This window comes from Mesorhizobium sp. BH1-1-4, assembly GCF_020165665.1.
Classification (GTDB): Bacteria; Pseudomonadota; Alphaproteobacteria; order Rhizobiales; family Rhizobiaceae; genus Mesorhizobium.
In genome coordinates this window covers 55,698-110,378 of sequence record NZ_JAIUIN010000017.1, presented here as the reverse complement: position 1 = coordinate 110,378, position 54,681 = coordinate 55,698, and the positions used below count along the sequence as shown (strand labels likewise).

Annotated in this window: 60 protein-coding genes, 1 tRNA gene and 2 pseudogenes (2 of these 63 running past the window's edge); 36 read left to right on the top strand and 27 right to left on the bottom strand. The window is 62.5% G+C overall.

What is annotated here, in order from left to right; translation table 11 throughout:
• The 3 genes in view from LB569_RS23805 to LB569_RS23795 are tightly spaced (each overlapping or abutting the next) and all read right to left on the bottom strand, a layout consistent with a single transcriptional unit that may run on beyond the window.
• Positions 1-965, bottom strand: the 5' portion of a protein-coding gene (locus LB569_RS23805; protein ID WP_224540353.1) for a TIGR04295 family B12-binding domain-containing radical SAM protein. It extends 328 nt beyond the left edge of the window; only the first 965 of its 1,293 coding nucleotides appear in the window; its start codon is at positions 963-965; the stop codon falls past the left edge of the window.
• On the bottom strand, positions 962-2,041 hold the full coding sequence (locus LB569_RS23800) for an NAD-dependent epimerase/dehydratase family protein (RefSeq protein ID WP_224694317.1): 1,080 nt from the start codon (positions 2,039-2,041) through the stop codon (positions 962-964). Before LB569_RS23800 ends, LB569_RS23805 begins: the two co-directional genes overlap by 4 nt.
• Positions 2,038-3,144 (bottom strand): NAD-dependent epimerase/dehydratase family protein, encoded by a 1,107-nt coding sequence (locus LB569_RS23795; protein WP_224694316.1) that lies wholly within the window; start codon positions 3,142-3,144, stop codon positions 2,038-2,040. The genes LB569_RS23800 and LB569_RS23795 overlap by 4 nt, the downstream gene beginning before the upstream one ends.
• A gap of 214 nt (positions 3,145-3,358) precedes the next feature.
• On the opposite strand from LB569_RS23795, the gene LB569_RS23790 reads away from it, so the two are divergent.
• Complete coding sequence (locus LB569_RS23790) at positions 3,359-3,631, top strand: hypothetical protein (protein ID WP_224540359.1); 273 nt, start codon at positions 3,359-3,361, stop codon at positions 3,629-3,631.
• 132 nt (positions 3,632-3,763) lie between these two features.
• Positions 3,764-4,792 carry an SDR family oxidoreductase gene (locus LB569_RS23785; RefSeq protein WP_210242281.1) on the top strand — a complete coding sequence of 343 codons (1,029 nt, stop codon included), beginning with the start codon at positions 3,764-3,766 and terminating at the stop codon, positions 4,790-4,792.
• A gap of 32 nt (positions 4,793-4,824) precedes the next feature.
• On the opposite strand, the gene LB569_RS23780 is transcribed toward LB569_RS23785, so the two are convergent.
• Positions 4,825-5,421 (bottom strand): response regulator, encoded by a 597-nt coding sequence (locus tag LB569_RS23780; RefSeq protein ID WP_181173775.1) that lies wholly within the window; start codon positions 5,419-5,421, stop codon positions 4,825-4,827.
• A gap of 4 nt (positions 5,422-5,425) precedes the next feature.
• Positions 5,426-5,653, bottom strand: a complete 228-nt coding sequence (locus LB569_RS23775) for a hypothetical protein (protein WP_224694315.1) — start codon at positions 5,651-5,653, stop codon at positions 5,426-5,428.
• A 98-nt stretch (positions 5,654-5,751) separates the two neighbouring features.
• Here LB569_RS23775 and LB569_RS23770 point away from each other — a divergent pair, with 98 nt between their 5' ends.
• From LB569_RS23770 to LB569_RS23760, 3 genes are all read left to right on the top strand, one after another.
• Positions 5,752-8,862: a CheR family methyltransferase gene (locus LB569_RS23770; RefSeq protein WP_224694314.1), complete on the top strand. Its 3,111-nt coding sequence runs from the start codon at positions 5,752-5,754 to the stop codon at positions 8,860-8,862.
• Positions 8,859-9,236, top strand: a complete 378-nt coding sequence (locus LB569_RS23765) for a response regulator (RefSeq protein ID WP_224540368.1) — start codon at positions 8,859-8,861, stop codon at positions 9,234-9,236. The genes LB569_RS23770 and LB569_RS23765 overlap by 4 nt, the downstream gene beginning before the upstream one ends.
• A gap of 88 nt (positions 9,237-9,324) precedes the next feature.
• Complete coding sequence (locus LB569_RS23760) at positions 9,325-9,630, top strand: hypothetical protein (protein WP_224694313.1); 306 nt, start codon at positions 9,325-9,327, stop codon at positions 9,628-9,630.
• A gap of 4 nt (positions 9,631-9,634) precedes the next feature.
• On the opposite strand, the gene LB569_RS23755 is transcribed toward LB569_RS23760, so the two are convergent.
• Together LB569_RS23755 and LB569_RS23750 are read right to left on the bottom strand one after the other, a co-directional pair.
• On the bottom strand, positions 9,635-10,813 hold the full coding sequence (locus LB569_RS23755; protein WP_224694330.1) for a zinc-dependent alcohol dehydrogenase: 1,179 nt from the start codon (positions 10,811-10,813) through the stop codon (positions 9,635-9,637).
• Between the two features lie 119 nt (positions 10,814-10,932).
• On the bottom strand, positions 10,933-11,718 hold the full coding sequence (locus tag LB569_RS23750) for an SDR family NAD(P)-dependent oxidoreductase (RefSeq protein WP_224694312.1): 786 nt from the start codon (positions 11,716-11,718) through the stop codon (positions 10,933-10,935).
• Between the two features lie 345 nt (positions 11,719-12,063).
• Between LB569_RS23750 and LB569_RS23745 the strand changes: the two genes are divergently transcribed.
• The 8 genes from LB569_RS23745 to LB569_RS23710 all read left to right on the top strand — a co-directional run bounded on the left by LB569_RS23745 (position 12,064) and on the right by LB569_RS23710 (position 16,454).
• Positions 12,064-12,330 (top strand): hypothetical protein, encoded by a 267-nt coding sequence (locus tag LB569_RS23745; protein WP_224694311.1) that lies wholly within the window; start codon positions 12,064-12,066, stop codon positions 12,328-12,330.
• Positions 12,327-12,551, top strand: coding sequence for a hypothetical protein (locus LB569_RS23740; protein WP_140708319.1), 225 nt, complete (start codon positions 12,327-12,329; stop codon positions 12,549-12,551). The genes LB569_RS23745 and LB569_RS23740 overlap by 4 nt, the downstream gene beginning before the upstream one ends.
• A 267-nt stretch (positions 12,552-12,818) precedes the next feature.
• Entirely contained in the window at positions 12,819-13,421 is a 603-nt protein-coding gene (locus tag LB569_RS23735) for a diguanylate cyclase (RefSeq protein WP_224540580.1), read from the top strand.
• 105 nt (positions 13,422-13,526) lie between these two features.
• Positions 13,527-13,754, top strand: a complete 228-nt coding sequence (locus LB569_RS23730; RefSeq protein WP_181173776.1) for a hypothetical protein — start codon at positions 13,527-13,529, stop codon at positions 13,752-13,754.
• Positions 13,755-14,087: 333 nt separating this feature from the next.
• Complete coding sequence (locus LB569_RS23725; protein ID WP_224540376.1) at positions 14,088-14,543, top strand: hypothetical protein; 456 nt, start codon at positions 14,088-14,090, stop codon at positions 14,541-14,543.
• The gene (locus LB569_RS23720; protein ID WP_318013139.1) at positions 14,540-15,760 is read left to right on the top strand and encodes an NRAMP family divalent metal transporter; all 1,221 of its coding nucleotides are present in this window, start codon (positions 14,540-14,542) and stop codon (positions 15,758-15,760) included. Before LB569_RS23725 ends, LB569_RS23720 begins: the two co-directional genes overlap by 4 nt.
• Positions 15,760-16,119 (top strand): hypothetical protein, encoded by a 360-nt coding sequence (locus tag LB569_RS23715; RefSeq protein ID WP_224540380.1) that lies wholly within the window; start codon positions 15,760-15,762, stop codon positions 16,117-16,119. The genes LB569_RS23720 and LB569_RS23715 overlap by 1 nt, the downstream gene beginning before the upstream one ends.
• A 2-nt stretch (positions 16,120-16,121) precedes the next feature.
• Positions 16,122-16,454, top strand: a complete 333-nt coding sequence (locus tag LB569_RS23710; RefSeq protein ID WP_224694309.1) for a hypothetical protein — start codon at positions 16,122-16,124, stop codon at positions 16,452-16,454.
• A gap of 29 nt (positions 16,455-16,483) precedes the next feature.
• On the opposite strand, the gene LB569_RS23705 is transcribed toward LB569_RS23710, so the two are convergent.
• On the bottom strand, positions 16,484-16,813 hold the full coding sequence (locus LB569_RS23705; RefSeq protein WP_140708327.1) for a hypothetical protein: 330 nt from the start codon (positions 16,811-16,813) through the stop codon (positions 16,484-16,486).
• 54 nt (positions 16,814-16,867) lie between these two features.
• Positions 16,868-17,119, bottom strand: coding sequence for a DUF982 domain-containing protein (locus tag LB569_RS23700; protein WP_224694308.1), 252 nt, complete (start codon positions 17,117-17,119; stop codon positions 16,868-16,870).
• 290 nt (positions 17,120-17,409) lie between these two features.
• On the opposite strand from LB569_RS23700, the gene LB569_RS23695 reads away from it, so the two are divergent.
• The gene (locus LB569_RS23695; protein WP_140708331.1) at positions 17,410-18,153 is read left to right on the top strand and encodes a DUF4142 domain-containing protein; all 744 of its coding nucleotides are present in this window, start codon (positions 17,410-17,412) and stop codon (positions 18,151-18,153) included.
• A 21-nt stretch (positions 18,154-18,174) separates the two neighbouring features.
• Positions 18,175-18,774, top strand: a complete 600-nt coding sequence (locus LB569_RS23690; protein WP_140708333.1) for a general stress protein — start codon at positions 18,175-18,177, stop codon at positions 18,772-18,774.
• 216 nt (positions 18,775-18,990) lie between these two features.
• On the opposite strand, the pseudogene LB569_RS23685 reads toward LB569_RS23690, so the two are convergent.
• The 3 genes and pseudogenes from LB569_RS23685 to LB569_RS23675 all read right to left on the bottom strand — a co-directional run.
• Positions 18,991-19,193: pseudogene (locus LB569_RS23685) on the bottom strand (ferritin-like domain-containing protein); the annotation flags it as partial.
• Between the two features lie 234 nt (positions 19,194-19,427).
• Positions 19,428-20,591, bottom strand: a complete 1,164-nt coding sequence (gene glf / locus LB569_RS23680) for a UDP-galactopyranose mutase (RefSeq protein ID WP_224694307.1) — start codon at positions 20,589-20,591, stop codon at positions 19,428-19,430.
• Position 20,592: 1 nt separating this feature from the next.
• Complete coding sequence (locus LB569_RS23675) at positions 20,593-21,765, bottom strand: glycosyltransferase (RefSeq protein ID WP_224540391.1); 1,173 nt, start codon at positions 21,763-21,765, stop codon at positions 20,593-20,595.
• A 358-nt stretch (positions 21,766-22,123) separates the two neighbouring features.
• On the opposite strand from LB569_RS23675, the gene LB569_RS23670 reads away from it, so the two are divergent.
• On the top strand, positions 22,124-23,041 hold the full coding sequence (locus tag LB569_RS23670; RefSeq protein ID WP_224694306.1) for a hypothetical protein: 918 nt from the start codon (positions 22,124-22,126) through the stop codon (positions 23,039-23,041).
• A 93-nt stretch (positions 23,042-23,134) separates the two neighbouring features.
• Positions 23,135-23,530 (top strand): annotated as a pseudogene (locus LB569_RS23665) (manganese catalase family protein); the annotation flags it as partial.
• Positions 23,531-23,619: 89 nt separating this feature from the next.
• On the opposite strand, the gene LB569_RS23660 reads toward LB569_RS23665, so the two are convergent.
• Positions 23,620-25,260, bottom strand: a complete 1,641-nt coding sequence (locus LB569_RS23660; RefSeq protein ID WP_224694305.1) for a M20/M25/M40 family metallo-hydrolase — start codon at positions 25,258-25,260, stop codon at positions 23,620-23,622.
• Between the two features lie 348 nt (positions 25,261-25,608).
• Between LB569_RS23660 and LB569_RS23655 the strand changes: the two genes are divergently transcribed.
• Genes LB569_RS23655 through LB569_RS23645 form a run of 3 tightly spaced genes read left to right on the top strand, consistent with a single transcriptional unit; the run spans position 25,609 to position 27,433 of the window.
• A complete protein-coding gene (locus LB569_RS23655) occupies positions 25,609-26,220 on the top strand; it encodes a hypothetical protein (protein WP_140708342.1) in 612 nt (203 codons plus the stop codon).
• On the top strand, positions 26,217-26,609 hold the full coding sequence (locus LB569_RS23650; RefSeq protein WP_140708344.1) for a phage holin family protein: 393 nt from the start codon (positions 26,217-26,219) through the stop codon (positions 26,607-26,609). The genes LB569_RS23655 and LB569_RS23650 overlap by 4 nt, the downstream gene beginning before the upstream one ends.
• 56 nt (positions 26,610-26,665) lie before the next feature.
• Positions 26,666-27,433, top strand: coding sequence for a hypothetical protein (locus tag LB569_RS23645; protein WP_224694304.1), 768 nt, complete (start codon positions 26,666-26,668; stop codon positions 27,431-27,433).
• A gap of 334 nt (positions 27,434-27,767) precedes the next feature.
• Here LB569_RS23645 and LB569_RS23640 read toward each other — a convergent pair whose 3' ends face one another.
• The 3 genes from LB569_RS23640 to LB569_RS23630 form a co-directional block, all read right to left on the bottom strand.
• Complete coding sequence (locus LB569_RS23640) at positions 27,768-28,067, bottom strand: hypothetical protein (protein WP_224694303.1); 300 nt, start codon at positions 28,065-28,067, stop codon at positions 27,768-27,770.
• A 310-nt stretch (positions 28,068-28,377) separates the two neighbouring features.
• Positions 28,378-28,454 (bottom strand) — tRNA-Arg (locus LB569_RS23635).
• Between the two features lie 85 nt (positions 28,455-28,539).
• Entirely contained in the window at positions 28,540-29,703 is a 1,164-nt protein-coding gene (locus LB569_RS23630; protein WP_224694302.1) for a M20 aminoacylase family protein, read from the bottom strand.
• A 215-nt stretch (positions 29,704-29,918) separates the two neighbouring features.
• Between LB569_RS23630 and LB569_RS23625 the strand changes: the two genes are divergently transcribed.
• Positions 29,919-31,085: a D-alanyl-D-alanine carboxypeptidase family protein gene (locus tag LB569_RS23625; RefSeq protein WP_140708350.1), complete on the top strand. Its 1,167-nt coding sequence runs from the start codon at positions 29,919-29,921 to the stop codon at positions 31,083-31,085.
• A 3-nt stretch (positions 31,086-31,088) separates the two neighbouring features.
• The gene (locus LB569_RS23620) at positions 31,089-32,213 is read left to right on the top strand and encodes a CobW family GTP-binding protein (RefSeq protein WP_224694301.1); all 1,125 of its coding nucleotides are present in this window, start codon (positions 31,089-31,091) and stop codon (positions 32,211-32,213) included.
• A gap of 9 nt (positions 32,214-32,222) precedes the next feature.
• Here LB569_RS23620 and LB569_RS23615 read toward each other — a convergent pair whose 3' ends face one another.
• The 5 genes from LB569_RS23615 to LB569_RS23595 form a co-directional block, all read right to left on the bottom strand.
• The gene (locus LB569_RS23615) at positions 32,223-32,456 is read right to left on the bottom strand and encodes a sulfurtransferase TusA family protein (protein WP_224694300.1); all 234 of its coding nucleotides are present in this window, start codon (positions 32,454-32,456) and stop codon (positions 32,223-32,225) included.
• 5 nt (positions 32,457-32,461) lie between these two features.
• Positions 32,462-33,790: a murein L,D-transpeptidase family protein gene (locus LB569_RS23610; RefSeq protein ID WP_224694299.1), complete on the bottom strand. Its 1,329-nt coding sequence runs from the start codon at positions 33,788-33,790 to the stop codon at positions 32,462-32,464.
• 235 nt (positions 33,791-34,025) lie between these two features.
• A complete protein-coding gene (locus LB569_RS23605) occupies positions 34,026-34,976 on the bottom strand; it encodes an acetyl-CoA carboxylase carboxyltransferase subunit alpha (protein WP_224540408.1) in 951 nt (316 codons plus the stop codon).
• Positions 34,977-35,074: 98 nt separating this feature from the next.
• Positions 35,075-35,992: a site-specific tyrosine recombinase XerD gene (locus tag LB569_RS23600; protein ID WP_224694329.1), complete on the bottom strand. Its 918-nt coding sequence runs from the start codon at positions 35,990-35,992 to the stop codon at positions 35,075-35,077.
• A gap of 44 nt (positions 35,993-36,036) precedes the next feature.
• Positions 36,037-36,189, bottom strand: a complete 153-nt coding sequence (locus LB569_RS23595) for a histidine kinase (protein ID WP_140708362.1) — start codon at positions 36,187-36,189, stop codon at positions 36,037-36,039.
• A 210-nt stretch (positions 36,190-36,399) separates the two neighbouring features.
• Here LB569_RS23595 and LB569_RS23590 point away from each other — a divergent pair, with 210 nt between their 5' ends.
• The 5 genes from LB569_RS23590 to LB569_RS23570 all read left to right on the top strand — a co-directional run bounded on the left by LB569_RS23590 (position 36,400) and on the right by LB569_RS23570 (position 41,566).
• Positions 36,400-37,011 (top strand): shikimate kinase, encoded by a 612-nt coding sequence (locus LB569_RS23590; RefSeq protein WP_224694298.1) that lies wholly within the window; start codon positions 36,400-36,402, stop codon positions 37,009-37,011.
• The gene (aroB, locus tag LB569_RS23585; RefSeq protein WP_224694297.1) at positions 37,008-38,144 is read left to right on the top strand and encodes a 3-dehydroquinate synthase; all 1,137 of its coding nucleotides are present in this window, start codon (positions 37,008-37,010) and stop codon (positions 38,142-38,144) included. Before LB569_RS23590 ends, aroB begins: the two co-directional genes overlap by 4 nt.
• A gap of 1 nt (position 38,145) precedes the next feature.
• Entirely contained in the window at positions 38,146-39,036 is an 891-nt protein-coding gene (locus LB569_RS23580) for an HlyC/CorC family transporter (protein ID WP_140708368.1), read from the top strand.
• A 63-nt stretch (positions 39,037-39,099) separates the two neighbouring features.
• Positions 39,100-39,900 carry an alpha/beta hydrolase gene (locus tag LB569_RS23575; protein WP_224694328.1) on the top strand — a complete coding sequence of 267 codons (801 nt, stop codon included), beginning with the start codon at positions 39,100-39,102 and terminating at the stop codon, positions 39,898-39,900.
• 112 nt (positions 39,901-40,012) lie between these two features.
• Positions 40,013-41,566 (top strand): acetolactate synthase large subunit, encoded by a 1,554-nt coding sequence (locus tag LB569_RS23570; RefSeq protein WP_224694296.1) that lies wholly within the window; start codon positions 40,013-40,015, stop codon positions 41,564-41,566.
• A 7-nt stretch (positions 41,567-41,573) separates the two neighbouring features.
• On the opposite strand, the gene LB569_RS23565 is transcribed toward LB569_RS23570, so the two are convergent.
• Positions 41,574-41,876, bottom strand: coding sequence for a BolA family protein (locus LB569_RS23565; RefSeq protein WP_224694295.1), 303 nt, complete (start codon positions 41,874-41,876; stop codon positions 41,574-41,576).
• A gap of 181 nt (positions 41,877-42,057) precedes the next feature.
• On the opposite strand from LB569_RS23565, the gene LB569_RS23560 reads away from it, so the two are divergent.
• From LB569_RS23560 to LB569_RS23545, 4 genes are all read left to right on the top strand, one after another.
• A complete protein-coding gene (locus LB569_RS23560) occupies positions 42,058-42,687 on the top strand; it encodes a J domain-containing protein (RefSeq protein ID WP_140708374.1) in 630 nt (209 codons plus the stop codon).
• Positions 42,688-42,809: 122 nt separating this feature from the next.
• Complete coding sequence (gene cobS / locus LB569_RS23555; RefSeq protein WP_140708376.1) at positions 42,810-43,796, top strand: cobaltochelatase subunit CobS; 987 nt, start codon at positions 42,810-42,812, stop codon at positions 43,794-43,796.
• Positions 43,797-43,807: 11 nt separating this feature from the next.
• The gene (cobT, locus tag LB569_RS23550) at positions 43,808-45,706 is read left to right on the top strand and encodes a cobaltochelatase subunit CobT (protein ID WP_224540419.1); all 1,899 of its coding nucleotides are present in this window, start codon (positions 43,808-43,810) and stop codon (positions 45,704-45,706) included.
• Complete coding sequence (locus tag LB569_RS23545; RefSeq protein ID WP_224694294.1) at positions 45,703-46,722, top strand: esterase-like activity of phytase family protein; 1,020 nt, start codon at positions 45,703-45,705, stop codon at positions 46,720-46,722. The genes cobT and LB569_RS23545 overlap by 4 nt, the downstream gene beginning before the upstream one ends.
• Before the next feature lie 61 nt (positions 46,723-46,783).
• Here LB569_RS23545 and LB569_RS23540 read toward each other — a convergent pair whose 3' ends face one another.
• From LB569_RS23540 to rpmB, 3 genes are all read right to left on the bottom strand, one after another.
• Positions 46,784-47,455, bottom strand: coding sequence for a spermidine synthase (locus LB569_RS23540; RefSeq protein WP_224694293.1), 672 nt, complete (start codon positions 47,453-47,455; stop codon positions 46,784-46,786).
• A 59-nt stretch (positions 47,456-47,514) separates the two neighbouring features.
• Positions 47,515-48,198 carry a queuosine precursor transporter gene (locus LB569_RS23535; protein WP_224540426.1) on the bottom strand — a complete coding sequence of 228 codons (684 nt, stop codon included), beginning with the start codon at positions 48,196-48,198 and terminating at the stop codon, positions 47,515-47,517.
• Positions 48,199-48,383: 185 nt separating this feature from the next.
• Positions 48,384-48,680, bottom strand: a complete 297-nt coding sequence (gene rpmB, locus LB569_RS23530) for a 50S ribosomal protein L28 (protein ID WP_140708388.1) — start codon at positions 48,678-48,680, stop codon at positions 48,384-48,386.
• A 258-nt stretch (positions 48,681-48,938) separates the two neighbouring features.
• Between rpmB and LB569_RS23525 the strand changes: the two genes are divergently transcribed.
• Genes LB569_RS23525 through LB569_RS23515 form a run of 3 tightly spaced genes read left to right on the top strand, consistent with a single transcriptional unit; the run spans position 48,939 to position 51,334 of the window.
• A complete protein-coding gene (locus tag LB569_RS23525; RefSeq protein ID WP_224694292.1) occupies positions 48,939-49,727 on the top strand; it encodes a DUF3108 domain-containing protein in 789 nt (262 codons plus the stop codon).
• A gap of 42 nt (positions 49,728-49,769) precedes the next feature.
• Entirely contained in the window at positions 49,770-50,663 is an 894-nt protein-coding gene (locus tag LB569_RS23520) for a DMT family transporter (protein ID WP_224694291.1), read from the top strand.
• Positions 50,660-51,334: a lysoplasmalogenase gene (locus tag LB569_RS23515; RefSeq protein ID WP_224694290.1), complete on the top strand. Its 675-nt coding sequence runs from the start codon at positions 50,660-50,662 to the stop codon at positions 51,332-51,334. The genes LB569_RS23520 and LB569_RS23515 overlap by 4 nt, the downstream gene beginning before the upstream one ends.
• Here the strand turns inward: LB569_RS23515 and LB569_RS23510 are convergent.
• Together LB569_RS23510 and gloB are read right to left on the bottom strand one after the other, a co-directional pair.
• On the bottom strand, positions 51,331-51,750 hold the full coding sequence (locus LB569_RS23510) for a cupin domain-containing protein (protein WP_224694289.1): 420 nt from the start codon (positions 51,748-51,750) through the stop codon (positions 51,331-51,333). The genes LB569_RS23515 and LB569_RS23510 overlap by 4 nt on opposite strands.
• A 22-nt stretch (positions 51,751-51,772) precedes the next feature.
• Entirely contained in the window at positions 51,773-52,540 is a 768-nt protein-coding gene (gene gloB, locus LB569_RS23505; protein WP_224540431.1) for a hydroxyacylglutathione hydrolase, read from the bottom strand.
• Between the two features lie 140 nt (positions 52,541-52,680).
• Here gloB and LB569_RS23500 point away from each other — a divergent pair, with 140 nt between their 5' ends.
• Positions 52,681-53,457 carry a class I SAM-dependent methyltransferase gene (locus LB569_RS23500; protein ID WP_224540433.1) on the top strand — a complete coding sequence of 259 codons (777 nt, stop codon included), beginning with the start codon at positions 52,681-52,683 and terminating at the stop codon, positions 53,455-53,457.
• 137 nt (positions 53,458-53,594) lie between these two features.
• On the top strand, positions 53,595-54,681 hold the 5' portion of the coding sequence (locus LB569_RS23495) for an ABC transporter ATP-binding protein/permease (RefSeq protein WP_224694288.1). Its footprint extends 728 nt past the window's final position; only the first 1,087 of its 1,815 coding nucleotides appear in the window; its start codon is at positions 53,595-53,597; the stop codon falls past the right edge of the window.

Genomic DNA, 54,681 nt, shown 5'->3' with positions numbered 1-54,681 from the left:
GTGCCGAGCCGGCAGCGCTTGGCCAACATCGCCCGCCCTTCCACCGTCAGGCTTTCGAGGCCGGCTTCGATGGACACGCAGCCGGCCTCGCCCAGCAATTCAAGCAGCTCGGGTTTCCACAGATCGATGCGGGTCTGTACGCCGAATTTCACGTCGCGATCGACCAATGCCTCCAGCAACGCTTTTTGCGGCAGGAAGATTTCGTCGATGAAGTAGATGTAGCCGACACCTTGGGCGATCAGCCGATCGATTTCGCTCACCACCGCTTCGTGGTTGCGGCGGCGATAGGCGTCGCGGAAATCGATCTTGGCGCAGAAGCTGCAATTGTACGGACAGCCGCGTGACGCCTCTACCTCGGCGCCGAACCCATGCTGTTGGTCGTCGAACCTGTGATGGTGATGCGAATGAGCGGCGATCCAGTCGGACGGCCATTCCAGCGGCGCGTGATCGACAAACGAACTGGCATGGACGCCGCCGGTCGAAACCAGCTTGGCGTCCCGCAGATAGGCGGTCGAGGGCACCGCACTCCAATCGTCGCGTCGGGCAAGGTCCGCGACGACCTCCTCGCATTCGCCGCGCACGACGATGTCGACGCCAAGCTTGCGCAAAGTCGGCGCCGGTGTTGCCGATCCATGCGGCCCGACCGCGACCGTGCGCCCGCCGCGCCCGGCGAGACGATTGAGAAAGTCGGCGGGTACGCGCAACTCCGGCGGTGCGCAGCGCCAGAACAGGTAAGTCGGCGCGGTGCTGACGACCGTCATCGCCGGAGCGAAATCGGCCACACGGTCGCAGAGCCCGGAATTGTCAAGCTTCTGCAATTGCCCGTCCAGCAGCAGCACCTCATGGCCGGCCGCTTCGAGCAGGGCTTTCGAGTAGCCGAGTTCCAGCGGCAGATGCGGTTGGCGGCAGCCGAAATATATGCTGTCGTCATATGTCCAGTAGGGGTTGACCAGGGCTATTCTCATGCCACGTACCTCACGGTTTCGGGGCGGGACTCAAGCCGGTGGCGCTGCAGCCAGTCGGCAAGGTCGCGAATGCCCTCGCGCCACGCGACACGTGCCTTCCAGCCAAGCGCGCTCTCGATCTTGCGGGTGTCGGCGACGAAGAAGGGCTGATCGCCGGTCCGCTCCCCATCGTGGCGGATCGAAAGCTCACGGCCTGTCAGGTCGCCGATCTCGCTCAACAGCATACGCAGGCTGAGCGCATTTTCAGGTCCGCCGCCGAGATTGAACGCCTTGCCGCTGGCGGTCTCGATACGGTCCAAAACGGCCCTGTAGGCGGCGACCGCATCGGAGACGTGCAGGATGTCGCGCACCTGCCTGCCGTCGCCATAGATGGTGATTGGCCGCCCGGTCAGGGCGCTGAGCAGGAAATGCGCCACCCAGCCCTGATCCTCGGTTCCAAACTGGCGGGGTCCGTAGATGCAGCTCATCCGCAGCACCGCTGTCGGCATGCCGTAGGATTTGGCATAATCGAGCACGTATTGGTCCGCCGCTCCCTTGGAGCAGCCGTAGGGTGTGCAGAAATCCAGGCCGCGGGCTTCATCGATACCGCTGGCCTGGATGGCATTGTCGCAAGGTATGTAGCGATCGCCGTCCTCGCGAACCGCGACGTCGGGAAGGCTGCCATAGACCTTGTTGGTACTGGCGAAGATCACAGGGATGCGCTCACCGCTCCGTCGAGCCGCTTCCAGCACGTTGAACGTTCCCCGAAGGTTGATGTCGAAATCCTCGTCCGGCCGGACAAGACTCGTGGTAACGGCCGTTTGCGCGGCCAGATGGAAGATCGCCTTTGATCTCATCAGAGCCGACGCCATGCCATTGGCGTCCCGCACGTCGATGGTCTCGACGGTAAGGCGGCCGCCGTGTTTCTGGCCCAGCCATTCAAGGTTCTGTTCGACGCCGGGACGGCTGAGATTGTCGATCACCAGCACCGGCTCGCCGTCCGACAACAGGCTGTCGGCCAGGTTTGACCCTATGAAGCCGCTGCCGCCGACGATGGCGACCGGCGCTTCGCGACGGTTGCGCGCACCCGGGCTCATGACACCAATCCGCGCTCTTCGAGCTCGCGCTTCATTTCGGCGCCACGATCGACCGCGGCCGTGTTGCGCACCCAGGAAACGAAATCGCCCAGAGAATTCTCCAATCGTTGCCCGGGCTCGAAGCCGAGCAGTTCACGTGCCTTGGAAATATCGGCGAAGCAGTTGCGTATGTCGCCGGAGCGCGCCTTGCCGAGCAGTTCGGGCGAGCGGTTCGGCGTTCCCATGGCCTCGGCCAGCAATCGCGCGACTTCGCTGATCGCATAGGCCCGGCCGCTGCCGATGTTGATGACGTGGCCCTTTGCCTGACGTTGCTGCAGCGCAAGGCGAAAGGCGCGGGCGACGTCCTGCACATGAACGAAATCGCGCTTCTGTTCGCCATCCTCGAAGATCATCGGCCGCTGGCCATTGGCGAGACGTGAAGCGAAGTTGGCCAGCACCCCGGTATAGGGATTGGACAGCGCCTGGCCGGCACCGAAGACATTGAACAGGCGCAGCGCGACCGCATCGATGCCGTACGCTTCGCCGAAGATCAGCACGGCGCGTTCCTGGGCGTATTTCGTCAGCGCATAGATCGAGGCGAGATCGACCGGCTTTTCTTCATCCGTCGGCACCGGCGAAAGGGGTTCGCCTTCCGGCGACAGCGGATTCCATTGTCCGCTTTTGATATCGCTCGGCTTGCGCCGGGCGTTGTCGATACGGCGGCCGCCGGGCGTGACGTAGAGGCCCTCGCCATAGACGCTCATCGAGGAGGCGACGACGATCCGCTCGACCGGGTGTTTGATCAACGCCTCGAGCAGGGTAGCCGTGCCGAGATCGTTGGTGCCGACATAACGCGCGATCTCGTACATCGATTGTCCGACGCCGACTTCAGACGCAAGGTGAATGACCGCGTCAATGCCTTCCAGCGCCTCGATGACGACCTCGCGGTCACGGATGTCACCCTTGATCAGTTCGGCTCCGGCAGGGAGCGCGACAGCCTCGCCCGCATGCACCTGCTCCAGCAGGGCATCGAGGATGCGAACGGAATAATCCTGGGAGATGAGTTCTTGTGTGACGTAGCGGCCGATGAAGCCGCAGCCTCCGGTAACCAATATGCGTTTCACGACGACTCCTCGGACAAGTGACCTCGGCGCCCCGAACTTTTCGGCAAAAGGTTTGTTCCCTGTGCTTCAACAAAGTTCCCCTCGCGGGGCTTCGAACCAAGGCGCGTATCGCCGTCGGCCACGATGACTGGAACATTGCCGCCGGTGTGCTGTTAGGGCGCCCGGCACCTGCCATGACGCCAATGGGCGAGGCCGATGATCAAAGGAGGTTTCGATGTCGCAGTCCGAGACGACCACCAATCATGACGAAATTCGCAAATGGGCCGAGGAGCGCGATGGCCGACCGGCAGTGGTCCGCACCAAAGGCGAGGGCGGTATCTTGCGGATCGACTTCGGCGAGCCAGAGGAAGCATTCGAGCCCATCGATTGGGACGAGTTCTTCCGGATTTTCGACGAGAATGACCTAGCCTTCCTTTATCAGGCCAAGACCAGCGACGGAAAGGCCAGCCGCTTCAACAAATTCATTGAGCGCGATCGCAAGGACTGAGAACGCCAGCCCGGCGGCTTGCCGGTGGCAGAAAATCTTGACATGCGCTGGAACAATCGATGGCCCCGTTGCTTCGGGCTGGGCCGGAACAGCGATCCGGGCAGGATCAGCCACCTGAACACGGAGTTACAGATGACGGACGATCGCAACCCGCAGCCCGCGGATCCATCCCGGCGCAAGTTGGTTGGCGGCATGGCGACAGGCGTACTGGCGGCTCTTGCAACTCCCGCGCAGGTGCAACAGGCCAGTGCCGCGAGCAATGCCGCGGTCGCTGCGCCGCCTCGGAAGCAGGATCCGACGACGCAATATCCACAACCGCCCTTTAAACCTCAGCAGCAGCAATGGCCGGGGCTTGCCGGCAAGATGGATCCGCGGCCCGATCATGGCGAGAAGAGCTACAAGGGGTCAGGCCGCCTCGCCGGTCGCAAGGCTCTCATCACGGGCGGCGATTCCGGCATGGGGCGTGCGGCGGCCATAGCGTTTGCCCGCGAGGGAGCCGACGTTGCATTCGGCTATCTGCCGGCTGAAGAGCCCGATGCCAGGGAAGTTGTCCAATTGATCGAGGCGGCCGGGCAAAAAGCGGTGCCCCTGCCGGGCGATATTCGCGACGAGGCGTTCTGCAAGAAGCTGGTCGATGACGCCGCCACGCAACTCGGCGGCCTCGACATATTGGTCAGCAATGCAGCGCGCCAGCATCCTCAGAAGGACCTTGCCGACATTACCACCGAAGCGTTCGACTGGACTTTCAAGACCAATGTCTATGCCATGTTCTGGATCACCAAGGCCGCCCTCAGGCACATGGACCCGGGGTCTTCGATCATTATCACCAGTTCGGTCAATGCCTATGATCCGGACGAGTCGCTCGTCGACTACGCCATGACCAAGGCTTGCGGAATGAACTTCACCAAGAGCCTTGCCAAGCAGGTGGCCAAGAAGGGCATTCGCGTCAATGCGGTGGCTCCAGGCCCGATCTGGACGCCCTTGCAGCCGAGCGGCGGACAATTTCCCGACAAGCTGCCGCAGTTCGGGTCCGATACGCCGATGGGCAGGCCAGGACAACCCGGCGAACTGGCCTCGATCTACGTGCTGCTGGCGTCGCAGGAAGACAGCTACGCCACGGGACAGGTCTACGGAGCAGTGGGCGGGCGCGGCGGCCCTTAAGCGATTGGTCGAACCTCGGGCCGGGAGCAAAATCAATGCATGAGGTCTGCGCCGCGGGCTTTCGCCACCTCTCGCATGATGTCGTTGAGCCAGTTTTCGGTGGACTGGCCAAGCTGCCTCTGGTCGATGGTGCGAATCGCTTGCTCGAGTGTCCTCTCGACCAGCCGGTCCGATGCGTTGACGTCTCCCAGCAGAAGACGCGCCGCGAGGCGCAGTTTGGGCAAGAGGGTGAAGACGTCATCTGGCGGAGGGAGCACGGAGATGCCCGCTTGTTCAGATGCCTTGGGCGGAAAAAGGGCATTGAACACGGCCTTGCTGCCCGAAGCTTTTCGCAAGTTGCTGACGTAGCGGAGATGTTCGGGAATGGCGATGTCGTTGTCGCCGCTGAAGAACACGAAGGGAATGCCGCGGCGCATCAACTTATCCGCTATCGGGAACACGCGCCGGCCGTTGAGATTGACATCAAGGATCGCGGCCTCGGCCTGGTCGGTGTGTTCGGAAGCCTGCTCGACGGTTGCAGCGGGGCCAAGGATGATCGCGCCCATGTTGCTGAAAAATCGTGCGAGATCTCCCGCCATCGTCCATTCGTCTTCGACAATCAGAATACGCAGCCCTCGCAGATCGCGCACGTCGTCATCCTTTCTTCGAATGGAGTTTAGGATGGAGAGGAGGCCCTTCCAATTTTCTGTCATCCAACGCCGCCTGCAATCGTTTCGCAAGCACCAGCATGCGATCCGGGACGGGCCCATCGAGACCTTCGATTAATCGAGGCGCTCCCGGCACGGTCGGTCCCAGGATTTTCAAGCCAGCAGATCGCTTTGTCATTGAACCACCACGGATATTGGGGTCAACGTCATCCATGCTGTCTTGTTCCATCGGCCTCGCGCGCTATATGGTCGTGTCCTGTCCGATCCGACATTGAGAGACTTCATGTCGGTCGGGCGAAAGGGGGACATGCCGTGACAGCCCGATCAACCAAGTTCCCCATCGTCGGCATCGGTGCGTCCGCGGGTGGTATTCCCGCAATGGAAGGGCTTTTCAAGGGCATCACCGGTCGGCCCGGCATGGCGTTCGTGATCATCACGCATCTCAGTCCCAAGCGCAACAGCCTGCTGCACGAGGTCATCGACCGCTACACCGAGATGCCTGTCGTGGTGGTCGAGGACGGCGTGGCTGTTGAACCCGGCCACGTCTATGTGATGCCGGAAAACGTCACTCTGGTCATCGAGGATGGCATGCTGCACCTGCGGCGGCCTCACGGGCTAACCCAAGAGCGCAAACCCATCGACATCTTCTTCAGCGCACTGGCCGAAGACCAGGGCGAATACGCGGTCGGCGTGGTGCTGTCGGGAGGTGATTCCGATGGAACCTTGGGCGCCAAGGCCATCAAGGAGCGGGGCGGGCTCACCGTTGCGCAAACGCCCGACGGCTACGGTCCGCGCAATCCCGACATGCCGCAGAGCGCAATTGCCAGTGGGCTCGTCGATGTTGCCGTGCCTGCCGAGGAGATTGGGGCGAAGCTCGAGGCTTACGCCCGCGGTTTCGACTCGTTGGACGGGCTGATGAACGAAGAGGACGACCATACGGCCGACATGGATGAGGTCCGCGAACAGATATACGGCATTTTGCGCAGCCACTCCGGCCACGACTTTTCAGGCTATAAAACCAAGACATTCCTGCGCCGGATCAAGCGGCGCATGCAGATCGCCCAGCTCCAGTCCATCAACGCCTATATCGACTGGCTGAAGAAGGACCCTCGCGAGGTGATGAACCTGTTTCGCGATCTGCTGATCAATGTCACCAACTTCTTTCGCGATCCCGATGCGTTCGAATTGCTGGAAAAAAAGATCGTCCCGCGGCTGTTCGAGGGCAAGACCGCGACTGATACGGTGAGGGTCTGGGTTCCCGGCTGCGCCACCGGCGAAGAGGTGTTCTCGATCGGCATCCTGTTGCGTGAACACATGGAAACGCTTTCGGCCGTACCGCGCGTCCAGATATTCGCCACTGACATAGATGAGCCGGCCCTGGCGGTGGCGCGCGCCGCACGCTATCCCGAGGCCCTGATGCAGGGTCTTTCCCCGGAACGCAAACAGCGGTTTTTCAACGGCGATGGCGAAAGTTACGTCATCAGCAACGAGATCCGGGAACTGTGCATCTTCTCGCCGCACAGCGTCATCCGCGATCCCCCCTTCTCGCGCATGGATCTGGTTTCGTGCCGAAACCTCCTGATCTATTTCGGTCCTGCCATTCAAAGCCGCGTTCTTCCTGTCTTCCACTATTCGCTGAAGCCAGGTGGCTATCTTTTCCTCGGCACGTCCGAAAGCGTCGGGCAGCACGAAAACCTGTTTGCCACCGTCGACAAGAAACATCGCCTCTTCCAGGCACGGGAGCATGCCTCGCCGCATATCAGGCTGCCGGCCCTGATCGGCGATACGCATTCCGGCGTCTTTCCCGCCGAAGCCGCCGGCTTGAAGAAGGGAGCAGCCGGCTATCCGCTGCGCCAGGCGGTTGAGGCGCAGGTGCTGGAGCGGTTCGCGCCGCCGCATGTCCTCGTCAACGCCGAGGGCGACGTCGTCTACTATTCGGCCAGGACCGGCAGATACCTCGAAGCGCCGCAAGGCATCCCCAGCCGGCAACTGCTGACGATGGCGCGCCGTGGGCTTCGCCTGGACCTGCGCGCCGCATTGAGGGAGGCGACGACGACACGCCGCACCGTGGTGCGGGACAATCTCGCCGTCGAGGAAGAAGACGAACGCGTGCAACCGATCAGGCTGACGATCGAACCCTTGGCCGAAAGGGGCAATGGTGAGCCGCTTTACCTTGTCCTCTTCGAGCCGTCGGGCCCGACCCAGGCCCGATCCGATGAGGGCGATGGCAGCCGTGACAGCGATACCACCGCCGATCTCGAGCGGGAACTGCGCGATACAAGAGAGCGTCTCCAATCCACCATAGAGGAATACGAGACCGCCCTCGAAGAGGTGAAATCGTCGAACGAGGAGCTCGTCTCCGTCAATGAGGAGGCGCAATCCACCAATGAGGAGCTTGAAGCGTCCAAGGAAGAGATGCAGTCGCTCAACGAAGAGCTCAACACGATCAACGCGGAGTTGACCAGCAAGATCGACGAGCTCGATCATGCAAACAGCGATCTGCGCAACCTGTTCGAAAGCACCGAGATCGCGACGATTTTCCTCGACCGCAGCCTTGTGGTGCGAACCTTCACGCCGGCGGCCTCGTCCTTCTTCAGCCTGCGCCCCTCCGACGTCGGCCGGCCGTTGACGGATCTTTCGAGCCAGCTCGATTATCCCGAGTTGAAGCAGCACATCGACAAGGTGTTCGAGACAGGCGAGACTCTGAACCATCATCTTGCGCGCGATGCGCGGGGCCTGTTTCACATGGTCCGCATCAACCCTTATCGTGACAAAGGCAATCGGATACAGGGCGTCGTGGTGACGCTGGTCGACGTTACTACCCTGGCGCGGGCGGAAGAGCATCAGCAGGTGCTCATCTCGGAACTCAACCATCGCGTCAAGAACATGCTGGCGGTGATCGCCAGCATCGCCAATCGCACGCGAGACAGTTCCGATACGAAGGAAGCGTTCGCGGACGCGCTGATCGGCCGGCTGCACGCCATGTCCCGGGCCTACGGACTGCTGACCCGCGAGAGGTGGAAGGAGGCTTCGGTCAAGGAATTGCTCCATCAGGAACTCGAACCGTTCGGCATCGAACGTATCGAACTCGATGGCGACGACGTAAAACTTGGCCCGCAACAGGGGCTTTCTCTCAGCATGGCGATCCATGAACTGGCCACCAATGCGGCCAAGTATGGCGCCTTGTCCAAGCCCCGAGGCAAGATCGGCGTCAGATGGGCGATGGATGGCGAGAGTTTCACGCTTGGCTGGCGCGAAAAGGACGGCCCTCCCGTCAAGGAGCCGTTGCACAACGGCTTTGGCCTGAACCTTTTGAAAGGAGAAATCGGCTACAGGCTCGGCGGCCATGTCGAGACCTCCTTCCACAAGGACGGTCTTGAGGTCCAGATCGCTTTTTCGGCAAACCATGGGGACGCACCGTGAGCGAAAGACCGCGCGTTCTGGTGGTCGAGGACGAATGGCTGATCGCGGAGGACGTCGCGTCCGACTTGCGTGCGGCGGGCTATCCTGTGGTCGGCCCTGTTTCGTCGGTTGCCGCCGCGCTTCGGCTTGTCGAGGCGGACAAGGTCGACATGGCATTGCTGGACATTCAACTCAACGGCGAAACGAGCTTGCCGGTCGCTGAGATATTGATGGCTCGCGGCACACCGTTCGCGTTTGTAACGGGTTTTGGGGAGCGCGATGTTCCGGCCCCGTTTCGAAACTGCAAATTCGTGGCAAAACCCGCAAGCGAAGCTGCCATACTCGCTGCGGTCGCGGGCCTGGCATCATCGCCTCGCGCAACCAAGAGATCATGACATAGGGACCACCCGTCGCGATCAATCCAGCGGCTTGCCGGTAGGCCGGGGTGTGGTGCCCGCCTGGCGCGGCCGACCGGAATTTCGGTTGGCGACCGGATTGTCCAATGGAACGCTCGACGGGCGCGACGCGCCTGCGGTCTTTGGCGTCGGCGGCTTTGCGCCGGCATCCGTGTCGCTGGCATCCCTCCTCGGGTGCGGCAAGCCCTCTGTGTTCGGTGACCGGACGGCGGGTTTCGAGATGGAATCTTCCTTGGCCATGATGGTTCCTTTCATGAAAACGGCAAACATCTCATCGGCAGGGTCAATCGCCGGCGCGATTGAAAGTTCCGCAACCGCGACGGCACCGACCCGTCAAGGTGAGGGCACGAGCGAAGATGAAGCGCCCCGATGAATTCTCAGCCATGCGGCCGCATGACCACCTTGATGCAGCCGTCCTGCTTGTCGCGAAACGCCTTGTAGAGATCGGGTCCGGCTTCAAGGTCGGCCCTGTGCGTGATCACGAAGGATGGATCGATCTCGCCGGTCTGGACCTTGGCCAAAAGCGGTTCGAGATACCGTTGCGTATGGGTCTGGCCCATGCGGAATGTCAGGCCTTTGTTCATCGCGGCGCCAAAGGGGATATGATCGACGAGGCCGATATAGACGCCGGGGATCGAAATGGTGCCACCCTTGCGGCAACAGTAGATTGCTTCGCGCAGCACATGCGGCCTGTCGGTGCCGAGGAACGCAGCCGCCTTGACCTTGTCGAGCATGGAGTCGGCGCTGGCGCCGGCATCGGCCTCGGTGCCGACGCAATCGATGCAGCGATCCGGGCCGCGGCCATCGGTCATCGCCATCAGCGCGTCATAGATGTTGGAATTGCTGAAATCGAGTGTCTCGGCCTTGCCGTGTTCGCGAGCCATGGCAAGTCGTTCCGGAACCTTGTCGATCGCGATGACGCGCCCGGCGCCGAGCATCCAGGCGCTCTGGATGGCGAATTGACCGACCGGACCGCAGCCCCAGATCGCGACCGTGTCACCCGGCTCGATGCCGGCGTTCTCGGCCGCCATGTAGCCGGTCGGAAAGATGTCGGAAAGAAACAGCACCTGCTCGTCGTCCATGCCTTCCGGCACCTTGATCGGGCCGACATCGGCGAATGGGACGCGCAGATATTCAGCCTGGCCGCCCCAATAGCCGCCGACCAGATGCGAATAGCCGAACAGGCCGGCCGGCGATTGTCCCATCACCTCGGCCGCTTGCTTGGCATTGGGATTTGACCGGTCGCAAAGCGAGAACAGCCCCTTCTGGCAAAACCAGCACTCGCCGCACGAAATGTTGAAAGGCACCACGATGCGATCGCCCTTCTTGAATTTCGAATGGCCGCGGCCGACCTCCACGACCTCTCCCATGGTCTCGTGTCCAAGCACATCACCCGATTCCATGGTCGGCATGTACCCGTCCATCAGATGCAGATCGGAGCCGCATATGGCACAGCAGGTAACCTTGATGATGACGTCACGGTCATCCTCGATGGTCGGATCCTGCACCTGATCGCAGCGTATGTCGCCTTTGCCGTGCCATGTGAGGGCTTTCATCATGTTGCTCCTGAGTTGGACGTTCTGAAATATCGGTAGTGCCGGTTCTTTCGGACGAAGTGGCGGTCACTGGTCCGCGATCCCTCAACTGGCTGGCGATCTGTCTCGGCAGCGGAAGATCAGTCCTTGGATGCCGAACCCGGCTCGGCCATTTTGCGGTGCTGTTCAGCCAGAGTGCCCGCCGGAGTGACGTGCGCGGCCGCGACCTGCAGCTTGTTCTTCCAGCCGCTGATCACTTGTTCCTCGCCAGCCATCATGGCGTCGTAGCCGGTTCTGGCCACGTCGGCCGGATTGTCCTTCTCGTCGGTGCCGACCTTGGTATCCATCATCTCGGCGCGTTCGAAGAACCGTGTCTGCGTAGCGCCGGGCATCAGCACCGTGACCGTGACGCCGGTGTCCCGCATCTCATGACGCAGCGCGATCGAGAAGGAATCGATGAACGCCTTGGTGCCGTTGTAGACCGCCTGGAAGGTGCCGGGCATGAAGCCGGCAATCGATCCGGTGAACAGAATCCGGCCACGGCCGCGGCGTGCCATCCTGGCGCCGAGTTCATGCGCGAGGTAGACCGTGCCGGTAATGTTGGTGTCGATGACGCGGCGAACTTTCTGCCAATCCTGGTCGATGAAGCCGTCGCCAAGTCCGCGTCCGGCGTTCAGGAACAGAAGGTCGATGTCGCGATCGCCGATCCGTGTGATGAGTTGATCGACGCCCTCGACGGATGCCAGATCGGCCTCGATGGCTTCAACCATTACATTATGCGAAGCCAGAGCCTCGGCCGCCTGTTGGACCGCAGGTTCGTCGGCGGCTATGACCAGGTCGTAGCCGTCCTTTGCGCATAGTCTGGCAAGTTCCTTGCCGATGCCGCTCGATGCGCCCGTCACCACGGCCAGCTTTGCATTGGTCATCGTGTTCTCCGAAGTTCGTTCCGGCCGAACCAGCGGGGTGCCCGATTGTTCCGTGCGGTAAGGTCGGTTTGCTGGCTGTCCGTCGCAGGTAATCTCCGATGTGCTTTCGGGCGTGAACAACGCGAAGATGGCGACGTGGAACAACTGGCCTCGATGCAGGTTCGGGGCCGTGCGGCGTCGTCGCTCCCCTTGTTTGACGCCGCGCGATCGGGTTCCCCTCAGCCTGATCAGCCCGCGCGCTCCCCGGCCGGGAGCCGCGGGCTTTCCGTGTCGCCACGGTCATGTTTCGAATCAGCTGGAACAACCTCCCCGTTCGGCAGTTCGGCGCGCAGGAGGAAGCGCCAAATGCACTATGCCGATGAAATCGCGCTCAGGCGCGTGAAGATGCTGGTGGAACAATATGTTCTCGCCAGAAGCAGGAGGTATGATTTCGTGTCAACCGAGCTGGCGTGCAGGGCCATCCGCCAGGTGGTCCGCAGCCCTATCGAAGATACGGAACTGGATCATCTGCTGGCCCGAAGTGCGGTCAAACAGGGGCTTTCCGTACGGTTCGACCGTATAAGTCACTTGTCGGCTGCTTTACCCGAACTCATTGAGGAAACGTCAGCATGAGAGCCTTGTGGTCACTGTGTGCGGCGTCGGCGTTGCTTGCCTTGGCGGCGTGCAACAACAATGCCGACCCCGTCAAATCCAAGACGGATACGATGAACAGCCAGCCGGTGGACAAGAATCCCAAGACGGATACCAATCCGACACCACAGACAAGTACTGGCGGGGACCAGCAAGGCACCCAGCCGACGCAGCCGGCATCGCCCAAACCGTCTGGCGGTTAGGATTGGCGGCGTTGCTGGTCCAACTTCGTGACGACGGCGAGAACCTTGGAGCCGCGCATGAGGCGAACTGCAAAGCGACGTGTCCTGTCTGGTGGTCTCAGCCAATAATCCTGACCGGACCGACTTCGCGGCCGGAACGTGAGCCTTCTTGCGCGATGCCAGAGGGGCACCAGCGGATTGAGCTCTGGATAGTAGCCGGCGCAATTGCCGCAGCTTGGCTCAGCAGGGTCGTTATCTTCACAAGAACGCAGACGAGGGGGTGTTGCTGTGCTGTCGGATCCCACCGTTCTGATCCTGATGTATTTTCTTCTCCCGGTTTGGTTGGTCGCCGGTTTTGCCGACTGGCTCTGCCATCGCGCTTCGCATATCGAATCGACCACGGGCGCCAAGGAATCGTTGATCCATCTCCTAATGTTCGCCGAGGTCGGCATACCGCTACTCGCTGCCATGTTCCTCGACGTGAACGCCCTGGTCATAGCCATCATGATCGTCACCTTCTTCATTCACGAAGCGACGGCGATGTGGGACGTGCGCTACGCCACTACGGCGCGCACGGTGACGCCGATCGAGCAGCATGTGCACAGCTTCCTGGAGATGATCCCGCTGATGGGGCTGGTCAGCGTCGTGTCCCTCCACTGGGGACAGTTCCTCGCGCTGTTCGGGGCAGGACAGGAAACCGCGCGCTTCGACATCGCCTGGAAATCGCAGCAGCTCCCGGTGAGCTATATCCTATGCGTCATGGCCGTGATCCTGCTTTTCGAATTGCTCCCTTATCTGGAAGAATTCGTCAGGGGGTTACGTGCCAATGCCGGCAGGCTGATTCCGGCGAAAGCCAGACGAAACGACCCGGGCCAGACGACCTTGCGGTGAAGCACTCGTCTTGAACGATGCCCAACCGCCACGGCACCTGCGTCGCGGAACATCTCCGCCGGACCGACCATTATCAGAGCGGGAGAGCAGACATGGAGTGTGGTGATGGGCATCCTTTCCGATCTGGACAAGAAGCTGACCGACAATATGTATGAGCATGGCAGTGAACTCACCGACGCGGTTTCGGATCTGCCACGGGCGGTCGTTGAAACCGTTGACCGGCTGATGCCTTTCATTCAGCCCGAAGCGCGTGAGGCAGTGAGAAGTCAGGTTCTTGGCCTGGTTCACGAATACAGAATCGAGAACCCTTCAGGCTCGGCCGCGCAGGATTAGCCGTTCTGGTCTATCGCGTGAGTCGCCGGTTGGCTCCCGCGGTCGTTGCCCGGTCTATGACTGCCAAACCACAACCAAGCCGCGATGATTACGACCGCCACGACCGCTATCCGGATCAGGACGGGCTGACGTCGGCCCACCGCTCCTCCTGCTCAATCCTACAAGCCAACCTTTGTTCCCCATGAGTTGCTTTCCGTCGTGGCCAGCGGTTCCCTGTCACGATTCTTCTTGCGATCGGCACCCGTGCGGTCGGCCTCGATTGACGGGCACTCGGGGCACGCTAGATCAATTCATGCCGACCAGGTTTGTTTCGGCTGCAGGGAGATTATTCTTGTGGTGCATCCGGCTTTGACCTTCAGTGGCCGTGATCTCAGGCTGGATTATCTGTGCGCCATGGTGCTTCTGGGCGTTTCGGCGGGATGCTCGTCTTCCGAACGGATCGAACAGCAATCACAAACGGCGGCCTCTGCCGCACAGACCGTGTCGATGGTGCTCGATGCGTGGAGAAGCGGGGCGGCGCCGTCCGCATACACAGCCGGCACGCTGCAATCCGTCGGCAAGACGCTGGCCGATGCCGAGGCGCAAATCCGATCGGCCGGAGCGACCGAACCTGCCGAGCAAGCTGCCTTGGCGACAGCGGTTAAGGGTCTGTCGGTCGCAGTGGCTCGCGCCGAAGCGGGATTGCAGGCGGGCGATCGAACGGAGGTCCAAAATGCAAAGCAGGACCTTCGGCTGGCCTCGCGCTCGCTGGCCACCGCCTATGCAGAATATTTCGCGCCGAAGCCATGAAGAAGCTCGTGGAAATATCGCTCGGCGTCGTCACCAGCGTTGGCGGCTTCCTCGAAGTCGGATCAATGGCGACGGCCGCCCAGGCGGGTGCGACCTTCGGTTTCCAGTTGATCTGGGCCGTGGTCCTCGGCACCATCTGCATCATCTTTCTGGTGGAGATGGCCGGCCGGTTCGCGGCTGTGAGCCATCACACGATCTGCGACGGCATCCGCGAAAGATTCGGCTTCAACGTCTTTGTGTGGCCGTTGCTTGCCACTTTGCTGCTCAGCCTCATGGTGCTCTCCGCCGAGATCGGCGGCGTTGCCATCGCACTCGAATTTGCCACCGGCATAGGCTTCAGTTGGTGGGCGCTGCCGGTGGCCATTTTGGCATGGCTGCTGCTCTGGAAAGGTACGTTCGGTTTCATCGAGAAAGGTGTGTCGATCCTCGGTCTGGTAACATTGTGTTTCGTCGTCGCGGCCGTGATGCTGAAGCCCGACTGGACAGCGGTCGCAGCTGGTGCCGTGCCTTCGCTGCCGGCCCACGATGCCGCCAATTACTGGTTCATGGCGGTCAGCATTCTCGGCGCCTCGATATCGCCGTACCTGTTCATGTTCTATTCTTCGGGGGCCATCGAGGACCAGTGGGACAAAAGCTATCTCGGCGCCAATCGGGCCATAGCGGGACTGGGGATGACTTTCGGCGGCACCATCTCGGTCGGCGTGCTGATCGTGGCCGCTCTCGTGCTGGCGACGCAGGGCATCAACCAGGTGGACGATTATCATCAAATGCCATTGATGCTGATCCCGGTATTCGGCTTTTGGGGTTTCGTCCTGTTCGTAGCCTCTCTCGCCGTTGCCTGCTTCGGCGCTGCGCTCGAAGTCGGGCTGCAACAGGCTTACCTCGTGGCTCAAGGTTTCGGCTGGACATGGGGCGAGGATCGCAAGCCGCGCGACAATCCAGGCTTCAGCGCGGTGTACACGGTATCGTTGTTTCTTGCCGCTATACCCATCATGCTTGGTCTCGATCCGCTGAGGCTCACCATCTTTTCCATGGCTCTGACGGCGGCCAGCCTGCCGCTGACCGTGGTTCCGTTCCTGTTTCTGCTGAACGACAAACGCTACGTCGGCGAGCATCGCAACGGCATTCTTTCCAACGCCGCAGTCATCTTCATCATCGCCCTCGGCTTTGTGCTGGCCGTGGTCACGATCCCGCTGCAGATACTCGGAGGCACATGATGAAATTGCTGCGTGATCTGCTGGACAAGCAGGTGGTCGATCGCGAACAGGTCAAGATCGGCAAGGTCGACGGGCTGGTGGCGGAGCTGCGGCCAGGCAAGCCGCCAAGGATCGTTGCGATTGAACTGGGCTCCATCACGTTGGCGCGTCGCCTCGGTACATGGCCTGGCCGACGAATGGCGCAACTCGCGGCAAGGCTGGGTGGCAAGCGCCATGGCGAGCCGCATCGGATCGCCTGGCACAAGGTGAAGGATATCGGTATCGACATAGAGTTCGATGTGGATGTGCGTCAGACGTCGATCTTTGCCTGGCAGGACTGGCTGCGCGACCGTGTCATCGGACGCATTCCGGGAGCTTGACGATGACCATGGTAAACCTCGAACATCTGGCCGGGCGACGCGTGCTTTCGCAGCGGGGCAAGAGTATCGGCTATATCGAGGAAATCCGCGCCGAACCGGATGGCGACGATTTCGTCGTTACCGAATTCCACGTCGGCATCTACGCCGCTTTCGAACGTCTTTCGGCCTCGGCTATAGGTGTGGCGGTGCTTGATCTTTTCCGGTTGCGCCGCCGCGATGGTCTATACCGAATCCCTTGGGACAAGCTCGACATCTCCGACCCTGCGCGGCCGCGCCTGCTGTGCCCGATGACTGAACTTTCCATCATGAAGAGCGCGCCCGATTTTCGCGACTAGGTCGTCGCTTCGGATGGTCGTGAACTTTTTCAGCGCAGCATGCTGGCGAGCAGAAACACCGCTGCCGCAACCAAAACGACGGCCGCGATGATTAACAGCGGCCAGTTGCTTTGAGGCCGTAATTCCGGTTCGCTTTCGACCGGCAGCATCGCGTTGGCGAAGCTGGCCTCGTTCTCGAATTTTGGCCGGCGGGAACGTGGCGGGTCTGCTTCAGTGGTCGGATTTCTAGTGTCAGCCGCCTCGGCGTCGGTTTCCAACGGAGCAACGGAGGGATCGAAGCCCGGCGTTTTGTCCTGCGTGGTTCCCGCCTGAATCTCACCTCTGGCAGAGGCAGGTGTGGGGTTTGAAATCTTGGCCATGACCTCTCTCCTTCGAACCATACTCTGCCAGATCCGCGGCGGTGGTTTGCAAGGCTAGATGTGCTCGAGCAGAATCCTGGCGTCCCTAGCCGCAACGATGAACGCCTGTCTTGCGACCTTGGCAGGCTTTTCGCCACGCATCACGGCAAGGCATGCCTTGATCGCGGCAAGACGCATTTCGGATTTCGGCTTTGGCCAGTCCCGCAGCAGCACTTCGGCGGCATCGGACACAGAGACCACGACCCTGTCGCGGTCGATGCGGCCAGGTTGAATGGTGATCGGCTTTCTAAAGTGGCCCGTACGCACATGCCCCTCCAATACCTGCCCCGTGGTCTACAAATCCTGCCCGAGTAGGCCGAGGCGCGCAGACCGGCCTCCAACGCCGCGATCGTCGATTTGTTCCAGCGTATCCGGCGTTGGAGTGGCGGCGTCCCGAAGCCACTCGTTTCCATGGTTGCTTTTTTCCCCCACGCCCGGCGGCTCTTCACGGATTGTGGCGCTGCTGGTCGGCCGGCGTGTCGTCTCGATGGGGAACAAAGCGCATCCTGTCTTGTTAGGACGCAACGCAAATTTGCTCACTGACAAGGACAAAGCTGATGAAAACGCAATATCTTCTCGCATCTCTCGCAGTTGCTTCCGTCGCTTTTGCAATGCCTGCATTTGCTGCCGACAGCGCGCAGGATTTTGTCGACAAGGCCGCCGTCGGCGGCAAGTTCGAAGTCGACTCGAGCCAGATTGCCCTGGACAAGGCCCAGGACCAGCGCATCAAGGATTTTGCCCAGATGATGATCCGGGACCACGGCGCAGCCAATGCCAAGCTGGAGGCGGTCGCGGGCCAGCAGAAACTGAAAGTACCGCCGGCGCTCGATGCCAAGCACCAGGGCGATCTGGACAAGCTCAAGAACGCCCAGGCGCCGATCGATCCGGCCTATGTCGACGCGCAGCGCAAGGCACATGACGAGGCCGTCAAGCTGTTTGAAGATTATGCCAGCGGCGGTGACAACGCCGCGCTCAAGACTTTCGCCCAGGAAACTGTGGGGACGCTGAAGATGCACCAGCAGACGATCGAAAAGATCGCCGCCGGGCAAGATGCCGTCACAGGAGCGACAACGCCGGCGGCGAAGACCGACAACACTGCCAACGCCGCCGCTCTCGTTCCCGGCGCGAACAGCTTCACCGAAGCCCAGGCCAAGAGCCGAATCGAGGATGCGGGCTATTCAAACGTGTCGAAGCTTACCAAGGACGATCAGGGCATCTGGCGCGGCCAGGCGGCCAAAGGAGGCGAAAACCTCAACGTTGGGCTCGACTACCAGGGCAACGTCGTTGCCGCAAGCAAGTGAGCATGGATCAGGAGAAATCACATGAAGACTGTAACCGGACTGTTCGACAATTATGAAGACGCGGCCGATGCGGTCGGCGAGCTTGAAGCGACGGGAGTTCCGCATTCCAATATCAGCATCGTCGCCAACAACTCGGACGACTGGTATGACGCAAACCGTTCCGAGGCCGCCGAGGATGCGGGGAGCGGTGCGGGAATCGGCGCGGTGATCGGCGGTGCCGGTGGCCTGCTCACGGGACTGGGCATCATGGCCATTCCGGGCGTCGGCCCGGTGGTCGCGGCCGGATGGCTCGCCGCCACCGCCGCCGGGGCGGTTGCCGGTGCCGTGGCTGGCGGAGCAGCCGGCGGCATTATCGGCGCTCTGACGGAGTCGGGCGTGTCCGAGCGGGATGCACACGTGTATGCGGAAGGTGTACGCCGCGGGGGCACCTTGGTGACGGCCAAGGTGGAGGACGAACTCGTGCCGAATGCCGAGGAGATTTTGGGTCAATCCCGATCGGTCGATGTGGCTGAACGCCGCAGAATGTACGAGGCCGACGGCTGGACCGGTTTCGATGCCGATGCAGGCGAATACGTACCCGAAGTTGATCGCGACGACGGCCGCGCAATCAATCGGCCTTAAGGCGAATTCCGTCTCTCTGGCTGCGACGGTCGCGCCAGAGGTGGGAATAATAGGGTCTGATCCTACTGCGAAACTGGAATACAGTAATCGATCTGCGCAAATTCGTTCAGCGACGAATGCACCCACCTGCACGACCGAACCATGGAAGCGGCGACGACGTCGTTGTCCGACCGGCGGCCGAAAATCGCCCGGCGACCTAGCGCCGGGCGATTTCACCTAGGCGGCTTGCTCCAAGGCGCGCTCATTCACACCGCCTTCGCTTAAACTGGAAAGCGCTTCATCCGTCGCCACCTCGTCTTTCAGTGTCTCATTGAGGAGTTTGACGATATCGCTTTTGCCAAGCTGTTCCGCCCAGGCAATCAACGTGCGTATTTCGCGATTTCATAAAGCCCAACTGCTTGGGCGGCGCCGACCAGCCCACCGTGGTGTAGCTAAGGCCCAACTTTCCATGTGGGCTGTTGTCCCTGCGAGCGAAGCGTTCTAACCACGCGTTCGGCTGCATCATCGTCGAGCCCGTCGCCGGTGTCGAATTCGTCAAGTCTCCCGCCGTCGAACCCCACTAGCGATGGCTCAAACGGCGTGGATCGCTTCTCTCTGGAATAGAGCCGATCATGCCTTCGGACACGTGATTGCACGGCAATTGCGCCCAATCTCTAGCTCCCGTGTGCAGACGAGCTTAGTGAGAGATCCGCCAACGGCGCCTCTCTCGTGCTCGTCCATTCGGGGACACTTTTTTGGATGCGGGCGAAAGTGGCCAGAGCCTGTCCGACCACCTGATCCATGTTGTAGTAGCGGTATGTTGCCAGGCGGCCGACAAACCATACGTCGGGACAAGTTGCGGCGAGCGCTTCATAGCGCTTGTACAGTGCTTCGTTTTCGGCGCGCGGCACCGGGTAATACGGATCCCCGATATTCGTGGGATATTCGTACGTCAGGCTGGTCCGCGAGTTCTGCTGGCCGGTCAGATGTTTGTATTCCGTGATGCGAGTGTAATCTTGCGTCTGCGGATAATTGACGACGGCGACCGGCTGAAACTGCTCGCAGTCCAGTGTAACGTGCTCGAAACGCAGCGAGCGATAGGGAAGATGCCCGAGCTGCCACTCGAAATATTCGTCGATTGGGCCAGTATAGATCATGCGCCTGAACGGAATCTTCTCACGAATTTCACGAAAATCGGTCTGCAGCATGATCTTGATGTTCGGATGATCGAGCATGCGTTCGAACATCCTTGTGTATCCGCCGGCCGGCATTTTCTGGAAGCTGTCGCTGAAATAGCGGTCATCATGGTTGGTCCTGGTCGGCACCCGTGCGGTCACCGATTTGCTCAGTTGACCGGGATCGACGCCCCATTGCTTCCTTGTGTAGCCACGGAAAAATTTCTCATAGAGCTCGCGGCCAACCGTGCTGACAACGACGTCCTCGGCCGTGCGAACGTCTTCTACCGTCTCGCGTCGCGACGCAAAGAATTCCTCCAACTGCGCCGAGGTCAGGTCCAGCTCATAAAGGCGGTTGATCGTGTCGAGATTAATCGGGATGGGAACGAGCTTCCCGTCCACCGCCGCCAACACCCTGTGCTCGTATGAGCGCCATTCGGTGAACTGCGACAGGTAGTCCACGATGGCTTGGCTGTTGGTGTGGAAGATATGCGGACCGTAGCGGTGGATCAGGATGCCGGCTTCGTTGTAGCAATCGTACGCGTTGCCGCCTACATGGCCGCGGCGATCGACAAGCAGGACGCTCTCGTGACGCTGCGAGGCTATTCGTTCGGCAAGCACGCTGCCGGCAAAACCTGCTCCGACGACCAGCCAATCGAACATGCTATGCGCTCCTGCGAAGAGGGATGACTTTCTTGCGTTCATGGGCGCGCTCGATGTGACCTGCCATGGCATTCCATGTTCGCTCCCAGGAGGTGTCCGCAAGGTAGGCGTCGACTTGCTGCAGGAGCATCTGACGCGGTCGCGAAAGGGCCGAGCGGAGTTTGGTTTCCAGATCATCGCTATCGGCGATTTCCACAAGTCCAGCAGCGCCGTAGCTGCGCACCACATCGACGATTGCCGTCGAGACTACTGGCAGCCCCGCCGCCAGGAATTCCGGCGTCTTGGTCGGGCTGATGAACCGGGTCGCTTCGTTGAGCGCGAACGGCATCCAGCCGGCATCCCAATGGCGCAGATAGTCGGGCAGGTCGCAGTAGGCTTTCCCGCCCAGCCAGTGAAGATTATCCGCCTGCGGCAGGCTAGCAGGGTCGATCTTGACCACCGGGCCGAGCATGACGAAATGGACGTCGGGCATGGCGTCCGCCGCCTGAGCCACAAGACTGACGTCCAGCCGCTCGTCAATGACACCGAAATAACCCACCCTGGGGTGAGGAATGTCGGCTTGATCGACTGGGTCTTTTCCCGGCTTCCTGGCCTTGTGAAAGTGGTTCACATCGATGCTGCTTGGAAAAGGATAGATCGCGTGATGCAGGTGGCGCTTGGTCTCGAACAGGCTCAGGCCGCCGGTGAAAACGAGATCGGCACGGTTCAGAAGCGCCTTTTCCATCTGCCCCAGTTCGGGCGGCGCATTCTTGAACGCCGAGAGTTCGTCCATACAATCATAGACGCATATGTCCGGCTCGAGGTACTCCGTGAAACGAAGAGCCATCGGCGTGTAATACCAAGCGATCAGTCGGCTGTGCGGCATGGAAGCGATTGTCTGCTGAACAAATCTCCGCTGCGCGGCATCTGCCTTCGCGGCCGACGTGCCGACCGGGAGCACTGGTGTCGCAATCAGAATGTTTGGCGAGACCTCGCTCGTCCGCAATAGCGGCTGCGAAAGTTCTTCGAAGAGAGGTTCTTCAAAGTAGACAACCCTCTGCTGCATGGATGCGAGGGTGAGGAGATGCTGCGGGCGCTGATGAACGAAATTCCACCTTAAGTGAGAGAAGCAAACCAGTAGATTTTGCCTGCCAGCCTGTTTACTGACGGTTACCCTGCCCAAGGCTGCTTCCATTGAGATATTCCTTTTATAGACGGTCGTTTGTGTTGCGAATAACATTTGTTAATCGCGGATGAGGGAGAACTAGACTTCGGTTTCAGCTCCTAACTTTCGGGCAGGTGAGTTGTTCCAAGGTGAAAAGAAGAGCCTCGGTCGCCGCTTGGCCGGACGAATGCAAAGCGCTGGCTGTGCGGAGGCAGACTGGCTGCGTTAAATGGCGGGGTCATCGAAACTGCCCCCGAACAGGTTTGCTGGTGGAGAACCGCCTTTGCCGTATTTGTGTTGAACTTGCTGGCTATAAAATGTGCCACACCAATTTGATTCGCCTGCGGCATGGGGCGGGTTCGGGGCAAGGGCAAATTCCGGGGCTAAGATGAAGATCGACTTCGATACCAACGTGTTTCCGCTGTTTCATCCGCAAAGCGTGGATGACCTCAAGGACCCATGTCCCGTCTTCGATGGCAGGCTGTGGCATGTCTTCGGCTCAAGCGGGACGGTGACGACCGAGACGTGGAGGATCCTGCATGCAACGGCGCCCGACCTTTATGGGCCTTGGACCGAGCATGAAGCAATCGAGCTTCCCATCAACGGGACGGGGGTCGCGGCTCCTGGCGTCATTCACGAAAGTGGCGTCTTCCACATGTTCATCCAGACCGAATTCATGAAGTCCGGCGGCCGCTGCGAGCACGCGGTTTCCAATGACGGCTTCCATTGGGTGGTTCTCAGCCCGGCCATTCTTGCGATCCCCGATACCGAGGAGGATGGCATCTACGATCCGCATCCGGCGGTCATTGGTGGCAAGCGCTATCTCGTTTACTCGGCCATGCCGAAATTCAACAGGGTGCCGCAGCCCGACATCTATCTCGCACGCAGCCAATCGGACTCGTGGTTCGGTCCGTGGAAGCGGATCGGCAAGATCCTCGATCACACTGATGTTCCTCATCACAATACGAGAGAGGACCCCGACTATGAATGGGGCATTGAAGGTGCGCAACTGGTCGAGTTGCCAGATGGCCGCGTGCTTCTGAACGCCACTTGCTTCTTGCCAAACGGCCTTCGTGGGAACCGGCAGCGGGTATTTTTCGCCATCGCTGACGAGGTTGCCGGACCTTACGTGTCGATTGGCCCGGTGCTCGAACCGGGCCAGCCAGGCGAGAATGGTCATTCAACGGTGATGATCGAAGGCAGCCAGCTTTCCCTGTTTTACCAGAGCCGGGTTGCCGCGACCGATCACCGGTGGCGTTATGGCTTGGCCAGATGTGACGTAGCCCTGTTTTCCAAGGTTGCCTGATCCCGGGCTGCCGGCCGGCAGGACCACCTCGAACGGCCGGAGCGGCTGTCGCCGTCGCCCAATTGAGCTCCGCTGACACGAGGCAATCGGCTGCTGGTCGCCAACGTTACCGCGGAAGGTAGCGGCCGCGTGCTCGCGACACGCCTCTACAACATGACCAACGATGCCGGAATGAAGGACATGCTGTCATTCCTCATTGCGCGCGACACCATGCATCAGCAGCAGTGGCTGGCGGCGATCGAGGACATGGGCGGCCTGACCGCGTCTCTGCCTGTGCCTAATTCCTTCCCGCAGGAGAAAGAGCATCAGGACGTATCCTATGCCTTCATCAACTGCTTCGTCGAAGGTGTCGCACCAGCGCAGGGACGCTGGAGCGAAGGCCCGTCGATGGACGGCAAGGGCGAGTTCTCCCTGGTGCCCGGTGCGCCGATGGGCGAGGAGCCAATGCTTTCGCGGCCGCGGCCAAGCTCTGGCGCGCAAGCGAGCAGATGTTCGACAGGAAGGCAGCCGAATAGTCATGGGCGCGGGCGGAAGGGGCGGCGAATGCGGCCGCTTCCGCTTTGTGCGCTTCGTGCTCGTCAGGACGCGTCGGGCCGAAGGAGTCTGGCGCAGACATCGCGAATGAGCTGCGGCAGGACGTCGAACGCATAGCCGACATGCAATCGCTCGAGCGGCGTGTGATAATCGCGTCCCCACGGACCGATATTGATCGTCGGCATGTTGGCCAGGGCTCGCGTGAGAGGCCAGCGCACGCTGTCTTTCCAGGCTGGTGTGTTGCGGGCGACGATATCGAGGGAGGGTTCGGCCGCTTCGCCAAAGAAGCTCATGTCTGAAATCCCGGCGAAATAGTCCGCGCAGGTGACCATACAGCCGTGGCGTGCCGCTGCCTCGTCGGCCACTTCGATGGCAGCGGCTCGCAGCCGGGCGGCTGCCGGCTGCGCGGAAAGGTTCGTCGGCAGATAGGGTATCGATCCGAAGCCGGTCACGATGGCTGGCCCGGCCAAACGGCTGAGTTCCCAAGCTTGCTCGGTTATCAGCCGGCACTTCTCGGGCAGGGGCTGGTCGCCGGCGGCGATTGACGCGGAAACAGCTTCGAGCCGCAGCCGCTCCGGTTCTTCGAGACGCGCCAGCAGAGTCTCATACCGATGGACCGGGATAGATTGCACCACCTCAAGCAGACCTGTTTCGTGCTGACCAGAGACGCGGCGCCGGAGCTCCTGTAAGAGACGCGAGGCCGCTTCGGCGCATAGGCTGTCGAACCGGTCGAGCACCTCACTGGGCGCCCGGCGATAACTCAGCACATTGAACGTGGCATGGGCGGTCCGCGGTGTCGTGACATCATATCCGGCCTTTCCGTCCCGTATCCCGAGCAGGCTGGGCGGGGTGCCGGTTCCGGTGCCGCACATGTCGGTGAGCTCGGGCGCCCATTCGATCCGCGCGGCGATTGCCGCGGCGATCGCGCCGGCATTGAGGCCATTCAAGGGAAAGCCGCTATGTGTGGGAACACCGACCACGCAGGCGGCTGGAAGCAGCTTGCCGACGGTTCCCAGAGCGATGACGCGACCCTTGCTGCCGTCGCCATCATCCGCGATCGCATCGAGATTGATCACCGCGAGCAAATCGAGGTCGCGCTCTTTACAGAGTCCAGGCAGCGCCTGTGCCGCCTTGCGGGCGCCGGCGGAATTGTTCTCCTCGTCCGGCACGGCGATAAAAAGCAGATTTCCAGCCGGCTTTGCGCCTTCGGCAAATTCGGCGCATACGGCCAGCCCCGCTGCAAGGCCAGCCTTCATGTCGAGAAGGCCGCGTCCGGCAAGGAAGTCGCCGCCCGCGAAATCTTGGTGCGCCAGAATGGCGGATGGCGCCTTGGCGGCAGCGAGAGAATCGCGCCATTCCTTTGTCAGGGCGTCGGGCCGCGTGGCCAAGGGTTCCAACTGTCCGTAGTCGCTTGTCCCGACAGTGTCGTAGTGACCGGTCAAGAGCACGGTCGAGCGACCGGTGCCGCGCAGAAGCATCGCCACGCAGTGACGGCCGTCCTGAGGTGCGACCTCGATGGTCCAGACCTCGGCGTTCTGAAATGCCGTCTCCTCTCGCAGTTCCGCCGCCAACCAGGGCCCGAACGCAGCTTCGCCGTCGGTGCCGGTGACGCTTTTCTGCTCGGTCAGTCCGATCGCCCAGCGCCGCGCGCGGCTGGACAGCGTCTCGATAGGGTTGCGGGTCATTTCGGTCCTGCGTTCGGATGGGAACGGGGGACCCTACTCTGATCAAACGATTTCTCTCAAGCGTACTTCGTCGGTGGCTCAGTAGAATCGACTTGGAAGGCATGCGTGCTCAGAGGAGACCTTTCGGGCCGAAGCAGTTCATCTCGATGACGGACTGGCGGCGCTCCGGACCAATCTTCCTGCATTGTTCGTGGATCGCAAAAAGCTCTGCGTCGACGGAACATCGCAGGGTCCATGAAGTTGGGCTGCCAAGGAGGAACGTGCCCATGAACAGTGTCATCTATCTCATCGGCCTCGTCGTTGTCGTGCTCGCGATCCTCTCCTTCCTCGGTTTTCACTAGGTGACCCATGCAAAGCAATGACGGCCAGGGCCGTAAACCCACCGATTTCGACAGGGATACAAGTGATGTTTCCGATCGGCTTAGCCAGGAAAAAGAGCGCGCGAGCGAGTTGCTTCACGATGCTCGCGACGAACTGACCCGCAAGGCTGGCGAGTACGCTGCAGAAGCCACGCAGGTCGTCTCCGACAAGGCGGAGGAAACGCAGCGCGACATCGGATCGAGCTTGGCGGCGTTGGGCGGCGCCCTACGTGCGGCCAGCGATCACCTGGCCAACAACGATGAAAGGACCGCATCGAAATTCGCCTTGGATGCCGCCGGCGGCCTGGAGCGGCTTTCTTCCTCGTTGAAACAAAAGCCGTTCGGCCAAGTGCTTGAGGATGTGCAGTCCTTCGGCCGGCAAAACCCGGGTGTCCTGCTTGCCGGGTCCGTATTGGCCGGATTGGCGCTGGGTCGGTTCATCAAAGCTTCCCCGCCGGGTAGCCCCAAAGCATCTCGAAATGCCTCAGGTGGTGCCGACTCCCAGACCGGCGAAACTGCTGGCTGGTCGCCCGACGGGGTCCAAGGGCTCGGCGGCGGCGTTGACGATCTGGACACGCGGTATGGGGAGCAAGACAGATGAACCCTCAAGACAATCCCAGCCTCGCCACTCTGGTGACCGATCTGGCGCAAAACGTCACCACGCTTGTGCAAACCGAAGCCAGGCTTCTGCGGGCGGAACTCTCTGAAAAGCTTACCAAGACGGGAGCTGGCGCCGCCGAGGTGCTTGGAGGGGCCATCTGCCTGCTCGCGGCTCTGCTCGTGCTGCTCCAGGCACTGGTCATCGCATTGACGCGGGCAGGGCTGGGCGCGGGGTGGTCCTCCCTGTTGGTCGGCGTGGTGGTGGCAATTCTTGGCGTCATTCTGTTGCGTACCGGCATGGCAAGCATGGCGCCTTCCGAACTTACTCCCGACCGTACCCAGGAACAGCTCAGGCGCGACGCGACTGTGATCAAGGAACAAGTGAGATGACCGAGAAATCCGCAGCCGAACTCGAACGCGAGGCTGAGGCCGCGCGCGCCAGGGTGGTGGAAACCGCCGAATCCATTCGAGGCAAAATGACACCGGGACAATTGCTTGACGAATTCGCCGGCATCTTCTCCGGAGGAGAGAGTTCGGCCATGCTCAACAACCTGAGAACACAGGTCAGGGACAATCCGTTGCCGGTGACCATGGTGGGCGCGGGTCTGGCTTGGCTGATGCTGGGCAGCGGCGCGTCGAACGGCAGCCGTGGCCGGACTGGCTATACGGCGCCAACCCCGTTCAGCGGGCGTGACGAGGCCGAGGGCGGCGGCTTGGGCAGCACGCTCTCCGAAACCGCTGAATCGCTCTCGTCGGCCGCAAGCAGCGTTGGTGCAGCCATTTCAGGCGCAGCAAGCGGCGCCGCCGAAGGACTGACGAGCAATGCCGCCAGTGCAGGATCGACCGCTGGCGACATGGCTGCGAAAGCCAGCCGCTCGGCACAAGAGCTGTTGAACGATCAGCCCTTGGCCGTTGCGGCGGTCGGCCTTGCCATCGGCGCGGCGATAGGTGCCATGTTGCCTCATACCGCTATGGAGGATGAGCAACTGGGCGGCTATCGCGACAAGCTCCGCGACACCTCGAAGGCGATGCTCGACCAAGGTCTCGACCAGGCCAGGCAGGTTGCCGCAGACGCTTTTGACACGGTCAAGCAGGAAGCTGGCGGTGCAGGCACGGTGGCCGACCAGATCGGTGACATCGTCAAGTCCGCGGTCGGCACGACAGAGCAGTCCATACGTGAACGGGTCTCTCTTCCTTCAGAGGAAAAATCATAGCCGATATTAGGGCTGACGTCGGAACCACCGCTTCTTCGCTTCTTCACCGAGGCGACACTGCGGCGCAGGCGTATCGGATTGGGCTGGGCGGCGCGCCCAGCGCTAAGTCGCTATTGTTTTCGTTCCATATTCACGCGCGGCCGACGCGCTGGAGGTGCCCGCGGGTTGCCGCGCACGCCTCTTGCGCAAGGAGATTTATACATATTGGAAGCCCGTCCCATTGGGGATCTTCGGTCCGTTCGCCGGATTGAACTGACCAGTGGCGGCTTGGTGATGGCCTGGATCGTCCGGCGCTCGAACAGACAATGGGACCAAGTTAGGGAGCGCAGGATATTTATGCGATGCAGCATGCACTGGCTGCGACGCGTAGCAGCGCATAGGCGATCATCGGTGCGAAGAGCCGCAGGGTAGATGGCGTTGTCGTTGTTGCAAAGGAATTTCCGATATTCAGGTGCTGCTTCATCCAGCGGAACGACAGTTCGATCCGCTGGCATGCACATTGCGATCGACAGTCGCCCGCCACACCCGGCCCCTCGCCAGCACGCAGCCGGGCTCGGCAGGCGGTTATTGTCGCGTTGTTCTGCTGAATGACCACGGGGCGGTTGTGGTGGTGACGGTGGACGGAACTTGTCACGATGACGGTGTCCCGGCGATGGTGGCGGTGGCGCCAAACACGATCGCCGTCGTAGAACGCTACCTGCTGTGAAGTGGCCAGTCTCCCCCCGAGAGGAACGCCTGCCGCTCGGAGCGGGCAATAGGTCGCAGACGTGTCTTGGTGTCGGCCCCTCCGCTGTTCGTGAAGGGCCGCCGGCTAAAGCGGTGCGAGCACACGAATTATCGAGGAGGCCCGCCCGAGCCACAAGAGCCTGCGGAATTCGCCGTACTAATTATTCCCCAACCAGCCTGAAAAAGTACGGGATTTTCCAGTAAGTCCTCGAAAGCATTGGTGATCCCGACAGGAATCGAACCTGTGACCTACAGATTAGGAATCTGCCGCTCTATCCTACTGAGCTACGGGACCACGCGGCCCGACACATAGCCGCTTCGGACCGTTTCGCCAAGAGGCCGGCCGAAGGCAATTCGGCCGGCTGTCCTGGTCACAGGCGTCAGGCGGCCAGCGCCGTCTCCGCCAGTTTCACCCAATAGCTCATGCCGTGCGGGATGGCTTCGTCGTTGAAGTCATAGGCCGGGTTGTGGAGCCCGGCGGTCTCGCCATTGCCGATGAAGATGAAGGCTCCGGGCCGGGCTTCCAGCATGTAGGAGAAATCCTCGCCGCCCATTACCGGCTGGATCTCGCGATGCACCTGGGCGTCGCCCGCCACGTCGGCGGCCACATCGCTGGCGAAGATCGTTTCATTTGCGTGGTTGAAGGTCACCGGATAGTTCGCGTCATAGTCGACTTCGATCGTCGCGCCATAGGCGGTGGCCAGCCCCGCGCAGATCGCGCGGATCCGTTCTTCCGACTTCTTGGCCACTTCCTTCTTCAGCGTGCGCAAGGTGCCGGCGATCTCGGCCGATTCCGGGATGATGTTGTAGGCGTCGCCGGCGTGGAACTTGGTCACCGACACCACCACGGCCTCGACCGGATCGGTGCTGCGCGAGGCGATCGTCTGCAGGGCGCCGACGAGCTGGCTGGTGATGACGATCGGGTCGATCGTGCCGTGCGGCATCGCCGCATGGCCGCCCTTGCCTTTCACGGTAATGGTGAATTCGGCCGTCGCCGCCATGATCGGGCCCGGGCGGATGGCGAACTGGCCGACCGGCAGGCCCGGCATGTTGTGCATACCGAACACTTTCGCGATGTCGAAGCGCTCCATCATGCCGTCCTTGACCATCTCGTTGCCGCCGCCGCCGCCTTCTTCCGCCGGCTGGAAGATCACCGCCACGCAGCCGGCGAAATTGCGCGTCTCGGCGAGATATTTCGCCGCCCCGAGCAGCATCGCGGTGTGGCCGTCATGACCGCAGGCATGCATCTTGCCCGGAATGGTCGACGCGTAGGGCTTGCCGGTGATCTCCTTGAGCGGCAATGCGTCCATGTCGGCGCGCAGCCCGATCGTGGGACCTTCGCCCTGACGGCCGCGGATGATGCCGACGACGCCTGTCTTGCCGAGGCCCGTCACCACATCGTCGCAGCCGAACTCTTTCAGCTTTTCGGTGACGAAGGCCGCCGTCTTGAAGACATCGAAGTTCAGTTCTGGCGTCTGATGCAGATGCCGTCGCCAGCCGGCGACTTCGTCCTGCATTTCGGCGGCGCGGTTCAGGATTGGCATGATGGTTCCATTTCGTTGTTGGTGCAGCCGGCTTCAGCCGGATGTTTTGGAATTGTGATTGTCGGGCGCTTTGCCATGTTGGCGTCACATAGGGTAAATAGCACCGCAATAATGCGGTCCGGTTTTTGAGGGTCGGATCCTTATGCTGGCGGTCACGTAACGAAATCTTACGGAGCCAGGGGCAATCACGGCAAGAGGCGATTTCGGATTCGATCATGCGGCACAGGCATTTCCTCAAATTATTCTCGGCTGGCGCAATCATGCTGTCGGTCCTGGCGGGGCCGGCGCTGGCCAATCCGGTGGTGGTCTTCGACCTCAAGAGCGGCCAGATCCTGCAGCATCAGGATGCGTTCAAGCGCTGGTACCCGGCCTCGCTCAGCAAGCTGATGACCGCCTATGTGACCTTCCGGGCGATCGCGGCCGGGGAAGTCCAGCTCGATTCGCCGATCAAGGTGACAAAACACTCGGCCGGCGAACCGCCGAGCAAAATGGGTTTCAAGCCCGGCTCGGTGATGCGGCTCGACAATGCGCTGAAGATGATGCTGGTCAAATCGGCCAATGACATAGCCATGGCGGTCGGCGAGAATGTCGGCGGCTCGCAGGCAGCCTTCGCCGAAAGGATGAACGCCGAGGCGGCCCGGCTCGGCATGAACGGCACCCATTTCGTCAACCCGAACGGCCTTTACTCGCCCGACCAGTACACGACGGCGCGCGACCTTTCGATCCTGGTGATGGCGATCCGCCGCGAGTTTCCGCAATATGCGCCATGGTTCTCGATCGAGGGGCTTGCTGTCGGCAAGAAAGCCATTCCGAACTACAATCTCCTGATCGGCCGCTATCCCGGCGCCGACGGCATGAAGACCGGCTTCGTCTGCCCGTCCGGCTTCAACATGATCGGTTCGGCGACACGCAACGGGCGCACGCTGGTGGCGGTCGTGCTCGGCGAGAAGTCGGCGGTCAGCCGTGCCGAAACCGCGGCCAAACTGCTCGACGAAGGCTTTGACGCGCCTGCCGCTGCCGGCCCGGCCACCGTCACCACGCTTGCTCCTTACGGTGACCTGATCTCGCCCAACGACATGCATGACGAGGTTTGCAAGAAGAAGACGAAGGCGGAGCAGTCCGAGGCGCCGCCCGCCGCCGCCAAGAACGAGCCTAAATCGCCCTATCGGGAGAAGCTCGATCACGTGCCGACACTGGTTGCCGTCGGCCTTGGCGGCGCCACCGGTCCGGCGCCGAAAGCGATCCTCGACGAGGGCACGCAGGAATATGCCGACGTGCCGATCCCGACCTGGCGGCCCGACAAGCCGGTACCCGCCGGCACGGGCCCGAAAGTCGTGGGTGCCGCCGCGCAAGGCGACCAGCCGGTCAAGGTCGCGAATTAACCAATGAGCGGTTTTCCGATTCCTGTCTCGGTGCTGACCGGCTTCCTCGGCGCCGGCAAAACGACATTGCTCAACCGGCTGCTCAAGGATCCGGCGCTGGCCGATACCGCGGTCATCATCAACGAGTATGGCGAGGTGGCGATCGACCATCTGCTGGTCGAGCAGGCCTCGGACGGCATCATCCAGCTTTCCGATGGCTGCCTGTGCTGCACGGTGCGTGGCGAGCTGGTCGACACGCTGGCCGATCTGGTCGACCGTCTGCAGACGGGCCGTATCGCCCGGCTTGCCCGCGTCATCGTCGAGACGACGGGGCTGGCCGATCCGGCGCCGGTGTTGCAGTCCATCATGGCGCATCCGGCGCTGGTCCAGGCTTTTCGGCTCGATGGCGTCATCACCTTGGTCGATGCGGTCAACGGCAATGCCACGCTCGATGCCCATGTCGAGGCCGTCAAGCAGGTGGCGGTCGCCGACCGCATGGTGCTCTCCAAGGCCGATCTGGTCGATGATCCCGGCGATCTCGAAACGCTGCGGACGCGCCTGCGGCAGATCAATCCCTCGGCTCAACTGCTCGATGTCGGGGAGACGAGAACCGGGGTGACGGCGCTGTTCGATTGCGGGCTCTACAATCCGGCGACCAAATCGGCCGACGTGCTGCGCTGGCTCGGCGAGGAAGCCGCGCACGATCATGACCATCACCATCGCGATCATGACCATGCAGACCATGATCATGGGCACAGCCACGATCATGGTCATAGCCATGACCAGCGCGTACGCTCCTATTCGCTGGTCCATGAAGGACCGGTGCCGTTTTCGGCCATAGAGATGTTCCTTGATTTGCTGCGCTCGACGCATGGCGAGCACCTGCTGCGCATGAAGGGCGTCATCGAACTCAAGGAGGATCCGTCGCGGCCGCTGGTCGTGCATGGCGTGCAGAAGATCCTGCATCCGCCGGCGCGGCTGCCGTCCTGGCCGGACAGCCAGCGCGGCACGCGGCTGGTGCTGATCACGCTCGACATGCCGGAAGACTATGTGCGCCGGCTGTTCGCCGCCTTCACCAACCGGCCGTCGGTCGACACGCCCGACCGCGCGGCGCTGGAAAACAACCCGCTGGCGATCGCCGGGCTGTAATTTTTTCGATTATTGCCCGCCGCGCTCGACCAGAAAGCGATGGCCACCGGAAATCGCCGCCGTTTCAATCAGCTGGTGGCCGGCGTCCGAGCAGAAGGCGGGGATGTCGATGACGGCCAGCGGGTCGGTGGTTTCCAGCCAGAGCCGGCTGCCCGGCTGCATGCCGGCCAGCCGCTTCTTCGCCTTCAGCACGGGCAGAGGGCAGTTCAACCCCTTCAGATCATAGACGGTGTCGCTGGCCACGGCGATCAGCCGCCGAACATGCCGAGCAGCTTGTTCTTCAGCTTCGTCACCCGGCTCTCATCGGCGCTGGCGGCCTGCGTTTCGGCCGGCTGGGCTTCCGTCGGAGCAGCGATGGTCGCGGTGGCGACGGGAGCTTCCTTGGCGGCCTTGGCGGCTTCCTTTGCAGCCACCGCTTGCGCCTTGGCTGCTTCCTTTTCTGCTATCGCCTGCGCCTTGGCTGCTTCCTTCGCCGCCTTTGCCGCTTCTATCGCCGCCAGCCGTTCTCGCTCAGCTTTCTCCTTGGCGGCCTTTTCGGCGTCGAGTGCCGCCATCTTGCGTCCGGCGGGCGAATCGATGCGGCCCATGCGCGCCGTCTCGGTCACCGAACCGTCGGTGTTGAGCGACGGCGGATCGATCGGCACGCGCTCGCCACGGGCCCGGCGCTTGGACCAGTCGGAGACGATGCTGGCTTCCTTGATGCCGGCAATCGTCGGCTTGGGGGGCGGCACGCTGGCCTTGAGCGCGCTGTTGAAGGCCGCGTCATAGGTGCTCTGATAGGCGTTGTAGGCGCTCTTCAGCGAATCCGGTTGCGTGGTCGCCGGGCAGGGGCCGGTCGGATCGAAGGTCTGGCCGTCGGCGGCAACCTGGTTGAAGACGTAGCGCTTCTCGCACACGTCGACCTTCGGCGGCACCTTGGTGACCTCGAAATTGTCGTAACCGACCTTGAGCATCTTCCAGAATTCGTAATTCGGGTCGTTGCGGTAGCGCGCCATGTTGGCCGCGGTCATGCGGAACGGAAAAGCCTGGATCTGGAACTCGGTCTGCCCGCCCTGGAAGGCGTCGCGGCCGAAGGCATAGATCTGCTCGATCTGCGCATCGGTCATCGAATAGCAGCCCGACGACGAGCAGGCGCCATGGACCATCAGGTTCTGGCCGGTACGGCCATTGGCGCGGTCATAGGCGTTGGGAAAGCCGATGTTGAAGGACAAATGGTAGTTCGAGCGCGGATTCATCTGCGATGGCCGCACCGTGTAAAAACCTTCCGGCGCCTGGCGGTCGCCCTCCGTGTATTTCGGGCCGAGCTTACCCGACCATTTGCAAATATCGTAGCTCGCCACCATGTCGTAGCGGCCGTTGGTCTTGGCCTTCCAGATTTCGAGCTTGCCTTCTTCCTTGAAGATGCGCGCCATCACCGAGGAGGTGCGGACCATGCCCTTGGCTCTCATGTCGGCAAGGATCTTGTCGGGCAGCGGCTTGTTGGCCTCGGGGGCGAAATCCTTCATCGACGAATCATTGCAGCCGGCAACGACTATCGAGGCAATGAGGACTCCGGTGCGGGCGAGCTTGGCAAACATGGATACGGCTATGTCTTTCCTTCGAGCCCATGGCTTGAAAACAGCCGGACCCGCATGCTGAACACCCACGGACCGTAAGCCCGTTAACCTTGAAAATTCCTTACCGCAAGCCTTGGCCAACCCCTCGCGGCATTTTCATTGACCCGAATGGGGCGGCATTTTTGTGGCGAAATTGCTTATTGCCGCCACATTAACGCGGGCAGACGGGTTCCGAAGCTTCGCCGCCGTCATGAATTCAGAGGCTACGGCCCATCGCCAGGTATTTCTCGCGCCGCTGTTCGCGGAAATCGGTGTTGGCGCCGGCGAATTCCTTCATCGTCTTGGCGATGAGGTCGCCGGTCGCGGCGATCACCGTTTCGGGCGCGCGCTGGGCGCCGCCCATCGGCTCGGGGATGATGGCGTCGATGATCTTCAGCTCAAGCAGGTCCTGGGCGGTGATCTTCATATTGGTCGCCGCATCCTTGGAGCGGGTCGTGTCGCGCCACAGGATCGAGGCGGCACCCTCGGGCGAAATCACCGAATAGATCGCATGTTCGAGCATATAGACGCGGTTGGCGGTGGCGATCGCGATGGCGCCGCCCGAGCCGCCTTCGCCGATGACCACCGAGATCGACGGCACTTTGAGCGCCAGGCAGGCGGAGGTCGAGCGGGCAATGGCTTCGGCCTGGCCGCGCTCCTCGGCGCCGACGCCGGGATAGGCGCCCGCCGTGTCGACCAGGGTCAGAAGCGGGATCTTGAAACGGTCGGCAAGCTCCATCAGCCGCACCGCCTTGCGGTAACCTTCGGGCCGCACAGAGCCGAAATTGTGCTTCAGCCGGCTTGTCGTGTCGGAACCCTTTTCCTGGCCGAGGATCGCCACCGGTTCGCCGCGGAAACGGGCGAAGCCGCCGACGATCGCCTGGTCCTCGCCGAAATTGCGGTCGCCGGCGAGCGGCGTGAAATCGCTGAACAGGCCCTTGATGTAGTCGACGCAGTGCGGCCGGTCGGAGTGGCGTGCCACCTGCACCTTCTGCCATGGCGTCAGCGCCTTGTAGAGCTCGCGCAGCGCGTCGCGCGAGCGCTTCTCGAGCCTGGTGATCTCATCGGCGACATCGACCGCCTCGCCGTTCTCGGCAAGCTTCTTGAGCTCGAGGATCTTGAGCTCGAGATCCTGCACCGGCTTTTCGAAATCGAGGTAATTGTACATGCGTGAGCGGACCGATACGTCGGAAGGCAAGGACCGCGGAACCGTTGAAACCAAGGCTCCGGGCGGTGAAATGTCGTCCTCACATAGCGATATGAGGCCTAATCGGCAAGCGGATGATGATCGTTGACCAGCCGCACCAGCCGCTCTTCCAGCACATGGGTGTAAATCTGTGTCGTCGATATGTCGGCATGGCCAAGCAGTTGCTGCACGGCCCTGAGATCGGCGCCGTTCTGCAGGAGATGGCTGGCGAAAGCATGGCGCAGCACGTGGGGCGAGATCTTGGCCGAGGCAATGCCGGCGCGCGCCGCCAGCCCTTTCAGGTCACGGGCAAAGACCTGGCGCGAAAGATAGCCGCTGTCGGATGCCGCCGGGAACAGGAACGGGCTGTTGGCGAAGGCAGGCAGCTTGGCGCGAGCGTCAAGCCAGCTCCGCATAGCCGCCCGCGCCTTGGCCGATAGCGGCACCATGCGTTCCTTGTCGCCCTTGCCGCGCACCATGAAGAAACGGTCGTCGCGCTGGGCCACGGTCACCGGCAGGCCGACCAGCTCGGAAACGCGCAGGCCTGTCGCGTAGAGCACCTCGACCAGCGCGTGCAGGCGCAAGGCCGCCAGCCTGTCGGCATAACCGAGCCCGGCATCGCCGGCCTCGTGCGCGGCGCGGTCGATCAGCCGGCCGGTTTCGGCCTCGCTCATCGTCTTGGGCAGCGGGCGGCCCTTTTTGGGACTGTCCAGCGTGCCGGTCGGATCGTCGCCGCGCAGGCCTTCTGCATAGAGGAACTTGAAAAACTGGCGGATCGCCGACAGTTTGCGCGCCTGCGAGGTCGGCGCGAAGCCGCGCGCTGCGATGTCGTCGAGATAGGCGCGGATATCGGCGGCAGCCGCACCGGCGAGCCCGCCACCGATTTCTTGCGAGGCATCCTCCAGGTCGCGGCGATACGACGACAGCGTGTTCTCGGCCGCGCCCCGCTCGGCGCTCATCATTTCCAGGAAGGCCTCGATGCGGGCGGCGCTGTTCATTGCCTTCAAGGGTCAGGTTCCGAGGTCAGTTTTTGGTTTCGAGATCAGTTTTTCTTGGGGTTCAGCTTTTCCTGGGGGATGCGCACGCTCATCTCGGCTTTTTTCGGCTCGACGAACATCACCAGGGCGAACATCGTACCATAGGCAATGCCGGCCAGAATCGCTGCTATCACGACAAAGCGAAACAGTGTCGGCATCAATTCTCGCCCGTCTTCTTATTCTGCGTTTCCAAACCCTGTGCCCTTATGGGACGCCAATCCGGCCAATTCAAGGAAGAAGCGGACCCCTGTTAGCAACTTCTGATGCAAGCGTCGCTCTGTCCATATCAGCCCAAGGCACTCGGCAAGCTTGACGCAAACCGGCTTTTCATGTCGATACGCCGGCAAAGAGGGCCCAAGAAACAGCTGATGAACGCGCTACAGGCAAATCCTCCAGGCGAGACCCATGCCGCGCTGCTTGACCGGCTGGGCGGCCGGTCCATTGTCTTCGTCGGCCTGATGGGCGCCGGCAAGACGGCGATCGGCCGCAAGGTGGCGTCGATGCTTTCGCTGCCCTTCATCGACAGCGACCAGGAGATCGAGAGCGTGTCGCGGATGACCGTCCCCGAGCTGTTCGAGCGCTATGGCGAGACCGAGTTCAGGGCCCTGGAACAGCGCGTCATCCTGCGCGTGCTTGAAAACGGGCCGCAGGTGCTGTCGACCGGCGGCGGCGCCTTCATGAACGCGCAGACGCGCGAAGCCGTTGCCGCCCATGGCGTCTCGGTCTGGCTGAAAGCGGAACTCGACCTTCTGATGGACCGCGTTTCGAAGAAGCAGAACAGGCCGCTGCTCAAAAGCGCCGATCCCCGTGCCGTTCTGGAGCGGCTGATGAGCGAACGTTATCCGGTCTATGCGACGGCTGACGTCACCGTGCCGACCCGTGACGACCGCAAGGAGGTCATCGCGGCCGAAGTGGTGTCCGCGCTATGCCGGCATTTCGGCATTGACGAGATTGCGGCGGCTGGTGAGGTCGAATCGTGAGCGCGGAACAACCCGTCATCGTCGAGGTCGGGCTGGGCGACCGGGCCTACGACATATTGATCGGCTCCGGCCTGTTGTCGCGCGCCGGCGCCGAGATTTCACGCCGGCTGCCCGGCACGCGCGCCGCCGTCGTGACCGACGAGAACGTCGCCTCGGCGCATCTCGATACGCTGAAGGCGGGGCTCGAGAAGGGTGGCATCCAGCCCACCGTCATCACCATGCCGCCCGGCGAGAAGACCAAGAGCTTTGCCCATCTCGAAGAGGTGGTCGATGGCGTTCTGGCCGCCAGGCTGGAGCGCGGCGACGTCGTCATCGCGCTTGGCGGCGGCGTCATCGGCGATCTCACAGGTTTTGCCGCCGGCATCGTGCGGCGCGGCATGAATTTCGTGCAGGTTCCGACCTCGCTGCTGGCGCAGGTCGATTCCTCGGTTGGCGGCAAGACCGGCATCAACAGCCCGCGCGGCAAGAACCTTGTCGGCGTCTTCCTGCAGCCCAGGCTGGTGCTGGCCGACACCGAAGTGCTCGACACGCTGCCGATTCGCGAATTCCGCGCCGGCTATGCCGAGCTTGCCAAATACGGGCTGATCGACCGGCCGGAATTCTTCGCCTGGCTGGAAGCGAACTGGGAAAAGGTGTTCGCCGGCGGACCGGAGAGGGCGCAGGCCATTGCCGAGGCCTGCCGCGCCAAGGCCGATGTCGTTGCCCGCGACGAGTTCGAGACCGGTGACCGCGCCTTGCTCAATCTCGGCCACACATTCGGCCACGCGCTCGAAGCCGCCACGCAGTATGACGGAACCCGCCTCGTCCACGGCGAGGGGGTCGCCATCGGCATGGCGCTGGCGCACCGGTTCTCGTCACGGCTCAACCTGGCCAGCCCCGACGACGCGGCCCGCGTCGAGGCGCATTTGCGTGCCGTCGGGCTGCCATGGCGGATGGCCGACATTCCGGGCGATTTGCCCGATGCGGAGGCGCTGCTCGCCTTCATCACCCAGGACAAGAAGGTGTCGCGCGGCGCGCTGACCTTCATCCTGACGCGCGGCATTGGCCAGGCCTTCATCGCCAAGGACGTGCCGGGCTCGGAAGTGCTGTCGTTCCTCAGGGAAAACCATCCAGCCAACGGGAAAGCCGGCTGAGATGGACACCGGCTGGGTCGTCGTCGCCGTTCTTGCCATTCTCGTCGTGCTGGTCGTTGCCGTGCGTACCCGCCTCCTCGCCATGTTCGGCTATGAACTGTCGCGCATCGAACCGCAGCGCTCCAGTCAGGACGAATTGCGTGGCGCGGTCGACGATTTCCGCCGCGACGGCCTGGTGGTGCGCGAGGACCGCGCCCGCATCGGCGGCCTGTTCGACCTCGAAGAGCTCGAAGTTTCCGACGTCATGGTCCACCGCACCAATATGCGCTCGGTCAATGCCGACAATGCGCCGGAAGCGGTGGTGCGCGAGATCCTGCAGAGCCCGCACACTCGCATGCCCTTGTGGAAAGGTTCGCTCGACAACATTGTCGGCGTGCTGCACGCCAAGGATCTGCTGCGCGCGCTGAACGAAGTCGGCAACGATTTTTCGCAAATCGACGTGATGAAGATCGCGTCAAAACCCTGGTTCGTGCCCGACACCACCACCTTGCAGGAACAGCTCAACGCCTTCCTGCGCCGCAAGGCGCATTTTGCCATCGTCGTCGACGAATATGGTGAGGTCGAGGGGCTGGTGACGCTGGAGGACATTATCGAGGAGATCGTCGGCGAAATCGCCGACGAGCACGATGTCGACATTCAGGGCGTCAAGCAGGAGGCCGACGGCTCCGTCGTCGTCGACGGCACGGTGCCGATCCGCGATCTCAACCGGGCGCTCGACTGGAACCTGCCCGACGAGGAGGCGACCACGATCGCCGGCCTCGTCATCCACGAAGCCCAATCGATCCCCGAGGAGAAGCAGGCTTTTACGTTCCATGGCAAGCGCTTCGTCGTCATGAAACGCGACAAGAACCGGATTGCCAGGGTCAGGATCCGGCCGGCCGGCGGCGGTTAAAGCCGTCACCTTACCGATCCTTCACTGGAACTGTCGTCGGCCAGAATGCATTCTTCGCCAATGATGATCGATCGGCGAACTTTGCTCCTGGCTTCGATGGCCGCTCTGTTGCCTGCCGGCACGGCGGAGGCGCGGGATAAGCCATCCCCCGAAACTCTCGACTATGGTCCTGCCAAGCTCGACATCTACGCGCCCGATGGCGCGAGAAACCTGCCTGTCGTCTTTTTCGTCCATGGCGGCGCCTGGGAGTTCGGCAAACGCAGCCAGGTGGGCGCCAAGCCGGCCTTCCTGCTCGCCAACGGCTTCTGCTTCGTCTCCATCGACTACCGCATGCTGCCGCAGGCCGATGTCGCCACACAGGCCGGCGATGTCGAGAAGGCCTATGCCTATGTCAGGGCCAACATCGCCCAACACGGCGGCGACCCCAACCGCATCGTCGGCATGGGCCATTCGGCCGGCTGCCATTTGATTGCCCTGACCGGCATGCGCGGCGGATTGCCGGGCGTCGCCGGCCTGCTCCTCGACGATACCCGGGCCTATGATCTCGCCGCGCTCGCCAGGAATGGCGGCATGGTGCGGGCCTATGCGCGGGTCTTTTCCGATCCTTCGCAATGGGCGGCGCTGTCGCCGGCGAGCCATGTGGACGACCGCAAGCATCCGCCGACCTTCATCGCCTATTCGCGCGCCGACGGTCGCGGCGAGCAGTCCACGGCCTTTGCCGAGCGCCTGCGCGCCACAGGCACCGAGGTGACGCTGTTCGACGGCAGCGCCTATACGCATATGTCGATCAACCGCGATTTCGGCAGGGATGGCGATGCGCTGACCACCGCGGCGCTGGCGTTCCTGAAATCGACGGTCGGCTGACCGGCTTACGCTCGCCCATTCTGTAACTGGATCATGCCAAAAGCGGTTGCGGGATATTGTCGTGTGGACATCCGTGGGTGCAATTGCTCTTCGTGAGTGGGAGACAAATTGCATGAACGGTGCCGATGTCCTGTGCGACGTGCTGCTGGCCAATGATGTGACGGTCTGCTTCGCCAACCCCGGCACGTCCGAAATGCATTTCGTCGCCGCGCTGCACCGTAAGCCTGAGATGCGCTGCGTGCTCGGCCTGTTCGAGGGCGTGGTGACGGGTGCGGCCGACGGCTATGCGCGCATGACAGACCGTCCCGCCGCGACCCTGCTGCACACAGGCCCGGGCCTGGCCAACGGGCTGGCCAACATGCACAATGCAAGGCGCGCCAGGAGCCCGATGATCAACATCGTCGGGGACCATGCGTCCTATCATTTGCCGCTCGACGCGCCGCTGACCAGCGATATTGAAGGCTTGGCGGCGCCGATGTCGAGCTTCGTGCGCAGGATCGAAGGCCCGGCCGACGTTCAGTCGGCCACCGAGGCAGCCTTTCGCGCCTCGCTGACGCCGCCCGGCGTCACCACGCTGATCCTGCCGGCGGACGCGGCCTGGGGTGATGCCAGCCCAGCCTCGCCCGGCAAGGTCGTCCTTTCACCGGCACCCGCCATCGACTTGGATGCCGTGCGCGCGGTGGCCGCCGCGATCCGCTCCACGCCTGGCCGCGTCGGCATGATCGTTCGCGGGCGGGCGGCACGGGCCGATGCGCTCGAGATCGCCGGCCAGATTTCGACGGCCTGCGATGTCAGGCTGTTCAGCGAGGTCCTGATCGCGCGGATGCAGCGCGGGCGAGGGCATGTCGCGCCGACGCGCATTCCCTATCCGGTCGACGCGGCGACGGCAGTGCTCAGGGATATCGATGTTCTGGTGCTGGTCGGCGGCAAGGAGCCGGTCGCCTTCTTCGCCTATCCGGGAAAGCCGGGACGGCTTGTCCGTGACGACTGCCAGGTGCTGACGCTTGCCGCCCATGGCCAGGACCTGCATGCGGCGCTGGACGCGCTTCGCGGTGAACTTGGCGTCAAGCCGTCGCAACCGACGGTGGCTGCCAGCGCCTTTCCCGACGAGACAACGCCGAACGGCCGGCTGACGGAAGACGCCATCGCACTGTCGGTCGCGAGAAGGCTGCCGGCCGACGCGATCGTCTGCGACGAGGCGGTCACTTCGGCGCGACGCTTCTTCGCACTGTCGGCCTTTGCCGCGCCGCACGATTACATGATGGGCACGGGTGGATCGATCGGCGGCGGCATTCCGCTGGCGACGGGCGCGGCAATCGCCTGTCCCGGCCGCAAGGTGGTCAATCTCGAGGCCGACGGCAGCGGCATGTATACGGTCCAGGGCTTGTGGACGCAGGCGCGGGAAAATCTCGACGTGGTGACGATCGTCTTTTCCAACCGCACCTACGCGATCCTGCATGGCGAGATGCGTAATGTCGGTGTGAACGCCATCGGCGAGAATGCGAGGCGCATGCTCGACCTCGACAATCCGGCACTCGACTGGGTTTCGCTGGCCAAGGGAATGGGCGTGGAAGCCGCCCGCGCCGACACTTGCGAGCGGTTTGACGCCCTTCTTGAAAGCGCTCTGTCGCGGCCGGGCCCGTTCCTGATCGAAGCGGTGATCTGACCGGTTCTTACCAGCGCGTCTGTTCGCCCGGCGCCGCCGGCTCGATCGCCAGCGCATGCACGCCGGCCTTCAACTCCTCGGCAAGCAGTTCGTTGACGGCGCGATGACGGTCGATGCGGCTCATGCCGGCGAAATTCGGCGACACGATGCGGACGCGAAAATGCGTCTCGCCGGTGCCGTCATAGCTGCCGTGATGGTCCGAACCATGATGGTGATGGCCGGCGTGGAGATGACTTTCGTTGATGATGACCAGCCGCTGCGGCGCAAACGCCTTGTTGAGCTTGTCTTCCATGGTCGCCTGTATGGACATCGCCGTCTCCCTTCACCACATATGGCAGGCGCGCCAGCGTGAAAACCGGAAATCGGTTTCACCAGGGGACGCCGCCGCGCAACAAAATCCGCCAGTCGCCCGCTTTATGCCGCGATTCAGCGGCTAGGGCGATGATCGCGAAAATGTCAATTCTTGTTTCGCATCTGCGAACGCCCCATAAATGGGTGAGATGAAGCCGTATCCCAAATATTTCGAGAAGATTCGCATCCGCCCGAAGAAGGATGTCGAGGTGGAGGCGCACGCGCCGATCTGCCAGTGGGATGGCTGCAAGGAGGCAGGCACCCATCGCGCGCCGGTCGGGCGCATGAAGGAGGGCGAGTATTTCCGCTTCTGCTTCGATCATGTGCGCGAGTACAACAAGGGCTTCAACTACTTCTCCGGCGTGCCGGACACCGAGGTCGCGCGCTTCCAGAAGGAAGCCATGACCGGCCACCGGCCGACCTGGAAGATGGGCGTCAACGGCGCCTCGACGCGCTCCTCGCCCGATATGGCGCAGATGCGCTCCGGCCGCGCCGGCTATTACAACCGCATGCGCGACCCGTTCGACCTGTTCAAGGGGCCGAAGGATCCGCGCGAGGCGCGCGAGCGCAAGGCCAAACCGCTTGAGGCCAAGGCGCTGGAAACGCTTGGCCTTGATACAAAGGCGACTGGCAAGGACATCAAGGCGCGCTATAAGGAACTGGTGAAACGTCACCATCCGGATGCGAATGGCGGCGACAGAGGTTCGGAAGACCGGTTCCGCGATGTGCTTCAGGCCTATCGCGTGCTCAAACAGGCAGGCCTGTGCTGAGCGACCCTACGGTTGTGTCGTTTTCCAACTTTCATAAGGTTGGAAAAGGCTTTAAGACCGCCCCCGAACAAAATCGGTTGCCGGCGAAACGCGACGTTTCGCCCGTGGAGACGTTGAGAGATATGAACAAGGTCGATCGCGACATCGCCAACCTGCCCGACACGACGGTGTCGGTGAAGGAGAAATTCGGTTTCGAGTCCAAGATGGTGGTGCCGGCCTATTCGGTAACATCGGAGCATGTGCCCGACATCGATCCCGACTATCTGTTCGACAAGGCGACGACCCTGGCGATCCTCGCCGGCTTCGCCTACAACCGCCGCGTCATGGTGTCGGGCTATCACGGCACCGGCAAGTCGACCCATATCGAACAGGTCGCCGCCCGCCTCAACTGGCCCTGCGTGCGCGTCAACCTCGACAGCCATGTCAGCCGCATCGACCTCGTCGGCAAGGACGCGATCGTGGTCAAGGACGGCTTGCAGATCACCGAATTCCGCGACGGCATCCTGCCCTGGGCCTATCAGCACAATGTCGCGCTGTGCTTCGATGAGTATGACGCCGGCCGTCCGGACGTGATGTTCGTCATCCAGCGCGTGCTGGAATCATCTGGCCGCCTGACGCTGCTCGACCAGAGCCGGGTCATTCGCCCGCATCCGGCGTTCCGCCTGTTCTCGACCGCCAACACGGTCGGGCTGGGCGACACGACCGGCCTCTATCACGGTACCCAGCAGATCAACCAGGCGCAGATGGACCGCTGGTCGATCGTCACCACGCTGAACTATCTGCCGCACGACAATGAAGTGAACATCGTGCTGGCCAAGGCCAAGCACTATCGCGACGCCAAGGGCAAGGACATCGTCAACAAGATGGTGCGTGTCGCCGACATGACGCGCTCGGCCTTCATCAATGGCGATCTGTCGACGGTGATGAGCCCGCGTACTGTCATCACCTGGGCCGAAAATGCCGAGATCTTCGGTGATGTCGGCATGGCGTTCCGGCTGACCTTCCTCAACAAGTGCGACGAACTGGAGCGTTCGGTGGTTGCCGAGTTCTACCAGCGCGCCTTTGGCCAGGATCTGCCGGAGAGTGCTGCCAACGTGGTGCTGGGCTAAGCAGAGCCTCAATGGCGGGTCCGGGCGACAACACGCGCAACAAGTCGAAGACGGGGTCTGAAGCCGACAGCTTCAAGCGTGCCGTCACCGTCTGCATGCGCGCCATTGCCGGCGACAAGGAAATGGAAGTCGGCTTCGCCAAGGACAGGCCGGCGCTGGCCGGCAGCCGCGCGCGGCTACCAGAACTGCCCAAGAAGGCATCGAAAACCGACATCGCCATTACCCGTGGGCTCGGCGATTCCATGGCGCTGAAGCGCGCCTGCCACGACGTGCGCATCCACAGCAAGCTGGCGCCCGAAGGCAAGGCTGCCCGCGCCATCTACGATGCGGTCGAACAGGCCCGCGTCGAGGCGATCGGCAGCCGCGCCATGCAGGGCGTCGCCGACAATATCGGCTCGATGCTGGAGGACAAATACGCCAAGGCCAATCTCGTCGACGTCAAGGACAAGGCCGACGCGCCCATCGAGGAAGCGCTGGCGCTGATGGTGCGCGAAAAGCTGACCGGCCGGCCGGTGCCGAAGAGCGGCGAGCGGCTGGTCGAACTCTGGCGGCCCTGGGTCGAGGAGAAGGCCAAGGCCGACCTCGATGGCCTGTCGGAAAAGCTCGAGGACCAGCAGGCCTTCGCCCGCGTCGTGCGCGAGATGCTCGCGTCCATGGAAATGGCCGAGGAACTCGGCGACGACCAGGAGACCGAAGACTCCGAGGACAATGACGATAACCAGCCGCAAGGCGAGGAACAGAGCGAAGAGGGCGGCGAAGACGATTCCGGCTCCGAGCAGTCGCAGTCCGAGGATGCGGAAGCGTCAGCCGACGACGAGCAATCGGCGGAGACGGAAGCCTCCGACGCCACCGCCGACGATTTGTCCGATGACGACGATGCCGATGCCGAGACGCCGGGCGAGGCGCGCCGTAACGACAATCCCTTCACCAATCTGCCGAAGGAAATCGACTACAAGGTCTACACCACGGCTTTCGACGAGACGGTGGGCGCCGAGGAACTCTGCGAAGAGGAAGAACTCGACCGGCTGCGCGCCTTCCTCGACAAGCAACTCGCCAATCTGTCGGGCGTCGTCGGTCGGCTGGCCAACCGGCTGCAGCGCCGCCTGATGGCGCAGCAGAACCGGTCCTGGGATTTCGATCTGGAAGAGGGTTATCTCGACCCGGCGCGGCTGGTGCGCGTGGTCATCGATCCGATGCAGCCGCTGTCGTTCAAGCAGGAACGCGATACCAAATTCCGCGACACGGTGGTGACGCTGGTGCTCGACAATTCCGGCTCGATGCGTGGTCGGCCGATCACGGTCGCCGCCACCTGCGCCGACATTCTGGCGCGCACGCTGGAGCGCTGCGGCGTCTCGGTCGAGATCCTCGGCTTCACCACGCGGGCATGGAAGGGCGGGCAGGCGCGGGAGAAGTGGTTGAAGGACGGCAAGCCGCCGAATCCCGGCCGGCTCAACGACCTGCGCCACATCATCTACAAGTCCGCAGACCATCCATGGCGGCGTGCGCGGCGCAATCTCGGCCTGATGATGCGCGAAGGCCTGCTTAAGGAAAACATCGACGGCGAGGCGCTCTTGTGGGCGCACAACCGGCTGATTGCCCGGCCCGAGCAGCGCAAGATCCTGATGATGATCTCGGATGGTGCGCCGGTCGACGATTCCACGCTGTCGGTCAATCCGGGCAATTATCTCGAACGCCATCTGCGCGCCGTCATCGAGCTGATCGAGACGCGTTCGCCGGTCGAGCTGCTGGCCATCGGCATCGGCCATGACGTCACGCGCTACTACAGGCGCGCCGTGACCATCGTCGATGCCGAGGAACTGGCCGGCGCGATGACCGAGCAGCTGGCTTCGCTGTTTGCCGAGGAAAGCGCGAAGGATACCCGGCGCGGCGGCATGCGGCGCGCCGGATGATCTTTTCGGGCGGCGGGTTTCGGCGGACGCTTTTCGCCGCCATCGCCCTGCTCGCCGGCATGGCTTCCGCGCCAGCCGGCTCGGCTCCTGTTGAACCTGTCGCAGTTTCGGCCCGCCCGATCACTGAATTCCATATCGGCCATGCCGACAAGCGGTTTGGCCCACTCGAATTCGTCGGCGGGCTGGAAATGACCTCGCCATCGCGTGATTTCGGGGCGCTGTCGGCCTTCCGGTTTCTGAAAGCCGGCAGCGAATTCATCGGTGTGGCCGACACCGGTTACTGGTTCTTCGGCACGGTGGCGCGCAACGCCGACAGGCGGCCCGTCGGCATCCAGAATTTCCGCATGCAGCAGATGGTCGACCAGAGCGTCCAGCCCATCGACGAAAAATGGGAAGTCGACGCCGAGGGCCTCGCGGTCAAGGACGGCATCGCCACCGTGGGTTTCGAGCGCAACCACCGCGTCTCCCAGTTCAGGATCGATCCTCAGGATATGAAGGCGCCGTTCCGGCAGCTGGATTTCCTGGTGCCGGCACGGGAGCTGCGGCAGAATCGCGGCTTCGAGACCGTCACCCATGCCAATGCCAACGGCCAGCATCAGGGCGGCTTGGTCGTGGTCTCGGAAAAGAGCCTCGACAAATCAGGCAACATCTACGCCGCCATCATCGATGGCCCGCGCAAGGGCGTCTTCACCGTCAAGCGCAACGACGATTTCGACATCACCGACGGCGCCTTCCTGCCGGATGGCGACCTTTTGCTGCTGGAGCGCAGTTTCACCATGGCGGGCGGCCTCAAGATGCGGCTGCGGCGCATTTATGGGGAGAGCGTCGAGAAGGGCGCCGTCGCCGACGGGCCGGTGCTGCTGCAAGCCGACATGGGCTACCAGATCGACAATATGGAAGGGCTCGACGTCTGGAGCCGGGATGACGGCGCGCTGATGGTGTCGCTGGTCTCCGACGACAACCACTCGATCCTCCAGCGCAATCTCTATCTGGAATTTATCCTGCACCAGGATTGAGTGGCAATCGCAAGCCAACTCTTTGCTTACGCAATTCCGGACGGAAAACCCTTTCACGGCTCTACGATTTCGTGGCGATCCAGATGACATGGCGCGCGCCGCGCTTGCCGTTGGCGCGCGTGTTGACTTCCTCGACGGCGAAGCCTGCCTGTTTCAGCCGCCGCGCGAAGCCGGCATTCGGCCCCTGCGACCATACCGCCAGAACGCCGCCCGGTTTCAGGGCGTTGCGCGCGGCGGAGAGGCCTGCCACGCTGTAGAGCGCGTCATTGCTCTTGTGGACGATCCCCTCGGGGCCATTGTCGACGTCGAGCAGGATCGCGTCCCAGGCTACGTGCTCGGACCGGATCAAACTCCCGACATCGGCCTCGCGGATAGTAACGCGGGAATCATCGAGCGAGCCGGCGAAAATCTCGGCCATCGCGCCGCGTGCCCAGGCGACGACGGCCGGCACCAGTTCCGCGACGACGATTTCCGCATTGCCGCCCAGTTCGGCGAGAGCGGCGCGCAGCGTAAAACCCATGCCAAGCCCGCCGATCAGGATCCTCGGCTGGAGATGGCCCGCAATCCTCTGGCAAGACAGTTTCGCCAGCGCCTCCTCGGAGCCGCTGAGGCGACTGTTCATCAACTCGTTGGTGCCGAGCATGATCGAGAATTCGGCACCGCGCCGTTTCAGCCGCAGTTCCTGTTGCCCATCAGGCGTTTTTGCGGAGTCCAGCTGGATCCAGGGAATCATGTGCTTTGTCTGACCATGATCTTTCCCAAAAACCGGAATCCACTTTTTGGGATCATGGCCTAGGCCGCGGCAACGGCCGGCTGGCTCCAGCGGGCGGCCAGCAGCCGATAGGGGATCAGCGCGACAACGGCGATGATCAACTTCACCGAGAGGTCGCCGAGCGCCCAGGACACCCAACGCATGGCGTCGAGATGGAAGATGCCCATCAATGGGGCGCTCTCCAGCGCAAAACTGTCGCTCGGGCCGGCGAAGGCAAAGGCGGCCGAGAAGGCGACACTGAAGAACACGACGGTATCGAACACCGATCCGACCAGCGTGCCGATGATCGGCGCCCGCCACCAGCTCTGCCGACGCAAACGGTTGAACACGGTGACGTCGAGCAGCTGCGCGGTCAGGAAGGCGGCGCCGGAAGCGACCGCGATGCGCACCAGCCGGTCGGCCGATGTTTCGAATTCGATGAAGCCATGACGGAACAGGAAGGGCGGAATGAGGATGGAGCAGACCACCGCCGTCATGAAGCCGACAAAGACGATCCGGCGCGCCACGGCGGGCCCGTAGCGGCGGTTGGCGAGGTCGGTGACGAGGAAGGAGAAGGGATAGGTGAAAGCGCCCCAAGTGAGCAGGTCGGCCAGCGACAGGCCGCCGATCTGGCCCTGCATGGGGAACTGCACGAGGATGTTAGACGCCACGACGACAAGCGCCATGGCGGCCACGAAAGGCAGGTATCGCGAAAAGGAAGACATTTTTTTATCCTGGGTAATGGAACCAGCGGAGCGTTTTGCCGAAACCGGATCACGCTCGCCTTATTTAGAGCATCGAATCTGTGAACCGCTTTGCGATTTCGATCCGATGCTGTGGCCAACAAGAGGTCGGCCACAGGCCAACAACAGGGTTGGCCAGGGCGGTCGTCCCCCGCCTTTATCCGATGTTACGCGGCGACCTGTTCGGCCAGCTTCTTGGCGATCTGCTTCTTCAAGAGGCGCGCGCGCTGCGACAGTTCCTTGACGTCGGCCTTGGCCAGGAAAGCGTCGAGACCGCCACGATGTTCGACCGAACGCAGCGCGTTGGCCGAGATGCGCAGACGCACGTTCTGGTTCAGCGCTTCCGAAATCAGCGTCACATTGACGAGGTTCGGCAGGAAGCGACGCTTGGTCTTGTTGTTGGCGTGGCTCACATTGTTGCCGGTCATGACTGCCTTGGCAGTGAGTTCGCAGGTGCGGGACATGGTTCTAACCTTCAGTTCTCTCGGGACTGCCAAACCTTTGTGCCCACGCCTGGTGGCGCGCGGTTCTGGTCAGGCGGCCTTATGGAAAAAGTTGGCGTTCCATAGTTGCATTTCACCGGGGCGTCAAGCTCCGGCTTCCCCACGGAAGCGCCCGGCGTTTCATATTAAGGCCGGATTTCATCCTATAAGCAGTCTGACAGGGACACGCCAGACCGGAGTCGCCCGCCTCCGGCCAAAAATCAAGGATCCGATCCCGCCATGCCTCGTTCGTCTCACGCGCTTGTCGCCGCGCTCGCCATAGCCTTGCCGTCCGCCGCGTCGGCGGCCTCGCCGCAATCCTTCAGGGGCGAATACACGGTGTCGTTCCTGGGCCTCTCGATCGCCAGATCGACTTTCTCCAGCAGCTATCAGAATGGCGTTTATGCGATCAATGGCACCGTCTCCGCGGCGGGTCTGGCCAAGCTGTTCGACGATACGCGTGGCACGATCTCGTCCAAGGGGACGATCTCGGGGCAGAAGATGGTGCCGCAGGCGTTCCGAGCCGATTACACGTCCGGCAAGAAGGCATCCTCGATCGACATTCGCTTTGCCAATGGCAACGTGACGTCGACGCAGGTCATCCCCGCGCCGGGCAAGCGCGACCCCAAGTCCTGGGTGCCGCTCGGTGCCGGCGATCTGGCATCGGTACTCGATCCGATGGCCGCCACCGTCATCCATGCCGACAGTCTCGACCAGGTCTGCGGCCGCAAGGTCAAGTTCTATGATGGCGAGATGCGCGCCGACCTGACGCTGACCTACGTCTCGAAAGGCACGATCTCGGTGCCGGGCTACAAGGGCGACACCGTCACCTGCCAGATGGGTTTCGAGCCGGTGGCGGGCTATCGCAAGGGCCGCAAGGCGCTCAACTATCTCAAGAACAAAAGCCGCATGATGGTGACGTTTGCACCGCTCGGCCAAACCGGCGTATATGCGCCGATCCACGCCACGGTCGGAACGCAGATCGGCACCTTGACCATCAGCGCCGGACGGTTCGAAGCGGTACAATAAGGCACGCCACAGGGACAAAATGGGCGCGCCACTGGAGACAAGATGGGGCGCGCAACACTGATCGGCTTTTCGGCGGTCGCCATGTGGGCGCTGCTGGCATTGCTTACCGACGCGTCCGGAAAGGTTCCGCCTTTCCTGTTGTCGGCGATCACCTTCTCGATCGGCACCGGGGTCGGGCTGATCGCGCGGCTGGTCATGCCGGCTGCCGGCAAGAGCCAGAAGATCCCACCGCAAGTGTGGCTGATCGGCATTGCCGGCCTGTTCGGCTACCATTTCTTCTATTTCACCGCGTTGCGCAACGCGCCGGCGGTGGAGGCAAGCCTGATCGCCTATCTCTGGCCGCTGCTGATCGTGCTTGGGTCGGCACTGATGCCGGGCGAAAAACTGGCCTGGAACCATGTCGTCGGCGCGTTGCTCGGCCTTGCCGGCACCGTGCTGATCGTCACCAAGGGTGGCGGCATCGCTTTCGATGCCCGCTATGTCTTCGGCTATGCCATGGCCGCGGTCTGCGCCGTGCTGTGGTCGTCCTATTCGCTGTTGTCGCGGCGCTTTCCTTCGGTGCCGACGAGCATCATCACCTGGTTCTGCGCGGCGACCGCCGTGCTGTCGCTCGCCTGCCATCTGGCCCTGGAACAAACGGTGCTGCCTGAAGGCGCCGGCCAGTGGCTGGCCGTGCTCGGGCTCGGCCTTATGCCGGTAGGGGCCGCCTTCTATGCCTGGGACATCGGCGTCAAGCGCGGCAACATCCAGGTGCTGGGCGCGGCAAGCTACGCGGCGCCGCTTCTGTCGACACTGGTGCTGATCGGAGCCGGCGTCGCCGAGCCGTCGCCGCGCATCCTCGCCGCCTGCCTGCTCATCACCGGGGGAGCGGTCCTGGCGGCAAAGTCCCTGTTCCAGCGCAAGCCGGACGTCGCCGAGAGTGGGGTCAAGGCGTGATGATGCCGTTCCCGGGTGGCATCGATGCCAATGCCAATGCGACGCTGATCTTTTCGCTGGTGGCGGCGGTGATCTACGCCTTCACCTCGGGCATGCCGCCAACGCTTGCCCGCTCGGCGGCAAAGACGCTCTCGGTGACGATGCTCGCCGTGCTCTCGGCAATGCGAGGCGGTCCGCTGCTGCTGATCGCCGCGCTTGCGCTCAGCGCCATCGGTGACGCCTTCCTGTCGCGGGACGGTGAAAAGGCGTTTCTGGGCGGGCTGGGCAGCTTTCTCCTCGCCCATATCGTCTATATCGCGCTGTTCCTGCGCAGCGGCGCGGGGATGTGGGTACTCGGCTCCGAGCCCTGGCGTGGGGCAATCGCGCTGGCGATGGCCGTGTTTGCGATTGTGATGCTGGCCGCGCTCTGGCGCCGCGTTGGTCCCGGCTTGCGTATCCCGATCGCCGTCTACGTCCTGGCGATCCTGGCGATGGGCATGTCGGCGCTGACGACAGGCAATGCCTGGCTGATCGGCGGCGCCGTGCTGTTCATGGCATCCGATGGGGTGCTTGCCGCGGAGAAATTCCTAATAGCCGCCATCTCGCCGCACCGCGCCTGGATGCGTCTTGCCGTCTGGGTGCTTTATTACGCCGCCCAGCTTGCGATTACCCTGGGTTTCCTGCTGGGTTAGGGCTGCCAGCCGGGCTCGGCCAATTCGAAGGCGACGAAATCGAAGCCCGGTGCCACGGTGCAGCCGACCAGCGTCCATTCGCCCAAGGTGCGCGCCGATTGCCACCAGCCCGCCGGCACGACGATCTGCGGCCGTTCGCCCGCCGCGAGTTCGATGCCGAGAACCTGCTCGATGATGGCGCCGCCTTCCTCCCAAATCGACAGCGCCAGCGGCGCGCCGGCGTGGAAATGCCAGACCTCGGCGGCATCCCTGACCCGATGCCAGGCCGAAACCTGGTGCTGTTCCAGCAGGAAATAGATGGCGGTCGAATGTCCGCGCGCACCGCCGGCTTCATCGCGAAAGGTCTGCGTATACCAGCCGCCTTCCGGATGCGGTTGCAGTCCCAGTGTCGCGATGATTTCCGCCGAGCTGTTCATCGGGCGAAGGCTAGCATGGGGTTCAGAAATTGTCCTTGCGCTTGCGGATCTCGGCGAACACCTCGGCATCCCCGGCCTTTTCCATGCCCAGATGCTTGCGGATTGCCGGATCGTGCCAGCGCAGGAAGGGGTTGGTCGACAGTTCCTCGCCAATCGTCGTCGGCAGCGTCGGCTTGTTGTCGACCCGCAGCGCCTCGATCCGGGCGGCGCGCTCCTTCAAGGCCGAATTGGTGGGGTCGACGGTCAGCGCGAAACGGGCGTTGGCGAGCGTGTATTCGTGGCCGCAATAGATGGTGGTCTCGGCGGGAAGGGCCGCGAGTTTCTTCAGGGATTCATACATCACCGGCGGCTTGCATTCGAACAGCCGCCCGCAACCCAGCGCAAACAGCGTGTCGGCGGTGAACGCCACTTTCGATGCCGGCAGATAATAGGAGATATGGCCGGCGGTATGCCCGGGCGTGGCGATCACCTCGATGCGCTCATCGCCGAGATGAAGGACGGAGCCTTCCTCGACCGTTTCGTCGATGCCGGGAATCCTGGCCTTTTCCGCTTCCGGGCCGACGATCCGCAGCTTGAAGCGTTCCTTCAGCGCCAGGTTGGCCTCGACGTGATCCATATGATGGTGCGTGGTCAGGACGACGGTCGGCGTCCAGCCGGTGCGCTTGACGGCGGCCAGGATCGGCGCTTCCTCGGGCGCGTCGATGATCGCGGTCTGCCCGCTTTTTGGATCATGCACCAGCACGCCGAAATTGTCGGTGCGGCACATGAATTGTTCGATCTCGACCGGCATTGCGTCTCTCCAGCTTGTCGCCGCAGACATAGGGCGCCGCCGCGCGGATGTCACCACGGGATGAAGAATGTCATTTGAGATGACGAGCACACCGGCCCGCCTTTGTTGAATCCGGCCGATATCACCGCTACATCCCTGACATGCATTCCGACATCGTCGACCTCCGCTCCTTTTATTCGACAACGCTCGGCCGGTTCGCCGAGCGCTCGATCACCATGGCGCTGTCGTCGATATGGGCCACGGTGCCCAATGAGCGGCTGGTCGGCCTTGGCTATACCTTGCCCTGGCTGGAGCGCTTCGGCACCGACGCCGAACGCGTCTTCGCCTTCATGCCGGCGACCCAGGGCGCCGTGGTCTGGCCGGCGACCGGGCCGGCGGCGACGGCGCTGGTCTTCGACGAGGAACTGCCGCTGGTCGATTCCTGCATCGACCGCATGCTGCTTGTCCATTCGCTCGAGCATGTCGAGAATCCGCGCGAGACGCTGAACGAAATCTGGCGGGTGTTGTCGCCGGCCGGGCGCGTTGTCATCGTCGTGCCCAACCGGCGCGGTGTCTGGGCGCGCTTCGAACACACGCCGTTCGGCAACGGCCGGCCTTTCTCACGCGGGCAACTCACCGAATTGCTGCGCGAGGCGAATTTCACGCCGGCCGCCTGGTCAGATGCCCTGTTCTTCCCGCCATCGCGGCGGCGCTTCATGATGCGCTTCCACAATGTGCTGGAGCGCGCCGGCCGACGGCTGTGGCCGATCTTTTCCGGTGTCATCGTCGTGGAGGCGCAGAAGCGGCTTTATCAGGGCGTGCCGGTGGTCCAGCGTGCGTCCCGTCGCGTCTTCGTGCCGGTGCTGTCGCCACATGGCGCGACGCGGCTCGGCCGTCGGACCGAGGGATTGCCGGCTCGGCAAGTGACACCTTCGTGATCGCCATGGAAACTTGCATCGCCCGGCGTCTTTCCGACCTATCTGTGGTGCTGGGCTGGCAAAGTGGCTGAGGAGCTGCCGCCGTCGGCTCTCTTCACCCGGTTTCAGCTTCGCTCCTGAACGCAAGGACCTCGGCCATGGCTGATCAATTGGACAATCAAGCCGCCGTTCAGCCGGCCGTGGCCAGCAGCCTGCGCGATCAGGTGGCGACGATCCGGCGCGCGCTGATCGGCTCGCCGGTTCGCAAGTGGTTGCTGTGGACGTCGCTCGGCATCATGGCCGTCATCATCGCGACGTCGATCGGCCAGGTCTTGCTCAACCGCTGGAACCAGCCCTTCTACGACGCGCTCGCGCGCCGCGACATGGCGGCCTTCCTGCACCAGCTCATGGTCTTTGCCATGATCGCCGGCGGACTGCTGGTGCTCAATATCGGCCAGACCTGGCTCAACCAGATGATCCGGCTGAAGTTGCGCGAAGCGCTGACGCTGGACCTGATCGACCAGTGGATGCGGCCAGCGCGTGCTTTCCGGCTGGCCAATGCCGGCGCCATCGGCGTCAATCCCGACCAGCGCATGCAGCAGGATGCCGCGCATCTGTCGGACCTGTCGACCGATCTTGGTGTCGGCCTGCTGCAGTCATTCATCCTGCTCGTGTCTTTCGTCGGCGTGCTGTGGGAGCTGTCTTCGGGCTTCGTGTTCCATGTCGGCGGCTGGGCGCTGGCGATACCGGGCTACATGGTCTGGGCGGCGTTCATCTATGCCGGCACCGCCTCCTGGCTGAGCTGGCTGGTCGGTCGGCCGCTCATCCGCCTCAACAGCGACCGCTATACGCGCGAGGCGGAGCTGCGCTCCTCGATGGTGCGCGTCAACGAGAACGTCGATGCCATCGCGCTGTACCGGGGTGAGAATGACGCCAGGCGACGGCTCGAACTCGACCTTGGCACGGTGCTGGGTGCCATGCGGCGCATCTACACCGCCCAGATCAACCTGTCCTGGGTAACCGACACCTATGGCTGGATCACCGTCGTGGCGCCGATCCTGGTTGCCTCGCCGGTCTATTTCTCGGGCGATATCAGCTTTGGCGGGCTGATGATGGCGGTCGGCGCCTTCAATCAGGTGCATTCGTCGTTGCGCTGGTTCATCAACAACATCGGCAGCATCGCCGACTGGCGTGCCACGCTGATGCGGGTCGCCGACTTCCGCATCGCACTCGATGAAACCGATG

Bases quoted from the DNA above. Each gene is read 5' to 3' on its own strand.
- LB569_RS23800 (WP_224694317.1), bottom strand. From the start codon at position 2,041: ATGAGCCCGGGTGCGCGCAACCGTCGCGAAGCGCCGGTCGCCATCGTC.
- LB569_RS23790 (WP_224540359.1), top strand. From the start codon at position 3,359: ATGTCGCAGTCCGAGACGACCACCAATCATGACGAAATTCGCAAATGG.
- LB569_RS23785 (WP_210242281.1), top strand. From the start codon at position 3,764: ATGACGGACGATCGCAACCCGCAGCCCGCGGATCCATCCCGGCGCAAG.
- LB569_RS23775 (WP_224694315.1), bottom strand. From the start codon at position 5,653: ATGGATGACGTTGACCCCAATATCCGTGGTGGTTCAATGACAAAGCGA.
- LB569_RS23755 (WP_224694330.1), bottom strand. From the start codon at position 10,813: ATGAAAGCCCTCACATGGCACGGCAAAGGCGACATACGCTGCGATCAG.
- LB569_RS23750 (WP_224694312.1), bottom strand. From the start codon at position 11,718: ATGACCAATGCAAAGCTGGCCGTGGTGACGGGCGCATCGAGCGGCATC.
- LB569_RS23745 (WP_224694311.1), top strand. From the start codon at position 12,064: ATGCACTATGCCGATGAAATCGCGCTCAGGCGCGTGAAGATGCTGGTG.
- LB569_RS23740 (WP_140708319.1), top strand. From the start codon at position 12,327: ATGAGAGCCTTGTGGTCACTGTGTGCGGCGTCGGCGTTGCTTGCCTTG.
- LB569_RS23730 (WP_181173776.1), top strand. From the start codon at position 13,527: ATGGGCATCCTTTCCGATCTGGACAAGAAGCTGACCGACAATATGTAT.
- LB569_RS23720 (WP_318013139.1), top strand. From the start codon at position 14,540: ATGAAGAAGCTCGTGGAAATATCGCTCGGCGTCGTCACCAGCGTTGGC.
- LB569_RS23715 (WP_224540380.1), top strand. From the start codon at position 15,760: ATGAAATTGCTGCGTGATCTGCTGGACAAGCAGGTGGTCGATCGCGAA.
- LB569_RS23710 (WP_224694309.1), top strand. From the start codon at position 16,122: ATGACCATGGTAAACCTCGAACATCTGGCCGGGCGACGCGTGCTTTCG.
- LB569_RS23705 (WP_140708327.1), bottom strand. From the start codon at position 16,813: ATGGCCAAGATTTCAAACCCCACACCTGCCTCTGCCAGAGGTGAGATT.
- LB569_RS23695 (WP_140708331.1), top strand. From the start codon at position 17,410: ATGAAAACGCAATATCTTCTCGCATCTCTCGCAGTTGCTTCCGTCGCT.
- LB569_RS23690 (WP_140708333.1), top strand. From the start codon at position 18,175: ATGAAGACTGTAACCGGACTGTTCGACAATTATGAAGACGCGGCCGAT.
- glf (WP_224694307.1), bottom strand. From the start codon at position 20,591: ATGTTCGATTGGCTGGTCGTCGGAGCAGGTTTTGCCGGCAGCGTGCTT.
- LB569_RS23675 (WP_224540391.1), bottom strand. From the start codon at position 21,765: ATGGAAGCAGCCTTGGGCAGGGTAACCGTCAGTAAACAGGCTGGCAGG.
- LB569_RS23670 (WP_224694306.1), top strand. From the start codon at position 22,124: ATGAAGATCGACTTCGATACCAACGTGTTTCCGCTGTTTCATCCGCAA.
- LB569_RS23660 (WP_224694305.1), bottom strand. From the start codon at position 25,260: ATGACCCGCAACCCTATCGAGACGCTGTCCAGCCGCGCGCGGCGCTGG.
- LB569_RS23655 (WP_140708342.1), top strand. From the start codon at position 25,609: ATGCAAAGCAATGACGGCCAGGGCCGTAAACCCACCGATTTCGACAGG.
- LB569_RS23650 (WP_140708344.1), top strand. From the start codon at position 26,217: ATGAACCCTCAAGACAATCCCAGCCTCGCCACTCTGGTGACCGATCTG.
- LB569_RS23630 (WP_224694302.1), bottom strand. From the start codon at position 29,703: ATGCCAATCCTGAACCGCGCCGCCGAAATGCAGGACGAAGTCGCCGGC.
- LB569_RS23625 (WP_140708350.1), top strand. From the start codon at position 29,919: ATGCGGCACAGGCATTTCCTCAAATTATTCTCGGCTGGCGCAATCATG.
- LB569_RS23620 (WP_224694301.1), top strand. From the start codon at position 31,089: ATGAGCGGTTTTCCGATTCCTGTCTCGGTGCTGACCGGCTTCCTCGGC.
- LB569_RS23610 (WP_224694299.1), bottom strand. From the start codon at position 33,790: ATGTTTGCCAAGCTCGCCCGCACCGGAGTCCTCATTGCCTCGATAGTC.
- LB569_RS23605 (WP_224540408.1), bottom strand. From the start codon at position 34,976: ATGTACAATTACCTCGATTTCGAAAAGCCGGTGCAGGATCTCGAGCTC.
- LB569_RS23600 (WP_224694329.1), bottom strand. From the start codon at position 35,992: ATGAACAGCGCCGCCCGCATCGAGGCCTTCCTGGAAATGATGAGCGCC.
- LB569_RS23595 (WP_140708362.1), bottom strand. From the start codon at position 36,189: ATGCCGACACTGTTTCGCTTTGTCGTGATAGCAGCGATTCTGGCCGGC.
- LB569_RS23590 (WP_224694298.1), top strand. From the start codon at position 36,400: ATGAACGCGCTACAGGCAAATCCTCCAGGCGAGACCCATGCCGCGCTG.
- LB569_RS23580 (WP_140708368.1), top strand. From the start codon at position 38,146: ATGGACACCGGCTGGGTCGTCGTCGCCGTTCTTGCCATTCTCGTCGTG.
- LB569_RS23575 (WP_224694328.1), top strand. From the start codon at position 39,100: ATGATCGATCGGCGAACTTTGCTCCTGGCTTCGATGGCCGCTCTGTTG.
- LB569_RS23570 (WP_224694296.1), top strand. From the start codon at position 40,013: ATGAACGGTGCCGATGTCCTGTGCGACGTGCTGCTGGCCAATGATGTG.
- LB569_RS23565 (WP_224694295.1), bottom strand. From the start codon at position 41,876: ATGTCCATACAGGCGACCATGGAAGACAAGCTCAACAAGGCGTTTGCG.
- LB569_RS23560 (WP_140708374.1), top strand. From the start codon at position 42,058: ATGGGTGAGATGAAGCCGTATCCCAAATATTTCGAGAAGATTCGCATC.
- cobS (WP_140708376.1), top strand. From the start codon at position 42,810: ATGAACAAGGTCGATCGCGACATCGCCAACCTGCCCGACACGACGGTG.
- cobT (WP_224540419.1), top strand. From the start codon at position 43,808: ATGGCGGGTCCGGGCGACAACACGCGCAACAAGTCGAAGACGGGGTCT.
- LB569_RS23545 (WP_224694294.1), top strand. From the start codon at position 45,703: ATGATCTTTTCGGGCGGCGGGTTTCGGCGGACGCTTTTCGCCGCCATC.
- LB569_RS23540 (WP_224694293.1), bottom strand. From the start codon at position 47,455: ATGATTCCCTGGATCCAGCTGGACTCCGCAAAAACGCCTGATGGGCAA.
- LB569_RS23535 (WP_224540426.1), bottom strand. From the start codon at position 48,198: ATGTCTTCCTTTTCGCGATACCTGCCTTTCGTGGCCGCCATGGCGCTT.
- rpmB (WP_140708388.1), bottom strand. From the start codon at position 48,680: ATGTCCCGCACCTGCGAACTCACTGCCAAGGCAGTCATGACCGGCAAC.
- LB569_RS23525 (WP_224694292.1), top strand. From the start codon at position 48,939: ATGCCTCGTTCGTCTCACGCGCTTGTCGCCGCGCTCGCCATAGCCTTG.
- LB569_RS23520 (WP_224694291.1), top strand. From the start codon at position 49,770: ATGGGGCGCGCAACACTGATCGGCTTTTCGGCGGTCGCCATGTGGGCG.
- LB569_RS23510 (WP_224694289.1), bottom strand. From the start codon at position 51,750: ATGAACAGCTCGGCGGAAATCATCGCGACACTGGGACTGCAACCGCAT.
- gloB (WP_224540431.1), bottom strand. From the start codon at position 52,540: ATGCCGGTCGAGATCGAACAATTCATGTGCCGCACCGACAATTTCGGC.
- LB569_RS23500 (WP_224540433.1), top strand. From the start codon at position 52,681: ATGCATTCCGACATCGTCGACCTCCGCTCCTTTTATTCGACAACGCTC.